Here is a 57,671-nt window from a genome sequence, read left to right as displayed (position 1 = left end):
ATAAATTTGGTCCTAAAAAAATGTTTGCTTGGGCGTCTGGCCTATGGTCTTTAGTTACCATCCTTTGCGGCTTTTTAAATAGCTATTCAATGTTTTATGCCATGAGAGTAGTGTTAGGTGTTGTTGAATCACCTTTCTTTACCTCAGGATTAAAAACAACTGAAACATGGTTCTCAAAAGAAGAACGAGGTGTCCCTGTATCCATAATTAATACTGGTTCACAAATAGCTAATGCTATTGCTCCGCCACTATTAACCATTCTTATGTTAACGATGAGTTGGCGTGGTATGTTTATAATCATTGGTGTATTTGGATTACTTGTCATGCTTGTTTGGTTAAAAGTATATCGGAACCCAACACCGGAAGAAATTACGCTAATAAAAGGTAAATCTAATGCAGAAGAACCGAAAAGAAAAGAATCTCAAGCATCATGGGGAGATTTATTAAAACAAAAAATGACTTGGTTTATGATTCTCGGTAATTTTGGAATTATGTTTACTATTTGGGTTTACTTAACATGGTTACCTAGTTACTTAGAAAAAGAACAAGGCTTTACTTTAAAACAAATGGGATGGATTGCATCAATTCCTTTTTTCTGCGGTATTATAGGTGTTCTACTCGGTGGAATTATTTCTGATTTCGCTATACGACGAGGTTTTCAACCAATAAATGCAAGAAAAATTCCTATTGTTGGTGGAGCTATACTTGCAGCCGCTTCAGTCGCACCCATTGCTTTTATTGATAATACTGTACTTAGTATTGTTCTTTTATCTATTGGTTATTTTGCTTCTCAACTCCCATCAGGCGTTATATGGACATTAGCTGCTGATGTAGCACCTAGTCACCAAGTCGGTTCATTAGGTGCAATTCAGAACTTTGGAGGCTTTTTAGGTGCAGCAATGGCACCAATTGTAACAGGTATCATACTTGATATAACCGGTAGTTTCGGTTATGTATTTATATTAGGTGCATGTTTACTTATTTTAGGTGCAATTTCATATGGCATCTTTTTAAGAAAACCAATAAATAATAAATAATACAGACCGCTAATCATATATGAAGATCATTAATTTTAATGATCTTCCTTAATATTAATAAACTAATTACTTTTGATAAAAAACTAATATTTCATATTTAATAATTTAAGGATCAATATGATTACTCAATATCATGATCCATCCTTACATAGCTTCGTTTAAATAGTTATGCAAAATATTGATTTAATTGCTTGCTATACCTATCGTAAATCGAATATGGCCAATCAAATTGTGATAATTCTGCCAATCACATCAATAATCTAAAGAAGCCAATATTCTAGTAGTGGTTGCAGAAAATTCATTTAATGGCTAAATATAGAATTATGCCTCTCGTTTATTCTCTTATTTAATAAGTAACACACGATTCTTAATGTTCTGCTAACCATTAAATTGATATTTTGAATTAACTTTGCTCAAAGACAGGAAGTAATGTATGTAACTTGCATAACAGTATTTTTAATTATAATTAAGTTATGTATCAATGATTAAAAGATGCCAGTTCAATTTTAATGCTAAACCCTTGCAGTATACCGAATTCAGGATAGTAAATTATTAAGAATAAGTTAGGATAGGTTTAAAAGAATTGGTTGCGGGGGCTGGATTTGAACCAACGACCTTCGGGTTATGAGCCCGACGAGCTACCAAGCTGCTCCACCCCGCGTCAAAGAGGTGGCTATATTATAGTAATAAAATAATAAAGCAATACCCTTCTAGGCTAAACGTCCTATTTTTACACATTCCTTAACAAATAAGGACGATTTTTATACGAAATGGTATACACTCCTCAATATTTTTTACATTAATTATCGTTGATTATGCTCAAACTTTCCTAATTAGATAAAATAGTTCAAAGGAAAAAGAAATATTTTTTCAGGTGAATAAGAGATCTTATTTGTACGACACCGTAAACCAGATTAGTGAAAAGAGACGAGCCTTACTCGTCTCTATTGATAAAGTGCCTGTAATGGTTTCACGCTATGAGCTGGATCATAATCAAGCGCCGACGTTGTGGCATAGGCCGCATTCATCGTGGTATCGTAATGAACTTTATATTGAATAGCACTACGGCGTAGGATTTTCGATGCCTCAATAGCAGCCCGTCCAGATGTGGTATTGAGAATATAGCTATATTCGCCATTTTTAATATGGTCATGAATATTGGGGCGCCCTTCGTTCTCTTTTTTAACCATTTGGCAGGGTATGCCAGCTTGTTGTAATGCCTTAGCAGTGCCAAAAGTAGCATCAATACTAAAGCCATGCGCAATTAATCGTTTAGCGATCGCTAACAAGCGAGTTTTGTCTTGATCACGAACAGATAGCAAAGCTTTTCCCGATTTTTTCATATTTGATAAGCTACCAAGTTGTGCTTTGGCAAAGGCTTCGGCAAAGGTTTTACCAATTCCCATCACTTCACCGGTTGAACGCATTTCAGGCCCCAAAATTGGGTCCACGCCACTAAATTTATTAAACGGTAAAACCACCTCTTTCACTGAGTAATAAGGCGGTATGACTTCTTTGGTGATATTTTGTTTAGCCAGTGATTGCCCAGTCATAACTCGTGCAGCGATTTTCGCTAATGGCAAACCGGTAGCTTTCGACACAAATGGCACGGTGCGAGCGGCTCGAGGGTTGATTTCAATCAAATAAATTTGGTTATCTTTGACGGCAAATTGCCCATTCATAAGCCCTTTTACATTAAGTTCTAACGCTAACTGTTTAGCTTGCTTGCGCAGTTGATCTAAAATTTCCGGGCTTAAAGTATATGTTGGTAATGAACAAGCTGAGTCACCCGAGTGAATACCCGCTTGTTCAATATGCTCCATAATGCCGCCAATTACGATTTGCTCGCCGTCGGCAATGACATCAATATCAACTTCAATAGCATCATCTAAAAAGTGATCAAGTAGTACGGGAGCATTATTCGATTCATTGACTGCGGTTTTAAAATAACGTCTTAAATCTTGCTCGTTATACACAATTTCCATTGCTCGACCACCAAGCACATAAGACGGTCTAACCACTAATGGATAGCCAATTTGTTCGGCTTTAATCACCGCATCTTCAATATCGGTAACCGTTGCATTAACTGGCTGTTTTAACTTTAACTTATCGACAATCGACTGAAAACGTTTGCGATCTTCAGCTTGATCTATCGCATCTGGCGAGGTACCAATAATCGGTAGCCCAGCGACTTCAAGCGCTCTGGCTAATTTTAATGGTGTTTGCCCGCCGTATTGTACGATTACGCCATTTGGTTTTTCCACATGAGCAATTTCAAGCACATCTTCCAGTGTGACTGGCTCAAAGTAGAGTCGATCTGAGGTATCATAATCGGTAGATACCGTTTCCGGATTACAGTTAACCATAATTGTTTCATAACCGTCTTCACGGAGCGCCAGCGCTGCATGTACACAACAGTAATCAAACTCAATACCTTGCCCAATCCGATTCGGTCCACCGCCTAATATCATAATCTTCGGGCGAATAAATTGTGGTTTAGCTTCGCACTCTTGTTCATAGGTTGAGTAAAGATAAGCTGTATCGGTCGAGAACTCTGCTGCGCAGGTATCAACTCGTTTATATACAGGATGGATATCGTATTGGTTTCGTCGATCACGAACGTCTTGTTCTTCAACATTAAGCAGTTTAGCAATACGTAAATCTGAAAAACCTTTACGCTTAAGTTGCCATAATGATTCTGAATTCAGGCTAGCTAATGATTGCGATTTTAGTTGGTTTTCAAGGCTAATAAGTTCTTCAATTTGCACTAAAAACCAGCGATCGATATTCGTTAATGTGAAAATTTCATCTAAACTAAAGCCGGCTCGAAAAGCGTCAGCAATATACCAAATTCGTTCAGCGCCCGCTTCTTGCAGTTCATAACGTATTTTGCTGAGATTTTTTTCATCATCATAATTGTCAATTTTCGGATCAAAACCACAGGCACCGACTTCAAGCCCTCGTAGCGCTTTTTGTAATGATTCTTGAAAAGTCCGCCCAATAGCCATCACTTCACCCACTGATTTCATTTGAGTTGTTAGACGATCATTACACCCGGCAAACTTTTCGAAATTAAAGCGGGGTATTTTTGTCACTACATAGTCGATCGAAGGCTCAAATGACGCTGGCGTTTTACCTCCGGTAATATCATTAGATAGCTCATCAAGGGTATAGCCAACCGCAAGTTTGGCCGCAATTTTTGCGATTGGAAAACCGGTTGCTTTAGATGCTAATGCTGATGAACGTGATACCCTTGGATTCATTTCAATCACAATCAAGCGTCCGGTTTTAGGATCAACCGAAAATTGTACATTCGAACCACCTGTTTCAACGCCAATTTCACGAAGTACCGCTATCGATGCGTTACGCATGATTTGATACTCTTTATCCGTTAATGTTTGAGCTGGCGCAACGGTAATGGAATCCCCGGTATGAATACCCATAGGGTCAACATTTTCAATCGAACAGACAATGATGCAGTTATCATTTTTATCTCGTACCACTTCCATTTCGTACTCTTTCCAACCAATTAATGACTCATCAATGAGGAGTTCATTGGTCGGTGACAGATCAAGTCCTCGGGTACAAATTTCATCAAATTCTTGAGTGTTATAAGCAATCCCGCCACCGGTTCCCCCCATAGTAAAAGAAGGGCGGATAATGCAAGGAAAGCCAACTTGTTCAAGTACGGCATAAGCCTCTTTTAATGAGTGAGCAATGCCGGAACGGGCAGTATCAAGACCAATTTTTTTCATGGCTTGATCAAAACGTTTGCGATCTTCAGCTTTATCAATTGCATCAGCGGTAGCGCCGATCATCTCGACATTAAATTGTTTTAAAATGCCTCTTTTATCCAGTTCTAACGCACAATTGAGCGCTGTTTGTCCGCCCATGGTGGGCAAAATGGCATCGGGTCTTTCTTGTTCAATAATTTTACTCACCGTTGTCCAATCAATCGGCTCAATATAGGTTGCATCCGCCATTTCCGGATCGGTCATAATGGTGGCAGGATTAGAATTGACTAAAATAACCCGATAACCTTCTTCACGCAGAGCCTTACAAGCTTGAGCGCCGGAATAATCAAATTCACAAGCTTGACCAATAACAATTGGGCCAGCGCCAATAATGAGAATGCTATTAATATCTGTTCGCTTAGGCATGTTATTGCTCCTGCTTATAAATTTTAATTAATTCGATAAAGTGATCAAATAGTGGGGCGGCATCGTGAGGCCCGGGACTCGCTTCGGGGTGACCTTGAAAGCTAAAAGCGGATTTTTGATTATGATGAATACCTTGTAGCGAACCGTCGAACAGTGATTTATGCGTCACACGTAAGTGAGTCGGTAAACTCATTTCATCAACGGCAAAACCATGATTTTGGGCGGTAATCATAACTCGATTATTTTCAAGATCTTTAACCGGATGATTGCCACCATGATGTCCAAATTTCATTTTTATGGTTTTTGCACCACAAGCCAACGCTAACAGTTGATGCCCTAAACAGATACCAAATATCGGTATGTCAGTAGTTAAAAACTGTTTAATGGCATCAATGGCATAAGTACAAGGTGCCGGATCACCGGGACCATTTGATAGGAATATACCGTCAGGATTTAATGCTAATACCTCCTGCGCAGAGGTTTTTGCCGGAACTATGGTCAATTTACAACCCCGTTTAACTAACATCCGTAAGATATTACGTTTTACGCCAAAATCATAAGCCACAACATGATAAGGCAAGGCGTTTTTTGCTACTGGGTGTTCTTGCTCTCTTGTCCATACACCTTGTGTCCACAAATAGCTTTTTGTACAGGTGACTTTTTGGGCTAAATCCAGTCCGGATAATCCTTTAAAATCAATCGCCATTTGTTTAGCGGTATCGGCTTTTTCAAGTAAAGTTTCTTTATCGTTTGCCGTGATAATCACGCCATGCTGAGCCCCTTTTTCACGCAAGATTCGAGTTAAACGGCGAGTATCGATATCGGCAATGGCAATAACATTATGCTGTTTTAAATAACTCGAAAGATCGAGCTCATTGCGATAATTGCTGGCTAATAGTGGTAAATCACGAATAATCAGCCCTTTTGCATAAACTTGATTAGATTCAGCATCGGCATTGTTAGTACCGACATTACCTATATGGGGGTAAGTTAACGTGACTAATTGCTCGCAATATGAAGGGTCGGTGAGTATTTCTTGATAACCGGTCATTGAGGTATTAAAAACGACCTCACCAACAGTTTGTCCTTCGGCACCGATTGATTTACCGATAAATTGTGAACCGTCTTGTAATATAAGGAGGGCATAAGTTTGCATGGCTAAGAGACCTTTTGATTAAATAAACACTATTTATGAATAATAATTCACATAAATGCTTTTTCAGTAACTCATTAATTGGTCATTTTATTACAATTTTTTAAACAAAAAAAGCGTTATTATAAAAAATAATTAAATAATAAAATCTAATTTTTTAGACAATTCAATAACTAAAAAGGACATTTTATAAATTTAAAACGTTTAACTTGAAATTGCATAATTATTCAAATAGAATCGTAACAATACTTACCGCTATTAGGAGCTTGATATGTACGGTTTTTATCAACGTCATTTTTTACGTTTACTCGACTTTACCCCAGCAGAAATTAACCAGCTGATTCAGCTTGCTATTGAATTAAAAAAAGCAAAAAAACAAGGTAACGAAAAACAACATTTGGTTGGCAAAAATATTGCCTTAATTTTTGAAAAAGATTCAACCCGTACTCGTTGTGCTTTTGAAGTCGGTGCATATGATCAAGGCGCTCAAGTCACCTATCTAGGGCCAAGTGGTAGCCAAATTGGGCATAAAGAGTCGATTGCTGATACAGCTCGAGTGCTCGGACGCATGTATGACGGTATTGAGTATCGAGGTTATGGGCAAGATATTGTTGAAACTTTGGCAAAATATGCCGGTGTGCCGGTTTGGAATGGTTTAACGACTGAAGCGCATCCAACGCAAATTTTAGCAGATTTTATGACCATGAAAGAGCATATCGGTGAGCGCCCACTTAATAGCGTTAAATTTGCTTATTTAGGCGATGCTCGTAATAACATGGGCAATTCGTTAATGGAAGGCGCAGCCTTAATGGGTATGGAAATCCGACTCGTGGCGCCTAAAGCGTGCCAACCTGAATCAGAGCTTGTTCAAAAGTGCCAAGAGATAGCTAAAACAACAGGCGCTAAAATCGTTTTAACTGAAGATGTCGCTGAAGGTGTGAAAGGCGTTGATTTTCTTTATACCGATGTATGGGTTTCCATGGGCGAACCGAAAGAAGTGTGGGATGAGCGAGTGAAATTATTAACCCCATACCAAGTCAATCAAAATGTAGTCAAATTAACCGAGAATCCAAATGTTAAATTTATGCATTGCTTACCGGCTTTCCATGATATGAATACCACAGTAGGTCAACAAATGGCTGCCCAGTATGGTTTGAAAAATGGTTTAGAAGTGACAAATGAAGTCTTTGAATCTAAACATAGCATCGTTTTTGATGAAGCCGAAAATCGCCTGCACACGATCAAAGCAGTAATGGTTGCAACCTTAGCTAAAGACTAATAATATAGCTAAATATTATAAGTGCTGGCTAAAGCTAGCTAAGCAAATTTTTTGCCGACCTCAAGTCGGCATAATTTTATCAACCGATTATCATCAGAATGACGAAACAAGCGCGCAATAAAGATTTTAAAAAATACCTAAAACTCACTAATCCAATTCATTTTTTAGCGGTCGGATTGGGCAGTGGGCTATCACCCATTATGCCTGGTACTATGGGATCATTAATGGCGATACCACTGTGGCTTTTATTTTGGGGTTTACAACCTGCTTTATATTGGGTTTTTATTTTAGTGACGTTTGTGTTTGGTTGTTATATTTGCCAAAAAACGTCGGATGATACCCATACTCATGATTCGGGTCATATTGTTTGGGATGAATTTGTCGGTATGTGGATAACGCTGTATTTCATTCCTCAATTTTCAATACTATGGGTGACGATTGCTTTTGTCGCATTTAGATTGTTTGATATGGCAAAACCTTGGCCTATTCGTTGGTTTGATAAGCGTGTGCCGGGCGGTTTTGGTATTATGGTCGACGATGTTATCGCCGCCATATTCTCTTCTTTATCTGTTTATGTATTAACATTTATTATTTAAAGATAGTTTCCCTTTAAATGATAATTTTCTTAACATAACGATTAAATTCAAAACATCTTTTGTGACCAACCTAGTTTGCTTGAAAGATTATTAAAATAATCATAATCCTTAGAGTGAATTAAATTAAACTCATAATCTGAGCGACGAATAATTACCTCTTGTGTTGGTTTAACTGGCAAGATAATTTGGCTATCGCAAGCAACATTAAGATCCAAAGCTGTTGTTGGAAATTTAAGATGGATAGGATTATCACTCTTAATTACTAATGGTCTGACCGCTAAAGAGTGTGGAAACATTGGTGTGATAATTAACGCATCTAAGTGCGGCGCAAGGATTGGTCCACCAGCTGATAACGAGTAAGCAGTCGATCCTGTGGGCGTTGCAATAATTAAACCATCAGCTCGTTGTGAAAATGCATTGCGCTCATTGATATACACATCATAATCAATCATATGCGCAACAGTATTAGGTGTAACTACAATTTCATTTACAGCAAAACCAGAATTAATTAACCGACCATCACTGTAGATAGACACTTCCAATAAAAACCGAGGATCATCATCATAGTCCCCTTTGATAACAGGAGTTAATTGCTCAATAACATGATCATGGGAAATATCGGTTAAAAAGCCTAAATTACCTCGATTTACTCCAATCACTTTAATTTTATAGTGCGACAATTGACGTGCCGAACGTAGCATATTACCATCACCACCGACAACAATGGCTAAGTCGGCTTGCTCACCAATCGTATCTAAAGTTGCGTATACACTACTAGGAAATTTTATATACTGCGCTAACCGATCTTCAACTAAAACTTGAATACCTAAGTTAACTAGCCAGTCATATAGAACCTGATGAGTTTCAATCGCCTCTAATTTACGTGGAATCCCAACCAAACCAACACATTTAAATGGTATACCCATAAAATATCCTTGTTTTTTTAACTTAAATATAAAGATTTTTTAGTTACCGATTAAAAAACACGATATCATCTTATCGTTAAACTTGTAATAATAAAAATTGCCCCCATAATAACTGTTATTCATTAAGTTTTCGACTAAATTTGGAGTACCGTATGACTGAACAAGAGAATAATATGTCAGAAAATGAAACAAACATTGAAGTCCCGGCTGAGCAAACTACTGAAGAACAAACGCCATCTCAACCAAGTGTTGAAGAGCAGTTAAAAGCCAAAGATACACGTATTGCAGAACTTGAACAAGCATTAGAAATTGCTAAAAAAAATGAAAGTGAAGCAATGATTCGTGCTCGAGCTGAAATTGATAACGTGCGCAAACGTGTTGAACAAGATGTGGACAAAGCACGTAAATATGCTCTTGAGAAATTCTCAAATGAGCTTTTACCTGTAATTGATAATCTTGAACGCGCATTAGAATCTACAGATAAAAATAATCCAGAACACAAAGCAACTGTAGAAGGATTAGAGTTAACATTAAAATCGTTTTTAGATACGGTCAAAAAATTTGGTATTGAAGTGATAAATACGGCTGATTCACAATTAAACCCAGATCTACATCAAGCGATTAGTATGGTTGAATCACCAGAACACCAATCAGGTCAAATCGTCAATACTATCCAAAAAGGCTATACACTCAATGGTCGACTTATCCGACCTGCTATGGTGATTGTAGCTAAATAATGAAAGCTTAAATAAAAAACCGCCAAATTAATGGCGGTTTAATTTATCGATTCTTTTGCTCTTCACGAGCTAGCTTTTTCATCTTTTGCTCAATACGTTGACGCTTTAATGGCGAGAGATAATCGACAAAGAGTTTACCTTTTAAGTGATCCATTTCATGCTGGATACAAATTGCCAATAGTTCATCAGCATCAATTTCATAAGGTTTACCATTACGATCTAATGCCTTGATTTTGATTTTTTCTGATCTTGGAACAAATCCACGGCAGTCAGGTATCGACAAACATCCCTCTTCAATGCCAGTTTCACCTTCTTGGCTTATCACCTCAGGATTGATAATCACATAAAGTTGGCTTCTATCTTCCGACACATCAATCACAATAATCTGCTCATGTACATCTACTTGTGTAGCTGCAAGTCCAATACCATTTTCGGCATACATGGTTTCAGTCATGTTATCGATAATGTTTTGTAGCTCTGGTGTAAAATTAGAGACAGGCTTTGCAATTTTGCGAAGTCGTTCGTCTGGGAAACGTAATACCGGTAAAATAGCCATAAATTCTTCGATCTACTCCTCAATTTTGTATTTTTTCAAATTCGCCTACATTGTAAACATTTATTATGCCTATGAATAGATTTAGTTGACTATTACTAAAATATATCTAATCAATCCTTCTAGATATGGCACAAAGCAACAATGTAGAGGAAAAAGGACTGTAATGAGTAAATATGAGTTTTTGTTACGAATTTCAATGCTTGGTCAGAAAAGAAAGGGATATTTCGAGCAAATTGCTCACTATTTTAGTACTGGTCTACCTAATAAAATAAGAGATGTATCGCTATTATTGGAAAAAATAGGTTTATCCAAAACTCTCCAAGATCGTTTTTTTGAAACATCTTATCTTCATTTTGAGCCAATACTCGATTGGTTGGCAACACCTTACCCAGCCAAACATTTGATCGCGTATTGTGATTCCGATTATCCAATGTTACTTAAGCAAATTAGTTCACCACCATTATTGTTATTTGTTATGGGTAATAGGCAATTATTACATTCACCACAAATTGCCATGGTTGGTAGCCGTGAATTTAGTGAATATGGTGCACAATGGGGAAGATATTTCGCTGGCGAATTAGCAATTAATGGTTTAACAGTCACTAGCGGATTAGCGTTGGGTTTAGACGCTATTTGCCATAGAGGGGCTCTTGAGGTATCAGGAAATACTATAGCTGTTTTAGGTAGTGGATTAGCTCAAATCTCACCACGCTCAAACCTCCGATTGGCAAATGATATTTTGGCACAAAATGGCGCCATCATTTCAGAATTTTATCCATTTGAAAAAGCAAGATCCGAATACTTTCCACGTCGCAATCGTATTATTAGTGGATTAAGTTTAGGAACCTTTGTGGTTGAAGCATCTGAAAAAAGTGGATCACTAATCACTGCTCGTTATGCGCTTGAACAAAATCGCGATGTATTTGCCTTACCGGGTGATATTGATAATCAAAATAGTCATGGAACCCATTATTTAATCAAGCAAGGGGCTTATCTAGTCACTCACCCAACTGATATTTTAGAACACTATAGTGGCTTTTTATCAACAATAAATAGACAAAATAGTGTTGAGAATAAAGAGAGTAATACTGTTTTATATCCTGAAATTTTTGCCGTTATTCGTCATCACCCAATTCCAGTTGATACAATTGCAGCCCTGGTTAATTTACCCATTCCTGAACTCACTATTAAATTATTAGATATGGAGATAGCAGGATTAATTATCACCGTTACTGGTGGTTATATTCGTAATCGAACAAAATAGAAAATTGTATCGCAAAAAAAGTTGAGGAGCGGGGTTTTTGAGCATAAAAAACCGCTGTAAAACCACAGCGGTTTATGAAAATAATGAGTGATTTATTTATCGTCTACTTCAAGAGCGATTTCAGATAAGATAATGCCGGTATTATCAGCATAAATAAAGTCACCAGAGAAGAAAGTCACGCCACCAAAATTAACACGAATATCAATTTCACCAACGCCTTGATCATCCGAGCCAACAGGAATTGCTGCGAGTGCTTGAACACCAATTTCAGCATCAGCAATATAATCAACTTGGCGCACAGCACCATAGACGATGATACCTTCCCATTGGTTTTGCAGTGCAATATCGATTAATTCCGCATCTATCAATGCTCGGCGCACAGAACCACCACCATCAATAACCAATACTTTACCTGCCCCATTGGATTGTAATACTTCGTACAATATACCGTTATCCTCAAAACATTTCACTGTGACGACCTGGCCTGAAAACGAAGCTACACCACCAAAATTACTAAATATCGGTTCTACGACATTAACATCTTCTGGGTAGTAATCACAAAGAATTGATGTTTCAAACTCCATGGTAGAGTCTCCTTTAACTGTAATATTCATTCGATTCTAGTATAACGCTAACATTAAGTAAAACGATATAAATTTAGAATAAACGTGAGCTAGCTCAAAATAATACCCAAACAATAAAGTAAATTAGTTAATAAAGCAAGTTTGACCATTTGTATTAGTAACGGTGCAGCGTCATTAACCGTCTTAAATTTAAACACCGAATTGATATGTTTTATATATAGTGGCAATGTTAATAAAAATAGTCCACTCCAAAAAGTATGTAGATTTTTGTAAGCAAATAAACTAAATAGACAAAATGATACAATTAATAAAAGTAAGTGATAACAGCAACCGTAAGTTTTACCAATTAGCACAATCAATGTTCGTTTATGATGTTGTTTATCGCTTTCATAATCGCGTAGATTATTAATATTAAGTACTCCAACCGCTAATAATCCACTAGCAATTGCAGGTAAGATGAGTCGTGTCGATAACACTTTAGTCTGTAAGTAATCACTGCCAATTACCCCAACCAGCCCAAAAAAGATAAGGACAGAGAAATCACCTAATCCAATATAACCATAAGGTTTTTTCCCCATCGTATAGGTAATTGCTGCAATGATTGAGCATAATCCTAACAAGACAAAAATCAGAAGTTGTCGATAGTTGTTACAGGCTAAAATAAGTAATGCAAGCCCTGAAGTAATACATAATAAAACGGTAATCCAAAGCGCTATTTTTAGTTGATTAAGCGTGATTAAACCTAATTGTAATCCCCGTTTATGCCCTGTTAAATTTTGTTGGTCACTGCCTTTAATTGCATCACCGTAATCATTAGCCAAATTGGATAAAATTTGTAATAACGATGCGGTAATGATTGATAGTAGCATAATCAATGGGTCAAAAGACCGTTGCCAATATGCTAGCGAATTTCCCATCAAAATAGCCGAAAGCGATAATACTAACGTTTTAGGGCGTAAACTAATAATCCATGGATAATATTTATTGGACATACGTTATTTATTTGAAAAATTTAAGCATTCATCATAACAGCTATTGATTGTATATTCACGTTTTAGCATTAACTAATTGAAGGTTTATTATTAACTTTTTTAGTATTTGAACGCACAAAGTTTTTTATTTTTTTGAAATATCTTCTCATCTTTCCTTCGCGTAGTGCTGCAATAAAAAAGCCTAGCGAACCATATATGACTCCGAGAAATAGAATCATAAATATATTAAATACATTATCTGACAAACCTAACCCCATCTGATTTACACCAGCAATCATATTTGTTGCCCATGTAGATGGTAACATTCGCGATACCGTTTGTACCCATAACGGCATAGCATCAAGAGGCCATATAGTACCGGATAGGTAAAATACGGGGGTAGTCAAAAAGGCTAAGGTTAGGTAAATCATCTCGGTTCGATGTAAACATTCAGTGAGTAATTTACTCAACCCCAACACCGCTAATAATAGCGGAAATGTCATAATAATAATTTCGGGTATGCTTGCTAATTGCCTATAGCCAAGAACCCAAGGCCATAATCCAAAGAGGACTAAAGACAAAAAGAGCCATATTGGTATAAGACCGCATAAACTTCCGAATATAACAATCTTTGGTGGTTTACCTTGGGGCAAGGAGTGCAAGGTGATATTGGTACGCGTTGAGGCAATCAAAAAGGAGTGTTGCAACAACATGACGAGTAATCCAGGAAAAGTTATCGCCGCAAAACTAATCCCGGCATTATAAAGCGGCATCGTTTGCCCTTTTATTGGCGATAAGATGATATTAATCTGCGGATCAGAAAAACCAGCATTGCGCATTACCCGCGTATTATATTCGGTTAATATTTGTTGATATATTCCTCTAATATCAACTTGTATTAGACCATTAGCTAGACGGCTAGAAGCATCACCATAAGCAGGAATTGTCACCTCTTCACCGTTTAAAAGACGTTTTTCGAAATTTCTTGGAATGGTAAATACCGCAAATAATTTACGACTGTTAATATCATCATAAGCTTCTAATGAATTTTCATAAGTAAGCACATCGATTTTAGAGCTGGTATTTAAAGATCGAATCAAACTTCGACTTGTAGCGCTATGATCCTGATCAACAATTGCAACCGGCAAATTGGTGATGGTGCCATTAATATAAACTAAGCTCATTAATGAAACAGAAACTAATAGCAATAACCACATTGGTCGCATTAGCATATAAAAAAACATTTTTATAGCTGAAGATAAAAATAGCTTAAGCATCCAAATATTGCCTCTTACTGTGAATGTAAACGTTTGACTAAACGTTTTCTAACTAACACTGTAATAATTATTGGATAGATCATTAAAATCCCACATGTTTTTAATACAGATAGATAACTGGAATGTCGTAAAAAGAGATCGAATAATTTATTCAGTGCATAGGTTAAAGGCTCAAGTGACGAAATAAATCTTGCTATCCAAGGCATCGACAATTCAGGCACCACTACTCCTGAATAGGTCAAAGCAAGCCCCACCAATACCCCAATATAGGTATATGCATCTAATACTGTTTTAGTAAATGTATAAAGCAAAATACCAATACTTTGCGCTGCAATAACATAAAAGAATACCACCAGCATCATAGCAAATGGCGAACCAGATACGCGCGCATCAGAAAATAAAACCAGCATTGCTATTTCAAACATCAATAACATGGTATACCAGATGGTATAAGGAGCGAGTTTACCTAATACAAATGGATAATTAGGCCGAGTCCGTTTAGGTAATCGCGATAGAATATGAATTGTTGTGGTCACTACAAATAATTGTAACAAATGAACTACCGCGGAAAATTGCTGGAAGTACATTGAGTTACCACTGGCATTAAATAACCCATCATAATTGAAATTAACTTGAGAAAGCTTAGGTACGGGCAAACCAATACTGGTTGCCATGGTCGTCCGATATTGCGTATTTAATGAAGCAATTAGGCCGGAATAGTCCATAATAGAGTATAAGCCAGCACTATAATATAAAGCATTATAATAAAGCATCGGCGTTGGTTGACGACCAGCTAATACATCGGCTTCAAAATTAGGCGGTATGTAGAGAATGGCGTAGATTTTAGCTTTTTCTAAATCACGTTCAGCCATTTTTAACTGATTATCATAATTAATTAGATTTGCGTGCGCGCCAGCGTTAAGATCCCGAATAATTTCACGAGATAAGGTACTTTTATCTTGATCAACATAACCTACTGGAAGATCAAATAATACACCTCGATAAAATATACTGCTGATGATCACAAAAATAATCAGCGGTAAAATCCACATTAACCAATGGAAAGTAAAACGCTTAAATATAACTGGAATTTCATCGTTAAATGCTTCTTTAAAGCGATGCCAGAAATCTGAAATTAGTTGTCTATTTTCCATAATGTACTCATACCTGCGCGTAAGCCTTCAACAGGTTTAGTTGGATAAAGTCTAATTTCAAAGGTTTTCAAATCGAAATCACCCGTTGCTCGAGTAGCACGTTTAGTTGCATAATCGCCCATTGGTGAAATAAAACGAACTTCCGCTTCAACTTCTTTATTGCCAAGCGCTGGAACTTCCAACTTAACATGGTCACCCTTGTGAATATTCGGCATAATATTCTCACGAATATTAAACACAAAATAAGCTTGTGGTAATCGAATAACTGTTAATAGTGGGCTATTTGCATTAAACAGCTCGCCTACTTCGGCAGGAATTGAACCAACCTCACCATCTACAGGCGCCTTGACTTGCAGATCATCATATTGAATCTGTAATTGTTTAAGTTGCTCTTCAGCCTCTTGCAATTTAGCATTATAGATCTCACGCTGTTCAATACGATCACCGTTTTTCGCTTGATCTAAATTGGCTTGGGCTGACAAAACCTGCTGATGAGCTGCATCACGCGTTTTAAGGGCATTATCTAATATTGATTGAGAAACAAAACCTTTTGCCGAAATGGCTTTATTACGATTGTACTCTTTCGAAGCATTATCATAAGAAACTTTTGCTTGTTCCAATAACGCTTCATAATAGCGAATACTTTCTTCACGAGTACCGTTTTGAGAAAGTTCAACTTGCGCTTTTGCTTGATCTCGCCCAGCTTCGGCAGCTTTAACTTGAGCTAAAAGCTCAGGACTGTCAAGCGTAATTAAGACATCATTTTGTTTAACATCATCGCCACGATTGACATGAATTACTTGCACTCGCCCCTTGGCTTTAGAGGATATGCTGACATTAGGTGCATCAACTTCGCCTTGCAAAATAAGCTGGCTGCTATGAGCACGTATTAAGATCGTCATTGAAATTAAAATAACAATCAATGCAATAACAATAAAAATTTTTTTATTCATAAATTTGTTTTGAGTGACAATTGTAAGATAAGGCCTAAAGAACTAGGATAATTGTATGCAATCAAGAATTAACATACTTCAAAAATGATTACTATATCATACGATATAACGCTTTATTTAAACAATCTAAGCTATATTTCTATGCCCAAATAAGGCTAAACGGGATTATTTACAACTATATTGAATGATATTCTATTTCACCCTTAAATAAATTTCAATAATTGTAAACCTCCATTTTAATAGATTTCATTTATAAATGTTATCAGTCAAAAGAAATAGATAAAAACCTACTTATTTAGTATGATATTTTACAATTGAAATAATAAGGCTTGAAATATGCAAAAAATAATTATTATTGGTGGTGGTGCCGGCGGTTTAGAGCTCGCTACTGACCTAGGTGATAAGTTAGGCAAAACAGACAAAGCTCAAATTACCCTAATTGATAAAAACAGTTATCATTTATGGAAACCATTATTACATGAAGTAGCAACGGGTGTACTTGATGAGCAAGTTGATAATATTTATTATGCATCTCAAGGACAACAACATAATTTCGAATTTACCCAAGGTACCTTTACTGACCTTAATCGGGACCAAAAACAAATCACTATTATCAATCATCAAGATGAATCAGTCGCTATTGATTACGACATTTTAGTTATTGCCATTGGTAGTACTTCTAACGATTTTGGTACACCTGGTGTTAAAGAACATTGTATCTTCTTAGACGATCAAAATGCAGCGATTCGCTTGCGAGAAACCTTAATAAATAAATTCACCAGTTTCTGTTCAATTATCGATAATGATCAAAGCACCGACGAAGATAAAATTCGAATTGCTATCGTAGGCGGTGGTGCAACTGGCGTTGAGTTAGCTTCTGAACTACCACACATGGTGGAAGCATTTGGTGCCTGTGGTCGTAATAAGATGTGTTCCGATCTTTTAGATGTGTCGGTTATTGAAGCAACAGATCGTATTTTACCAGCCCTACCAGAAAAGACTGCGGCAAGTATTACTAAAACACTTGAAAAACAAGGTATCCATGTATTAACCAAGACCATGATTACTAAGGCTGAAAGCGATGGATTTTATCCAAAAGAAGGCGATACTATTAAAGCCGACATTATGATCTGGACTGCGGGTGTTAAAGCTCCTGATTATTTAAAGGAAATTGCTGGATTAGAGTCAAGTCGTTCAAATCAATTGGTGGTAAAACCAACATTGCAAACTTCTCGTGATGACAATATTTTTGTTATCGGCGATTGCGCTTACGCAATGCAAGACAATGGCCATGCCTCACCACCTACTGCTCAAGCTGCACATCAAATGGCAAAAATTTGTTACGAAAACATTATCAACATATTAGATAATAAGCCATTAAAATCGTTTAAGTATACCGATAATGGCACAATCATTTCTTTACATGATACCGCGCAAGGTGTGGTTAAAATAGCAGGAAAAAGTGAAATGGGTGTAAAGGGATGGTTTGCGCTAATTATTCATCGATTGTTGTATCGAATGCATCAAGCTAGCTTGTTAGGTATTTTCAAAACGATTCGTTTTGCTCGTGCCAGTAAAGTTATGTATAAAACAAAATCGACATCTATTTTCAGTAATCGGGATTAATGACTGAAACACGCCTAAAAGCTACTTAAAATTTATTTAAGTAGCTATTTTAGCTAATAATTTTATAATATTACCTTGATTTTTTTTTTAATTATAAAATTATGCGTTTTATTTTAATTATTACATTACTTTTCGCTACTTACACAGCGGCCACAGCAGATTATCAACCACTTGATGGCGATATTATTTTCCAATCTTCTCAATCAAACCAAAGCAAGGCGATTGAGCTAGCAACCAAGTCACCTTATAGTCACATGGGAATAATTTTTATTAAAAATGGAAAACCTTATGTCTTTGAAGCAGCATCTAAAGTGGTCTATACACCGTTTGATAAATGGGTAAATCGAGGAAAAAATAGAAAATATATAATTAAACGCCTAAAAGATCACACTTTATCACAAAAAGAAATTGCTAATTTAAAACGAGTTGCTCATTCATTTGAAAATAAGCCTTACGATATTTGGTTTGGCTGGGATGATAAGTATATTTATTGCTCAGAACTAGTTTGGAAAATTTATAATAAAGCACTTAACTTAAAAATTGGACAATTACAAAGGATTAAAGATTTTAATCTGTCAGCACCAGCAGTTAAACAAAAACTAACTGAACGCTATGGAGATAAGATCCCTTATCAAGAAACCGTTATTTCACCAGTCGCTATATTCAATTCACCATTATTAATAACGGTAGATCAACATTGGTCGAATTAGATAAGTAACAATCTCTTAATTGGAGCAAAACTCTTACGATACAAATGGTTGATACCGTGTGATTCTATAGCCATTAGGTGATCTTTAGTGGGATATCCTTTATGCTTTGCCAATCCGTATTGCGGATACAATTTGTCTAATTCAACCATTTCACGATCACGAGTCACTTTCGCAAGAATCGACGCTGCGCTAATTTCAGCAACAAGTAAATCGCCTTTAACGACGGCTTGTGTTTGAATACCAAATTCAGGACAACGATTGCCATCCACTAAAACATAATTGGGTTTGATTTTTAAGCCAGACACCGCCCGTTGCATAGCCAGCATAGTGGCATGAAGAATATTAAGCTTATCAATCTCATCGACTGATGCTCTAGCAACACTCCACGCTAATGCATTTTGCTTGATAATATCAAATAAAGCTTCACGTTTTTTTTCTGTCAGCTTTTTAGAATCGGTTAATCCCTCTATCGGTTTATTTGGATCTAAAATCACAGCAGCAGTAACAACATCACCACACAGAGGGCCTCGTCCAACTTCATCAACTCCAGCAATTAAAGTGGCATCAGGGTAGGTAAATTCTAACAACAATGTGAATCCTCTAATACATCAAGTACAGCTTGTGCTGCTTGTTCATCTGCATTACAACGAATTTGTTTATGCAAAGCTAAAAATGTCGCTTTTAATTCGGTATTATCACTTTCTAAAAAAGGAAGAACATGATTAGCGATATTTTCTGGTGTACAATCATGTTGTAGCAACTCAGGCACTATTTCTTTACCTGCTAAGATATTTGGTAACGACACATAAGGCGTTTTGATTAACTTTTTAGCCAACCAAAACGTAAAAGCTTTCATTTTGTAACCGACAACCATTGGGCATTTAGCTAACATACATTCAAGAGCAACCGTTCCAGACGCTAAAATTGCCGCATTACTGGCAATCATTGCTTCACGAGCATGACCATCTAATAACTGCACATTAAATTGTGGTACGATTTCAGCTTTAATTCGCTCAAACTCTTGTCTCCTTTTCTCATTTGCTAAAGGAACCACAATATGTAAATCAGGAAATTTGTCACGTAGCAATTGAGCCGCCTTTAAAAAAGGCTCAGATAATAACGTCACTTCAGCATGACGGCTGCCAGGTAAAAGTGCTAAGCACTGGCAATCAAGCGGGATACCTAATTGTTGACGCATTGCGGTTTGATCTGGTTCTAAAGGAATATCATCAGCCATTTTATGACCAATAAAACGACAAGGAACATCAAATTTATCGTAAAAGGCTTTTTCAAAAGGAAGAAAAGCTAAGATAAGATTAGTATTTCGTTTAATCTTAAACACGCGCTTTTGTTTCCAAGCCCAGACTGATGGGCTCACATAATGAATAGTTTTAATACCAGCTTGTTTGAGTTTACCTTCTAATGAAAGATTAAAATCAGGCGCATCAATACCAATAAATATATCAGGTTTTAGTTCAATAAGGCGTTTAGTGATATCTCGACGAATAGCTAAAATACGACGTAATCGACCTAATACCTCGACAATGCCCATCACAGACAGCTCTTCCATTTCATACCAAGCTTTACAGCCTTCAGCTTGCATTTGTGGTCCAGCAATTCCAACAAATTGAATATTTGGATGGTGTTTTTTGAGAGAACGAATTAAACCTGCACCTAAAATGTCACCAGATGTTTCACCAGCGACAAGTGCTACAGTTAAAGCTTTATCAGTCATTAACGAATAATGCCACGAGTCGAACGAGCAAAAAAGTCAGTAAACAGTTGAACTTCAGGGTACTGTTTAGCTAACGATTCAATTTCAACTTTGGCATCGTCAAGGGTTAACCCATTTCGATAAAGAATTTTGTAAGTATTACGAATAGCTTGTAGTGCTTCTTTACTAAAACCTCTACGTTTCAATCCTTCATAGTTAACGCCATGTGGTGTTGCATGATTGCCTTGTGCAATAACATAAGGAGGAACATCTTGGGCAACACCAGAACAACCACCAACCATTACGTGAGATCCGATAACACAAAATTGATGTACAGCTGTCATACCACCAATAATAACATGATTGTCTAACTGCACATGACCGCCAAGCGTTGCATTATTCGCTAAAATACAATTATTACCAATAATACAATCATGAGCAACGTGTGCATTAATCATGAATAAATTATCACTACCAATACGCGTTAACTCCCCCCCTTGAACAGTGCCGCGATGAATCGTCACACTTTCACGAATCATATTACGATCACCAATTTCAGTGCGAGTTGGTTCTCCACGATATTTTAGATCTTGGTTAACTTCACCGATTGAAGCAAATTGATAGATTTGATTATTTTGACCAATTTTGGTGTGGCCATTAACGACAACATGTGATTTTAAAAAAGTGCCATCACCAATTTCAACATGTTCACCAATATAACAAAAAGGCCCGATTTTGACGTTATCACCAATCTTTGCCCCCTTTTCTATTACTGAACTTGGGTGTATTTCCGTTGCCATAGCAATTCCTTAATACATTTGGGATATTTCAAAATCAATATTATTTACGAGCACACATCATTTCGGCTTCACAAACCAGTTTACCATCAACTGTTGCAACACCATGGAACAATGCAATACCACGACGCTCTTTAATATATTCAACATCAAGTACAATTTGGTCACCTGGTACTACAGGACGTTTAAAACGCGCTTTATCGATTGAAGCAAAATAATAAAGCTGTCCTGGCGATAACTCTTCAATACTTTTAAAAGCTAAAATTCCAGTCGCTTGCGCCATCGCTTCTAAAATTAATACTCCAGGGAAAATCGGTTTATTTGGAAAGTGACCTTGGAAGAATGGTTCATTAAAAGTAACATTTTTAATGGCCTTTAATGTTTTGCCTTTTTCATAACTAAGTACGCGATCAACCATTAAAAATGGGTAACGATGAGGCAGTAAACTTATGATTTCTTCAATATCAAGGGTATTAAGTTCGGTAGTCAAAATAGCTATCCTTATACAATATTTACTATAAATTGGATCTATTATAACTGAGGATACCACTTTCACTCAAGGAGTGATTTTTCAGTGTATTTTTACAGTTTTCAATAACAAATAAACCTAATTTTATATAAAAGATGCTTAAAAAATATTTTGTCTTATAGTAGATCATATAATACGATTGGTATTTAACTTAAAGGTCGTTTAGCTTAGAGAGTGAATTGAACTCATTTATTAAATTGACATTAATAAGCAGTACTATCTTATTAACACTTACAGACTGTAGTGATTTTCCTGTGTGTTTTTACAGTTTTCAATAACAAATAAAGCTAATTTTATATAAATTAATTAGATAAAAGATACGTAAAAACTATATTATCATATAATAGATCATATATAATACCGTGAATATTTAGCTAAAAGATCTTTTAACTTGGAGAGTGAAATGAAATCATTTATTAAAATGACATTGATAAGTAGTGCTATCGTATTAGCACTTGCAGGTTGTGATGATAAAAAAACTACCGAAGAAAACAAAACACCTGCTACTACAACGACAAATGCTACCGAAACAGCACCTGCACCAGCAGAAAATAAAGCAGAACCTGCGCAAGCAGAAAATAAAGCAGAGCCTACACCAGCAGAAAATAAAGCAGAGCCTACACCAGCAGAAAATAAAGCAGAGCCTGCACCAGCAGAAAATAAAGCAGAGCCTGCACCAGCAGAAAATAAAGCAGAGCCTGCACCAGCAGAAAATAAAGCCGAGCCTGCTAAAACCGATGATAAAGCTGAAAACACAGTTTCAACTTCAACTGAAAAAGCTGATTCTTTGAACAATAAAATAAAAATTACCACTGAAGCCCAAAAAGAGTCTTATGCATTAGGTTCTTCATTTGCTAACTACCTAAAATCAAACTTAGAACAAAATGAAGTAAAAGCAGACCAAGAATATCTAATCAGCGGATTTAATGAAACCATGAAAGGTGATTCACAACTTAATCAAGAAGAAGTGAACACAATTCTAGAAGCTTTCGGTAAACGTATCCAAGAAGAAAGCCAAGCGCGATTTGAAAAGCAAAAAACTGAAAATACCGCAGCGGGTGAAAAATTCCGTGAAGCATTTGCCAAAGAGCCTGGAGTAATAAAAACTAAATCAGGTTTATTATATAAAGTTATTCAAAAAGGTACTGGAGCTCACCCAACTGCCAAAGATACTGTTATCGTTCACTATGTTGGTACCTTAACTGATGGTCGTAAATTCGATAGTTCTTATGACCGAAACGAGCCAGCAACCTTCCCACTTGACGGTGTAATCAAAGGTTGGACTGAAGGAATTCAACTCATTGGTGTTGGCGGTAGAATTAAATTAGTTGTCCCACCAGAATTAGCTTATGAAGATAAAAGCTTCCCAAGCCAAGGTGACAATGCCAATATTACCCCTGCGTCAACTTTAGTTTTTGAAGTTGAATTGCTTGGTATTGATAAAGATAACAACGAAGAAGCTATTCCAACTGCTCGGCCAGTACAAGCACCAAACTAATTTGATGAAACCATTAAGTTATACGCTGGTTATTATGGGTCCCGCTTATGGGACCCAATCTGCTTATTGTGCTTATCAATTTGCTCAAACATTATCTTCAAATACAAATCACTCAATCAATAGCATCTTTTTTTATGCTGACGGTGTCTATAACGCTAATCATTTTACTGATCCCGCCAATGATGAATTTGAACTCGTCAAAGCATGGCAAGACTTAGCAAAACAAAATGCTTTAAAGCTTAAGGTTTGCGTAGCAGCAGCACAAAGAAGGGGAATTAGTATAGAAAACCTTGCTGAACATTTTGAACTAACCGGCCTTGGTGAATTGAGTGAGGCAGTAGCAAGTTCTGATCGAGTTCTACAATTTTAAAAAGGTAGATTAGATGAAAAATGTAGCAATTATTATTAGTACTCCACCACACGGCAATGCAAAAGGCCGAGAAGCATTGGATACTGCTTTAGCTTTATCAACATTTAATCACATCTCTGTCTTTTTTATGGGTGACGGTGTTTTTCATCTCTTACCTAATCAACATCCAGAAAAGATATTAATGCGAGATTACATAGCAACCTTTAATATGTTAGAACTTTATGACATTGAAGAGGTTTATGTTTGTAAAACAGCTTTAGATGAGCGAAATTTAAGCCAGATTGCCTTCAATATCCCTAACCAACAAATCGAAATTACCCAGTTTCATCAGTTACTCGCGAATCAAGACACTATTTTACGCTTTTAATGACCTTCAAAAACCCCGCTCCTCAACTTTTTTTATAATTCTATAAACAAAATCTATGCTTGCCAAAGATAATAAAAATCCTCGTGGCTTTTATCATTACTACCACGAGGAGAATATTGATAAAACTTATTTAATAAAATTGATATTAAACTAATTTTTTCATTTTATCGGCAATCTTCTCAGCTTGTTGACCAACAACAATTTGAACGCCAGTTTTACCTAGTTTTATCACTGCCATTGCACCAAGTGCTTTAGCTGCTTGTTCATCAACCAAATCTGAATCATGAACATTCAAACGTAAACGTGTGATACAAGCATCAATATTAGTTAGATTTTCTTTACCACCAACGATAACTAAATATTGTTCAGCAAGCTTAGAAGTATCACCTACAGTTGGTACATTCTCTTCAGCTGAAGTATCGGTCACATCGTCTTCACGTCCCGGCGTTTTAAGATTGAATTTAACAATAACAAAACGGAACACAATATAATATACAAAGAAAAATACGACACCTTGAAGAATAAGCATATACCAATGTACAGCCAAAGGATTGCGGCTGGATAACAGCATATCGATTAAACCTGCACTAAAGCCAAAGCCAGCTATCCATTGCATGGTTGCAGCGATAAATAGTGAAATTCCAGTTAAAATAGCATGGATCACATAAAGTACAGGTGCTACAAACATAAAAGCAAATTCTAAAGGTTCAGTAACCCCAGTGAAAAATGCTGCAAATGAAGCGGCTAACATGATCGATGCGGTTTTATCTTTATTGCCTTTTTTAGCTGTATGATACATGGCTAATGCTGCACCCGGTAAACCAAACATCATAATTGGGAAAAATCCTGCTTGATAGCGACCGGTAATACCAATGGTTGCTAACCCATCATCAATAGATTTTTGTCCACCAAGGAAAGTTGGTATATCATTGATGCCAGCCACATCAAACCAAAATACCGAGTTAAGTGCGTGGTGTAAGCCGACCGGAATTAACAAACGGTTAAAGAAGCCATAAATACCCGCCCCAATAGAGCCTAAATCTTTAATGTATTTACCAAAAGCAACTAATGCATCATAAATAGATGGCCATATAAAATATAAAACAGCAGAAACTAATAGCATAACGATAGAAACAATAATGGGAACTAACCGTTTACCACTAAAAAAAGCTAACGCTTTATGTAATTCAACAGAACTGAATCGGTTATATAATTCAGCTGCAATAATACCAACTAAAATACCAACAAACTGATTATTAATTTTTTTAAATGCAGGGGAAATTTGTGATTGCCAACCATCAACACTAGTATCAATACCATTAAATAATGCAATAGAACTTGGTGAAAGTAATGTTGTGACAACTAAAAAACCGACTAATCCAGATAATGCAGCTGCACCATCTTTATCTTTAGACATACCATAAGCAACACCTATAGCAAATAGGATTGGCATGTTTTCAATAATTGCACCACCAGATTTTATTAAAAAGGCAGCAATAATGCTATTTTGTCCCCAACCATTTGGATCAATCCAGTAACCTATACCCAGCAATATTGCCGCCGCAGGTAATACTGCCACCGGCACCATTAATGAACGCCCAATGCGTTGTAAATAAGCTAAAATTCCCATAAGTTTTACCTCATATTATTATTTTGGGTTACTTAAAAAATAATGAAATTTCACATCTTTAAGTAAATGTAAGTAAGTCAACTATATTTCACATTATATTATTTTACTTCGCAAATTAAATGTTTGCTTTTTGTGATTTATATCACGATTTATTTTTGATTAATTAGTTTAATATAGTAGAATATGCTCAACATATTTTACGTTAAAAAAAAAGATTTTATTTAATTATATCAGAAGAGGCTGTATCTTATGAGACTTATTCCTTTAGTAAATGCGCAAGAAGTCGGCGCTTGGGTAGCACAGCGCATTGTTAACAAAATTAATCAATTTAAACCGACAGCGGAACGTCCGTTTTTATTAGGTTTACCTACAGGTAGTTCTCCGCTAGTTATGTATCAACAACTCATCAAACAATATCAAGCAGGTAAAGTCAGTTTTAAACACGTTGTTACCTTTAATATGGATGAGTATGTCGGTCTTCCAGAAGATCACCCTCAAAGTTATCACACTTTCATGTATGAAAATTTCTTCAACCATATTGATATTGATAAAAACAATATCCATATATTAAATGGTAATGCACCAGATATCGATCAAGAATGCCGCGAATATGAAGAAAAGATTAAATCTTACGGTAAAATCAATATTTTCGTTGGTGGTGTTGGTCAGGATGGACATATTGCATTTAACGAACCAGGTTCTTCACTTTGTTCAAGAACTCGAATTAAAACTTTGACTGAAGATACAATTATCGCTAACTCACGCTTCTTTGATAATGATATCAAACAAGTTCCAAAACATGCGTTAACGATCGGTGTTGCAACATTAATGGATGCACAGGAAGTGATCTTATTAGTTTGTGGACACAACAAAAGTTTAGCGTTACAAGCCGGTGTTGAAGGATGCGTTAATCATTTATGGACAGTTACGGCATTACAAATGCATCCAGCATCAATTATTGTTTGTGATGAGCCAAGTACTGATGATCTTAAAGTGAAAACACTAAAATATTTTAAACAAATGGAAGCTGATAACCTTAAAGTGACCGTTTTATAAAGGATAACTCAATGTACGCATTAACAAATTGTCGTATTTACACTGGTTATGAAATTCTTGAAAATCACGCCGTTATTATTGACGGCGATAAGATCGCCAAAGTTTGTAAACAAGAAGAACTACCAGCTAATATCACTACTGAAGATTTACAAAGTGCCATTGTTGCACCGGGTCTTATTGATATTCAAGTCAATGGTTGTGGTGGTGTACAATTTAATGAGACCCTCGATGCGTTAAGTGTCGAGACATTAGAAAAAATGCAAAAAACTAACCTAGTTTATGGTTGTACAAGCTATTTACCAACTTTAATCACATCAACTGATGAATTTATGATTAAAGCAGTAAACGTTATGCGTGAGTATTTGGCTAAACATCCAAATCAGGCATTAGGTTTGCATCTTGAAGGCCCTTACATTAACCCAGAAAAGAAGGGTATTCATAATGTAAATTACATCCGCCAACCTTCACAAAAAATGATCGACTTCCTTTGTGAAAATGCTGATGTCATAAAAATCATTACGTTAGCCCCAGAAAAAGTTGAATCTCACTATATTAAGCAATTAGCTGATGCTGGTATTCATGTTTCTGTCGGTCATTCTAACGGTCATTATGAAGATTGTCGTCGTGGTTTTAATGCTGGTATCCGTTTAGGAACGCATCTATTTAATGCAATGCCTTATATCACTGGACGAGAGCCCGGTGTTGTTGGTGCAATTTATGATGAACCCGAAGTTTATGTCGGTATTATTGCTGATGGTCAACACGTAAGTTGGGCTAATATTCGTAATAGTCATAAAATTAAACAAGATCATTTAATTTTGATTACCGATGCTATGTTATTAGCAGGGTCTAATTTAACCTCTGGCGTATTTGCTGATAAAACTATCTATTATAAAGATGGCCGTTGTGTTGATGAAAATGGCACTTTAGGTGGTTCAGCATTAACTATGATTGAAGCAGTTAAAAATGCAGTTGAATATGTTGGTATTGCTTTAGATGAAGCTCTAAGGATGGCAACGCTTTATCCTGCAAAAGCAATTGGTGTTGATAAACAACTTGGTACAATTAGTGAAAGTAAAATTGCGAACTTAGTTATTTTTAATCGTGATTTTTCAAACGTGAAAACGGTTGTTAATGGAGTAATGACCCGCTAGAATGTTAGATAGTTAATGAAAATATTGAGATAAAATATGACCTTTAATTATCTACACCTAGTTGGCAATGCTGAGCTAATCAAACAATTAAATTACGCTATGATTTACCGTTTGATTGTTCAGCAAGCCCCAGTTTCACGGATACAACTCGCCGAAATTAGTCAATTAGCACCAGCCAGTATAACCAAAATTACTCGCCAACTTATTAAAAAAAATTTAATCAAAGAAGTTGATGCACAGCAATCAACTGGTGGGCGTCCGGCTGTGTCAATACAAGCAAAATTTGGTTACTATCAGACTATTGCCATTCAATTAAGTCGTTCCCATGTTACCATTGAACTATATGATCTTGGTGCTAACTGTTTAGTATCTGAAGTTTATCCATTAACCTCGTTTACCCAAGAATCAGCTGAAGAATATTTAATTGCATTAATTGAACAGTTCATAGAGCAAAATAGCAAAAAAATAAAACATCTTGTTGCTATATCAGTGGTATTACCAGGTTTGATTGACTCTGTTCGCGGGATTATTCGTTATACACCTCATATTCAAGTTAAAGCTTGGCCTCTAGCTGATGCTCTTCGTAATAAATTTAACATTTCGATTTTTATTGGCAATGATATTCAAAGTTTAGCTCTAGCCGAAAGTTATTTTGGCTCAACTCAAGATGTTGATGACTCAATTTTGATTCGTGTACATCGCGGTGTGGGATCCGGTGTAATTGTCAATCAGCAACTATTAACAAACCATAATCAAAGTGCTTGTGAAGTTGGACACATCCAAATCGATGCGTTAGGAGAGCGTTGCCATTGTGGAAATTTTGGCTGTTTGGAAAATCGTGTAGTTAATAAAGCAATCGAGTTTCGAGCTAAACAGATGATTGAGCAAGGTTATCCAACTAAATTAAGTTTAGATAACTGTAATATTTCCACTATTTGTAAATATGCTAATCAAGGCGATGAGCTGGCAATTAAGTTAGTCAAAGATGCTGGTGAAAATCTTGGTCGTGCTGTTGCTATGATGGTGAATATTTTTAATCCACAACGAATTGTGTTAGCGGGTGAATTAACTAAATCATCAGAAGTGTTGTTAAATGCGGTAAACAGCGCGTTAAACGCACAAAGTTTAGAAGAGTTGAGAAAAAATCTTACTATCAATTGTTCATCGCTTAATGACCGTTCAGCAATTGGTGCATTTGCATTGATACAACAAGCGTTATTTAATGGTTCATTATTAATGACATTGTTAGAAAACAACATTACATTATAATGTGCATATATCACAAAAAAAGCCCGGCTACCGGGCTTTTTTTGATTAAGCTAAGATACGAAGCATTCTTCTTAATGGTTCGGCAGCTCCCCATAATAACTGGTCGCCAACAGTAAAGGCTGATAAATAGTCTTTACCCATATTAAGTTTACGTAAACGTCCTACTGGCGTAGTTAATGTACCAGTAACAGCTGCTGGAGTCAGCTCACGCATTGATAAATCACGATCGTTAGGTATAACTTTAACCCAATCATTATGTGCAGCAAGTAGTTTTTCAACTTCTGGTACACTGATGTCTTTTTTGAGTTTGATGGTAAATGATTGACTATGGCAACGTAATGCTCCAATACGCACACAAAGTCCATCAACAGGAATAATTTGGCTAGTACCTAAAATCTTATTCGTTTCAGCCTGGCCTTTCCATTCTTCTTTACTTTGACCATTATCAAGAGCTTTATCAATCCAAGGGATTAAACTACCCGCTAATGGCACACCAAAATTATCTGTTGGTAAACTACCATCACGCATTTTTTGCGTCACTTTCCGTTCAATATCTAAGATCGAAGAATTAGGGTCTTGTAGCTCTTTAGCTACTTCGGCGTTTAACATACCCATTTGGGTAAGCAATTCACGCATATGACGCGCACCGCCACCTGAAGCAGCTTGATAAGTTGATACCGATACCCAATCAACTAAGTTTTCAGCAAACAATCCACCAAGCGACATTAACATTAAACTTACAGTACAGTTACCACCAACAAAGGTTTTGATACCTCTATCTAAAGCTGCATGAATATTAGCTTTATTGACTGGATCAAGAACAATGATTGCTTCATCTTCCATTCTCAATGTTGATGCCGCATCAATCCAGTAACCTTGCCAGCCAGTTGCACGCAATTTTTTATAAATTTCAGAAGTATAATCACCACCTTGGCAAGTCACTATAATATCTAATGCTTTCAAAGCATCAATATTATCGGCACTTTGTAATGTTCCTGTTTTACCACCAAAGGTAGGGGCAGCTTGACCAGCTTGAGAAGTAGAAAAGAAAACAGGATTGATATAATCAAAATCATGCTCTTCAACCATACGTTGCATAAGGACGGAACCAACCATTCCACGCCAACCAACAAAACCAACATTTTTCATATTTTATTTCCAACGGTAGATGTTATATAAAGAAATCTTTATTGACTATTAAAACAAAATATCATCATAAAACAAGTGAGATAAGAATTATTTTTTAAGAGTATTAAAAGATAATAGCGAATTATATAAAACTATCGTTTTTAAATTGCTGGCTAGTTTTTATTGATATTCCTTTTCCAGATAATTTTTTACGATGATAAGTACACCCAAATGACTTATTTGATGATGAGGATTGTCATAAATAATATTAACTCTAATATTAACTATTTTTTAATTATGGTGTTGGCATGGTTTTCCAAATAAAAAACTCGACTGTATTTAGAAAATTATCAAAAAAATGCCCTTCATATTGATCTGCTATAACTAATACCTGCTGTTTTTGGGTATGGTTTATCTCATTAAGACGAGCGATAAATTTAGCACTTTGCCATGGTGCTACACGTTCATCTTTCAAACCTACCGAAATCATAACCGGTGGATACGTAACATAATCTTTTAAATTTAAATAAGCATCTATTTTAGATAAATCCTTTAACTGTTTTGAGTTTAATGGCGAGCCAAACTCAGCAAAGTTTGCTTTACCAATGGCGATTTTATCTAATCGACTCATATTTAACATACCCACATTAATAGATGCCGCAGCAAAAAGTTCAGGATGTTTAGCTAATGCCATTCCAATTATAATACCACCTGCACTCTCACCGCTGATAACTAGCTTAGATGGTTGAGTAATATTATGATTAATTAAATATTGTGCGCATGTTATAAAGTCATCAACTGAGTTTTGTTTATTAGCTAAGCTACCGCCAATATGCCAATCTTCGCCTAATTCTCCACCTCCTCGAACGTGAGCAATTGCAATTATTCCACCTCTTTCAAGCCAAATTAAACGTGTAGCATCAAAAAAAGCGCGCTGACTTACACCATATGCACCATAGGTAGTTAACCATGTAGGAGCAGTACCATCATATTTGATCCCTTTAGGATGAATAATCGTCATAGGAACAAGTGTTCCATCGTTTGATTTTACCCATTGTTGTTCAGCCTCATAGTTTGCAAACGAAAAAGCACTGGGATTAATCATTTTTGAATCTTGAATTGATCCATTATCGGGGTTATAGGTAAATATTTTCGGGGGAACAGTCCAATTTTGAGCAGTAAATAATATTTCTTTGCGATCAGTATCACTAAAAATGGCTGTTATTTCTTCACTATTTGTAAGTGAAATCAATTTAACATGATGAGGGTCAGTAAAAGGAATAGCAACAAACTTGGGTGTTTCTGACTCATGATAAGCTAAGTAAATAGCATCTTTACTTGCTGCAAATTGGGTCAAATCTCCATTTGGCCATTCCATAATTTTTTCTTCTAATTGGCTATTCTTATTCAAATTCACACGCGAAATAGTATAACCAGACAACGCATTGTATTTAGCTAAATATAACCAATCACCTTTTAGAATAAAATTGGTAACTTTTTGTTTTCTATCGATGATTTTTTGCCAGTGAACTTTAGTATTATTAAGATTATCATAATGTGTAAGGTATAAATCGATACTATAACCAGATATAGAAGATGAGATAGACGCAATAGCCCAATTACTAGAAAAAGATAAGGCTATATTTTGATCGGTAACGGGGTCATAACCAGTTATTTGATTTTTACTAAAGATTAAGACATCATCTTTTGTCTTAGTATTTAGATGGTGCAAATATAACTCTTCTGTGCCCGATTTTGGGCTATTTTGTTGATATTTATCATTTCTTTTATAAAAAAAAGATAAATTATCATTTGACCAAATAATGCTTGGATCCGATATGCCAGTTATATGATCATTAAGATGTGATTTAGTTTTTACATTGATAATTTTTATTGATGATATCTCAGCACCATTTTCATAAATGCTATAAGCAATATATTGCCCATCACGTGACGGATAAAAATCATATATACCATAACCAACAGGAGGGTCTATCAACAATTTTTCATTATTGTAGCGATCTCTAACAAAAAGGCGATTATACGGATAATCTGCTGTTTGTTTGAAATAAAAACAATTATCGCCTACATATTGAATATCAGAAATTCTAGGTTCAGAACCAAAATCAGTTAATTGATTAAATCGTTTACTGACAGTTTTTGACCATGGTAATGCATCTAGTATGTTGACGGTACGTTCAGACTCAGATAATAACCAATTACTGATTAACTGTGGCTGATTTTCCATCCAACGGTATTTATCGTTCGCTTCGATTTTTTTTAACGTTAATTCATTATTAGTTGTACAACAGCAACAAATACTACTTAACAAGAGAATCAATATTATGATAAATATTTTCTCTTTAGATATAGTCAAATTTACCTACCTATTAATTCTATATAATTCAAGGCTTAGATAAAAAGGTATAACTAGTAATGAATAAAAGCAAATATAATTTTATTTGAGTTAAAAATATATTTGCCTTATTAAAGTTAAATTAATTGATTATATATCTGACCAGCTTAAAACTCTTCATCTTCTATTATTGATGACGTCATTGACACCATATTATAGTGCTCAATACTTTGTTGAGCTGTTTGCATTAGTTCTGATAGTAAATCATCTAGCGCCATTTGTGTTCTTAGCATAAATGTTGCCAATAACATGGGTATATTCACCCCAGTAACAATTTCTAGATTTGGATAATTGGCCATTAATCTGGTTAGTGTGTTAAAAGGCGTTCCGCCTTTTAAATCCACCAAACACAATACTGTCTCACCTTGTTGAGCAAAGCTTGCTAAATGATTTTCAATTTGCTGTTGAAACTCATCTAACGATTGCCCCATTAAAAAGGGCACGGCCTCACATAAGGCTTGTTTACCACAAATCATCTCGGCGCTTACGATCAGACTTTGAGCAGTAGGTCCATGAGTACTGATTAATACCGCAACCATTGTTGCTCTCCTTAATAATCCAAGCAACGATAGTAGCGACGAATAGTCATTGGGTGCCGATTTAAGTGTTCAACGTAAGCATCAATTCGGTTATTTATCGTTCTAAACACAAACGGTGATAAATGACCACGATATTTTTCTGATATACCCGGTAATGGATAGTCTTTGGTATCAATAATGGTGTAGTTACCACAAATTTGCGGTAAGAATTTTGCCACTCTTTCACTTAATGGACGTTGACTATCTTCACCAACATAAACAGTTACAGCTGTATCACGGTCGATCACTTCTAATGTGCCATGGAAAAATTCAGCAGACTCGATCGATTTTGAACGTAGCCAGTGTTGCTCTTCCCAGTAGCACATCGCATGAGAATAAGTTGCACCCCATTGGTTGCCAGCACCGACAAAATAGTGCATAGCATCGTTATGATGTTTCAATGCGACTTCTTGCCCGAATGCATCAGCTTTTTTCGCCACTTCGACGATGTTTTTAGCAAAATGTTGATCCATTTGTTGATAAAATTCATCATAGTCAGGATATTCGCCTGCTAAATACATTAAGCGATCAGCAGCCATAAAGAATTTTAATTGCTCATTCATTGGGTAAGAAATCACATGGTGCGCCATTTTACCTAATGGTGAATCGGCTTTATCTAAAAAGGCTAAAACTGTTGCACCCACATCTTGTTGAATTTTATTAATAGCCTCAACGACCTCTTGGGTTGAGCCTGTAACAGATGAGATGATAATTAAGGTGTCTTTGGTTATACGCTTATTGCCGGTAACCAGATATTCCGCTGCATGTTGAATAAAGGTTTCAATGGCTGATTTTTCTTTCATATGGACAACTGCTTGCATCGATGAAGCGTAAGTTCCGCCAATACCTAACCAGCACACATTACTGTAACCACGGGAGTGAATTTTATCGATAAATTCATTGATTTGTGGACGAAGTGCTAATGCGCCATTCATGCTGTCGAGTTCTTTTTTTTCATCGTATTTTCTCATGCTCTAATCCTCTTAATTTTAGATTTAGTAATTTCATCAAATTCCGGATATGTTGATTTTTCCAGATTGTGACCTTTTAACTGTGATACTTGATAGCTAAGTAAGTGAATAGGAATTGTCATAAACAGCGAAGTTAATCGCTCATCACAACTGATACCTAGACATAAGTCATTTTGTGTTCGGTTGCCTTGTTGATGTGCATAAATTGTTACAACATTTTTCACATACTGATTTAAGAATTGTTTTAAGGAATCGGCTCTTTGCGCCAGTCTTCCTTGCGGTTCAATAAAAATGATTTGATCATCGCTATGCAAACCCAGATAAGGGCCATGCATATACTCTTCGAGCTCTTTACCCAACGCAGTGTTGCGTACGGTTTCGGTAAATTTAGTTTCTCCTTCCCTTGCAACCCCGTAGGTAGCACCGTAACCGATCAATATTACCCGTTGAGCTAGAGTATATTGATCTTCAAGGCGATTAACCCAAGCTTGTGAACGCTCAATGACTTGTGGTAATAATTGGGTAATCGTTTTAATCTGATTCATATAGTCATCAAATTTGGCTTGATTAATGGTTTCGGTTTTTTGCCCAATAATGAGGCTAATTAAGATCAAATCTAAAATAGTGATACTATAACCGGCACTGACATAAGGCATTTCTTCAATCGGCATCCCCATAGATAAAACGTGATTGCTAACTTGATACAAAGGACTTTGTGGATTGCTGGTCAGGCTATATATCGTCTTGTTATGGTGAATAAATTCCTCAACTAAATGAATGGTTGAATAACTCTCTCCACCTTGTGAAATGGCAAAATAGAGTGTATTTGGATCGTTATAGTGCAGGTAATTGGCCGCCATTGAAGGATCTTCAATATAGACAGGAATCTTCAACAGTTCGCTCATTATTGGTCTTGCACCATAAGCAGCATTAGCACTGGAGCCAGTGGCAAAAATGACAATGGCATTAAGCTGTTTTATTTGACTTAAATCGATATGATCGGCAAATAAAGTCTGATAATTATCTAAAACAGCTTGATAATATTTCGGCTCTAATGCGACATAATCAGCAATACTTTTCATTGTTAATTCCTCAACTTCCTAATAACCCAGTCCAGGCACCGAAAATACCAATGGCGGCAATGAGTAGAAGAATCCAATGTGCTTTAACGCCTTTTCTCACCAATACAAACATAAATAGCGTAAAGAGTAACGGTAGGATCTGTGGCACAATGCCGTCAAAAATATCTTGTAAGGATGCCGAATCATCACCGGTACCTATTTTCAATGGCATATTGAGTGTCACCATGGTGGCAACCATTGCCCCGACCACACAGAGCCCGAGTACTGAAGCGCCATAGGACAATTTATCCATTAAGCCCGTTTTTTGCACTTTTTCAATAAAGGAAGCACCAATGTTATAGCCAATTAATAAGCCAAAATATCGTGCTAAAATCGCCGGCACATTAAAGATAAGCAGGAATAACAATGGACCTAAAATATTGCCTTCCAGCGCTAAAGAGGTGCCAATGCCGGTGGCAATAACACGCAATGTCCCCCAGAAGAAAGAGTCACCTAAACCACTTAACGGTCCCATTAACGCAATTTTGACATCATTAATCGAACTTTTATCAAACTCACTATCGGTGGCATTTTGTTCTTCCATGGCAATACAGATGCCTAGAGGGAAGGTAATTAGCCAAGGGGTAACATTATAAAATTCTAAGTGGCGTTGATAAGCATCGGTAAGGTCAACTTGATTATCACTATAAATTTTATCTAAAGCCGGGCGCATGGCATAGGCATAGCCTAAGTTCATTTGCCGTTCATAATTCCATGACCATTCAGCGGTGAAAGAGCGCCAAAAAGTTCGGGTTAATTCTTTATTGGTTATTAATTTAGAATTCTTCGTTTTCATAATCGATCTCCTGTGCACCTAAAACGTTGCCAGTTGTTAGCTTCTGACTGTCTTGTTCTGTTACGCCTTTTTTTCCATTAAATGAGGAGTAACCGGTCAAAATAAGTGCTAGGCAGGCACCAAAAATGGCCACGCCAGTAACAGGCACTTTCATATAAACGGCTAAAGCAAAGCCAAGAACAAAAAAGGTGACATTGGTTTTTTTAATCATAATTTTCATTAACATAGCAAAACCGAACGCCGGTAATAAGCCGGTGGCAATACCTAAACCATCGATAATAAAGCGAGGAATCATTTCTAATAAGCCATTGACCGCTGAACTACCGAATAAGTAGGAGAATCCAACCACTAAACCAATTGGCAGATTGATTGAAAAGAAACCACCGAGTATGTTCATTCGATCCATACCTTTGCCGTTGCCTTCGCTGGCGTATTTATCGGCTTTGTGAACAAAGTAAGGAAGAATAAAAAGAAAACATAAATTTTTGACTAATAAAACCAGTGATGCAATTGGAATGCCCAGTGCTAAGGCGATTTCGGTACTTTTCCCTGCGCCAATGGCAAAAGCGGTACCTAAAACACTGCCGGAAATTATTTCCGGTGGAATGGATGCACCGATTGAAAACGATCCGACAAACGCTAATTCTAACGTTGCCCCAATTATAATGCCTTGTGTGATATCACCCATGACTAAACCAGCTAAGGTACAAGTCACTAACGGTCTGGATAACATTGATGAACCTAAAAAGTATTCACCATTTGCTAACATCGCAATCAAAGCTAACAGTAATGCGGTTAATTCGATACTCATTTTGTACCTCTCAACTATTTCTCAAATTTCTGCTTTGATTCACTTGGAATTTGCTGAATGTAGATATCAATACCGTCTTGTTGCAATTTGGTCAGTAAATCTGCTTCAAGATCGGTTAAATTGATGGTTTTAGAGTAGTTTTTTGTGCCTTCACGTGGTTTAGTACCACCTAAATTAAGGCTGGTTATTTTGCCTTGCGTGCCACGGATTAATTTTTCAGCATCTGCTACTGATTCAACGACTATCAGCATTTGATATTTATCAGTTGCGCCTGAGTTTATCGCCTCAATACTGTCATCAATTGATTTCATCACTAATTTTGCATGCTCTGGCTTAGCCAAACGAATCGCAGATTTACGTAGTTCGTCGTTGGCTACAACATCATTAGCAACTAAAATCGTGTTTGCATCCATACTTTCGAACCATGAAACAACAACTTGACCATGCAATAAGCGATGATCAACGCGTAACAATTTAATCATTGGTGTACCTCCTAAGTGAAATCGACCACATATTTGGTATTACTAGCAAACTTATACTCGAGAGCAATTGGTTCGCTATTAGTATCAAAATAGTGATTAGAAATTTTAAATAATGGGTCGTTAATCTGGATTCGAAGTTGTTTAGCGAGCTCGGAGTTGGCCACAATCAGTTGCAAATCTTGTTCTAATTTATCGACTTTTTTCTTGCCTGAATTGATGATTTCGAGCGTAGATAACACTTTGATAATTGAAATTTGAAAATCGGGAAAGTTATTTAATGGCAGGACAAAAATCTCTTTCGTAATACTGTTTTTTGCCACTTCAAGGAAGCTAATGTAATAGATCAGTTCAGCCGGTTTTATTTTTAGTAATTGACTGTAATATGCACCTGCTTGTCTTAAGTAAGCTTCTTTGATTACTTTTTTGTGATTGGGGTAGATGTATGGTTTTATGATACCTGTCATCTCTAAAATATTTTGGGTCGAGAGCGTTGGCGCAACAAACAGACCAACTCCTTTTTTTCTAACCACCATATTTTGATCAACTAATCGATCTATTGCTTTACGGACAGTTGTTCGACTTACATTATAATCTTTTTGCAATTGTCCTTCGGGTGGTAACTCAGCACCAACGCCATATCGTCCGGTATTTATCTGCTCGAGTAATTGAGCGGCAATTTTTTCAAATAGCTTCATTTATGTTTTTCCTCATAATTGAAGATATTTTTGGCCGATAAGTGATACCGAAATCGGTTACCAATCAAATATTGTTCAGTATATTCAAATGGTTGAAAATTATTATCGTAACTATAACTTGATACTTTATAGATAGGTGTTCCTTCGGCAATAGCTAAATACTCTGCTTTATCTTCGGTCGCCGCTTCGTAGGTGATCTCTTCCCGTCCATGGCTTGGTGTAAAATGATAATGCTCTTTAAGGTATTCATAGAGCGAAATGTTATTTAAGTCCTGTTTTTCTAAATCGGTAAATTTTTCTGAAGGGAGATAATTGATTTCATAAGAAAGCGGTATTTTCCCCAAGAGACGTTGTCTGATAATTCTAATTAGTTGCTGGTTAGATCCGAAAAAGGTACGCAATTGTGCAGGCATCTTTATAATTTGATTGGACAATACTTTTATTTCAATTTGAACATTTTCTTCTTTTTGGATCTCTTCACTAAACGAAGACATTTTTAGCATATTGATTTCAAAAACATTGTGTTCCGGGCTATAGTTATCTGCTTGAAACATATAACTTTCCATAGCTAAATCATGCAAGGCTTTCCTGACGGTTGTTCGGCTTACCTTAAAAAATTCGGCAAGTCCTCGCTCAGTCGATTTTTCCGTAATAATTTTAGGATTTGCTCTTATTTGTTCTTCTACATCGGTTTTAGACGCAATATCTCGGTATTCCAAAGATCACTCTCCATTACTGGGCTTTTTTAATTCACAGATATATCTTAAATCACATAATATAGTTCAAAAAATAGATAAATAAATACATGTTGTCAATTTTAAGTACCAAAAGTGTAAGGGAGATCACAAATTTTATGAAAAATACAATAAAATCAATTAAATGAATATTAATTAGGGTTGACAGTGGGGTAAAATAGCAACAGATAATGTGTTAAATAAACACTATAAAGCAACTGTTTATATGCTATTGCTGAGAATACAAGCGATAAAGCGGATAATAAAAAAGCCTACTCAATGAGCAGGCTTTTTTATATTAAATTGGTCGGCGAGAGAGGATTCGAACCTCCGACCCACTGGTCCCAAACCAGTTGCGCTACCAAGCTGCGCTACTCGCCGTTAGATGTTTCATACTTTGCATAAATGGGGTGGCTAATGGGATTCGAACCCACGACAACTGGAATCACAATCCAGGGCTCTACCAACTGAGCTATAGCCACCATATGAAGTAGGACGAAATATTACGCATAAAAAATAATATTGTCCAGTATATTTTTTAAAAATAATGCTAATTGGTTATATTAAAAGCGCATAAAGTCTATTCTTTTACCATCAGGGATAACATTAGACTTTATGTGACATAATATCAATTATCTGAGTATCCAATACTTTCATACTATTACTTGCAATCGCCCCTAGATTATTAATGGTCGTTTCAACACTATCACAAACAATGCCTTCATTACCGGTTACTCGAATCCGATTTAAAGCCATCAATACAGCCTTAAATCCAGATGAAACCGATGTTGACACTTTCATTGCACAACTATTTGATGCACCATCACATATTATTCCTGACAAATCACCAACCATATTGCATATTGCCATATCTACTGGCTCATATTGCTCTTTTCCAAGCAACCATGCCATACCAGCAGCAGCGCCCATTGCAGCCGTGGATGCAGCGCAAAGTGCTGATAAAGGTGGGAATTTGCTATGTATATAGATCGCAATAGTATGAGATAAAATTAATGCTCTAGCTAATTGCTCTGGCGTCGCATTTAAATAATCGGCGACAACAACTACCGGCATCGTTGCGGTTATCCCCTGATTACCCGAACCGGAGTTACTCATTGCAGGTAAAGTCGCACCACCCATTCGTGCATCAGATGCTGCTGCGGTGCGAATCATCACTTTGGACAGCAAGTCATCTGCTAACAATCCTGTTTTTGTTTGTTCATACAATGTTGCAGCAATACTTAAACCATATTCTCGCCTTAATCCTTCTTGTGATAAAGCATTGTTTAATTCTGCCGAATGTAAAATAAATTCGATATCATCAAAATTAGCTTGCGTTGCAAACTCATATATCTGTTTGACTGACATATGGTTTATGATCGACTCTTGTTTAGATTCACCTTGTGTTCTTTTATCTGCTTTGAAAATAGTTTCACCATTTTTTTCGATCAAAATTACGTTAGTATGTGAGTTTTCGATGCATACCCTAACATGATCGGTATTCGTATAAATATTGGCTTCAGAATAAATAGCAGTATTATTATCAGCAATTTGTACATTAACTTTATGTTCACTAATTAACGTTTTAGCCTGATTAATTTGTTTTGGTTTAATATTTTTTAATACTTCAAGGCCTGCTTGAGCATCTCCACCAATTGCCCCAATTGCTGCGGCAATAGGTAATCCAACCATACCGGTACCTGGAACAGTAACGCCCATGCCGTTTTTCATTAAATTTGGCGAAACAAAAGCCTCAATACGATTAATATTATTTTTATCAATATATTTAGCTGCAACTGCAGCAGCCAAAGCAAGCGAGATAGGCTCTGTACAACCAAGAGCCGGTAAAACTTCGTGTTTCACCAATTTAATTAATTGTTGCCAAGTTAGTTTCATTTATTATCTCCATATAGCTAACAATAAATAGTGAAACGTTCAATTTATAAATAATGTGACTATTTTATTCTATTTAACTTGAAAACTGAATGTACTGCTCACATATTACATAACAAGTTAGTTAAAAAATATTAATGAAACATATCTTTTATTAATAAATTACATCACTACTAACAGTTCCTTATTCAATCGTTTTTTGATTGAAATATATACTATGAAAATAGAGTAAATCTAAATTTCTATACTTAGTTGCATAGTAAATAAATTAATCAGGAATAGTTCAAAATATGTAATATTTTAGTAAATCCACCTGACTTTTTTTTTATTATTGCAATAATGTAACTATCTAAAATTAAATAATAATGGCGACGTATGATAAATATTTTATTAATTGATGATGATGTAGAATTATCACAAATGCTTAGCGAATATTTAACCAATGAAGGTTTTAATATTAAAAGTGTTTATTTGGGTAAAGATGGTATTGATGAAGCGCTTTCAGGTAAATACCGTGTAGCAATTTTAGATGTAATGTTACCTGATATTAATGGAATTGATGTCCTTAAAAGCATTCGTCAACAATGTAATATGCCAGTAATTATGCTAACCGCTAAAGGTGATAATATTGATCGCGTGTTAGGGTTAGAATTAGGTGCTGATGATTACATTCCAAAACCATGTTATCCACGTGAATTATTAGCTAGATTACGAGCGGTTTTACGTCGTTTTGATGAACGTTCGGTTGAATTAGTTGATGATAAAAAATATCACTTTAATGGTTTAACCTTAGATATTCCTCAGCGATTATGCACTTGGAATGGTCAACCTATTGATTTAACGTCTACCGAATTTAACTTATTAGTTTTACTTGTGAAACATAGTGAGCGAGTGGTAACTAAAGAAGAATTATCTGAAATTGGGCTTGGTCGTGCACGAGAGCTTTATGACCGTAGTGTAGATGTCCATATCAGTAATATTCGCCAAAAATTACATCAAGTCGCACAAAATGATGTAACCATTGAAACGATAAGAGCCGTTGGTTACCGTATTCGTTAATGTAGGTTTGACATGAATCGTCGATTATTTTGGAAAATTCTGATTATCTTTTGGATAATCTTTTATCTTACTTTCCAATTAACTTGGATTGCTTTCTCTTATTATATAGAGAATAAAAATCAACGATTCTTAAATCATATGCCAACTAAAGTGGATATGATTGCACAATTACTACATGTTGCTGGTGAAGATGAGACTCTCAATTTTATCGCACATCTCCCCGAACGTGAGCGAGTTTTATTGTCGATAAAATTGGTCTCTCCTCAAAATGATCAAGTCAATATCATCACAGATGAATTAGAATCAACCAGTTATTTATATCAAAGGATGGCGGTTGCACCAGACGGAACACTTTACTCGGTATCATTTAAAGACGATAAAACAGATCATAGCAATAATAGGAAAACTTTATTCAATATGCCAACTCCCATTGTATTAATGGGGATATGTGTTGGGTTAGTATTCAGCCTTTTTTTAGCATGGAACTTAACCAGACCAATGAAGTTATTAAGGCAAGGGTTTTTTAGAGTTTCTCAAGGCGATCTTTCTGTCCGCCTATTCAAAAAATTAAAACCTCGTCGTGATGAGCTTAGCGAATTAGGTAAAGATTTTGACATGATGGTTGAACAGCTCAATATCTTAATTTCTGATCGCCAAGCATTACTTCATGATGTTTCACACGAACTTAGAACGCCACTGGCCCGTTTGCAGCTTGCCATCGGCCTTGCACAGCAAAATAAACAAAACATAGATACTTCATTAGCTAGGATTGAGTTAGAGTCGGAACGCCTAGATCAATTAATAGGTGAAATTTTGAATTATTCACGCGCAGAAATGAATAATCGAACCGATGAATATTTTGACTTAAAAGAGTTAATTGGTGTTGTTGTTAATGATGCTAACTATGAAGCAAATCATCAATCTATTGAAGTAGTATTTAGCATATCATCGATTTCACATTCTATTGTTAAAGGTAATTCAGAACAAATACGACGAGCGATTGAAAATATTATTCGTAATGCTATCCGCTTCTCTAAAGCCGGTCAGACTGTTGAAGTATCGTTAAAAGAAGCAGGAAAATATTTACAAATAGAGGTTAAAGATCGCGGTCCTGGTGTAGATTCAAGTAAATTATCAAGCATTTTTGAACCTTTTGTCCGTATACAATCAGCACAATTAGGTAAAGGCTATGGGCTAGGCTTGGCAATTGCAAGAAAGACCGTTATTATGCATAACGGTACTATTCAAGCTAATAATCGAGATGGCGGTGGTTTAGTGGTAACAATAAAACTACCTTATTGGCGAAAGCACTAATAACACTCTGAATTAACTGTTAATACATACTCTTTCACAAGGCTTTCAAGTGTAATTTTATCATAGCCAGTAAAATTCAAATTTTTCATAATCGTTTGTGGATTAGTTTCAAGTATCGCCTTATATTCAGCTATATATTGCTTTGCAATTGGTTTATAAGACCAGTGCCACTCTTCTGGTAAATATCCACCCTTTCTTCCTTCATTAAATGGCTGGCAAAAACCATATTTTGGTAAGTTTTCACGAAGCCATTGATACAAAATAATACCCTTTTTATCATTTTTAAAATATTCAGATGACACGCTGGTAATATCAATATCTGTTCCCCAATGATGTCTTGATGTGCCAGGCATTGAAGATAATTTTAAGATTTCTTCGGCAATTTTTTGTGGCACTTTTAACTTAGGTAATAAGGCGTCCCATTTACGTTGCCAAATGCCATTTTGATACGTGTAATTACGTGTTGCACTCACAACTATAAACGGAATATCTGGATAAGATTTTTTAAAATCGTTATAAGCTTTAATTAGCTGCTGAGTGGGCTCTTTTTGAAGATACATGCCTTTTTTATTTACTGGTAATATTGTTGAATCCAGAGCAATAAAATCGCTGTCTTTTTTCTCATCAAATTGGCCTGTAAGTTTATTTAATGGAATTGATTGTGCCATAGCAAATGTTGAACATAAAAGTAGAGTTAAAGTTTGAGTAAAATTGGCAATTGTTTTTATTATTTTTTTCATCATTCAAATTGTAATTAATATTATATTAGCCAGACAAGGTGAAAAACAGTATAATCCTTTCCCTAAAAATTGAAATAGCCATAATGTGTAAAAACGAGGCAATATGTTAACACCAGCTACACAAAAATCGTCTGGCGATTGTTCAGATGTGACAACCAATCAAAACACCACAAATCCAACCAACGAAAAAATTAACTTACTTAACTTCACTAGACAGCAGTTAAGAGAGTTTTTTATTTCCTTAGGGGAAAAACCATTTAGAGCTGATCAAGTGATGAAATGGATCTATCATTTTGGGATAGATGATTTTGATCTGATGACCGACATCAACAAAAAGCTCCGTGAACAACTAAAAAAATTAGCTGAAATTAAAGCACCTAAAATTGCTCTTGAACAGCGATCATCGGATGGTACCATTAAATGGGCGTTAGATGTGGGTAATAATCAGATGATTGAATCGGTTTATATCCCTGAACGTGATCGAGCAACTTTGTGCGTATCATCACAAGTGGGATGTGCGCTTGAATGTAAATTCTGTTCAACTGCTCAGCAAGGTTTTAATCGCAATTTAACCGTTTCTGAAATTATTGGCCAGGTTTGGCGAGCATCAAATGCGATTGGTGTTACAGGTAAATTAGCCGATCGGCCTATCACGAATGTTGTTATGATGGGTATGGGTGAACCTTTACTTAATTTATCTAATGTTGCACCAGCAATGGAAATCATGTTAGATGATTTTGGTTATGGTTTATCAAAAAGACGGGTCACACTTTCAACCTCTGGCGTAGTACCGGCATTAGATAAATTGGCAGGAATGATTGATGTTGCTTTAGCTATTTCACTTCATGCACCAAATGATGAAATCCGAAGTGAAATAATGCCAATTAACCAAAAATATAATATGGCAATGCTACGTGATTCAATTTTACGTTATCTATCAACATCAAATGCTAATCACGGTAAGGTGACAATTGAATATGTTTTACTCAATCAAATCAATGATAGTGTTGAACATGCGCATGAACTGGCAAAATTCTTAAAAAATGTGCCTAGTAAGATCAATTTAATTCCATGGAATCCATTCCCTGGAGCACCTTATTCTCGTTGTTCAAATACCCGAATTGATCGCTTTATGAAAACATTAATGGGTTATGGATTTACGGTTATTGTTCGTAAAACACGCGGTGATGATATTGATGCGGCTTGCGGGCAACTTGCTGGAGAAGTGGTTGATCGTACTAAACGCACACTGTATAAGAAACAAAACCTTATTCAACAATAAAAAGGAGTTGTGGATGAAAGGCGTATTAATTGCATTAATTAGTATGTTAATACTAGCTGGCTGTCAAACAAATGCTCGTGAAGAATTTGATCCTGAAGCAGCGGCACTCGCTAGAATGCGATTGGGGTTAGGCTACTTAGCTAAAGCCAATGAATCCGAGGATAATGTTAAAGCTGCACATTATAATCTAAAATTAGCCGCTCAGTATTCACCCAATAATCCACAAGTGATGCTGGCAATGGCAATGTTTGATCAGCATGTTGGTGAATATAATGAAGCAGAAATGATCTACAAACGTATTACATTAATGCAACCTGGTAATGGCTTATTTCATGTCCATTATGGATCCTTTTTATGTGGCAGGAATCGTTATCAAGAAGCCAAAGAACAATTTAGCAAAAGCCTAGAATTTGATCGACACCGCTGGAAAGCCGATACCTATGAGCAATATGGTTATTGTGCGATTCAAAATGGAGATACAAAAACGGCAGACCTTATGTTCAAACAACTTTTTGAATATGATTCAAACCGCCGAAATAATGTAATAAAAACAGCAGAATTTTATAAAAACAAAGGCGATAAAAAGATAGCTAATTATCTATTTTTAATATCAAAAAAATAAATTATAAAAATTAAAATAAAAATCATTAGAAGCAAGAGTAAATATCATGAGTTTTTGGGCTATTTTATTATTAGCATTAGCCATGTCGACTGATGCATTTGCGGTAGCGGTTTGTCGTGGCGTTTCGCTTAAATCAACACCCTTTTTCGGTGCATTAAAAGTAGGCGTTTTATTTGGCTTTATCGAAGCTATTACCCCTATACTAGGCTGGTTTATTGGCTATATTGCACTTCAATATATTGAAAACTGGGATCATTGGATCATTTTTGCCGTCATGCTTTTGTTAGGTCTTAATATGATTTATCATAGTTTTAAAGAAGAAAACGATGAAAATGACGACCAAAAACCCCTCTCCTCAAAATCATTTCTAATATTAGTCCTTACGGCTATTTCAACTAGTATTGATGCTTTTGCAATTGGTGTTGGATTAGCCCTTGCTAGTGTCAATATCTACTTCGCATCAACAATGATCGGGTTAGCGACTTGTATTATGGTTACCCTTGGGTTATTGCTAGGTAAAAAAATTGGTTGTTTAATTGGGAAAAAAGCATCATTTATTGGCGGTATAGTTCTTATCATCATTGGTTCAATAACACTTTACCAGCACTTAACAAGTTAATTTTAAATATTTTATATAATCAATCGCTAGGCATAAAAAAACCACTCACATAACGGAGTGGTTTTTATTAGGAGAAACAGCAGAATTACATCATTCCGCCCATTCCACCCATGCCGCCCATACCTGCAGCAGCACCTAAATCAGCTTTATCATCTTTAGGTAGATCAGTAACCATACATTCAGTTGTGATCATAAGACCAGCAACAGATGCAGCATATTGTAATGCGCTACGAGTTACTTTAGTTGGATCTAAGATACCCATTGCGATCATATCGCCGTACTCTTCAGTTGAAGCATTGTAACCATAGTTACCTTTACCACCTTTAACTGCGTTAACAACAACAGATGCTTCTTCACCACAGTTAGTCACGATTTGACGTAATGGCGCTTCCATTGCACGAAGGGCAACTTTAATACCAACGTTTTGATCTTCGTTTGCACCTTTAAGGTCTAAAATTGCAGATGCAGCACGAACTAACGCAACACCACCACCGGCAACCACACCTTCTTCAACAGCTGCGCGAGTAGCATGTAATGCATCTTCAACACGTGCTTTTTTCTCTTTCATTTCAACTTCAGTTGCTGCACCAACTTTAATTACTGCAACACCACCAGCTAATTTAGCTACACGTTCTTGAAGTTTTTCTTTATCGTAATCAGAAGTTGATTCTTCGATTTGTTTACGAATTTGTTCAACACGAGCACTGATTAAAGACTCTTCACCAACACCATCAATGATAGTGGTATTGTCTTTATTGATAACAACACGTTTAGCTTGACCTAGGTCTTCTAAAGTAGCTTTTTCAAGCTCTAAACCGATTTCTTCTGAAATTACAGTACCGGCTGTTAAAATAGCGATATCTTGTAACATAGCTTTACGACGATCACCAAAGCCAGGTGCTTTAACTGCGGCAACTTTAACAATACCACGCATAGTATTCACAACTAAAGTTGCTAATGCTTCGCCTTCAACATCTTCAGCAATGATTAGTAGTGATTTACCTGCTTTAGCAACTGCTTCTAATACTGGTAATAATTCACGGATATTAGAGATTTTTTTATCAGCTAATAAAATATATGGGCTATCTAATTCAACAGTAGCTGTTTCTGGTTTATTGATGAAATATGGTGATAAATAACCACGATCAAATTGCATACCTTCAACAACATCAAGCTCGTCTTGTAAACCAGTACCATCTTCAACAGTGATAACACCTTCTTTACCCACTTTTTCCATTGCTTGAGCAATTAAAGTACCAACAGTTTCATCTGAGTTAGCAGAGATTGTACCTACTTGAGCAATCGCTTTAGAATCAGCACATGGTGAAGATAATTTTTTAAGCTCTTCAACTGCTGCAACAACTGCTTTATCGATACCACGTTTTAAATCCATTGGATTCATACCCGCAGCAACCGCTTTTAAACCTTCATTAACAATAGCTTGAGCAAGTACTGTTGCGGTAGTTGTACCGTCACCAGCGGCATCGTTTGCTTTTGAAGCCACTTCTTTAACCATTTGTGCACCCATGTTTTCGAATTTATCTTCTAATTCGATTTCACGAGCAACTGACACACCATCTTTAGTAATAGTTGGTGCACCGAATGATTTATCTAATACTACGTTACGTCCTTTTGGACCTAAAGTTACTTTAACTGCATCAGCTAATACATTGACGCCTTTAAGCATTTTAACGCGAGCGTCATTACCAAATTTTACATCTTTAGCTGCCATTTTGTATTTCTCCTAAATTCTGTCTATAAATTAAATTATTTGCCAATTACGCTTGAACAATGGCTAAAATATCGCTTTCAGATAAGATAAGCACTTCTTCATTATCAATTTTTTCTGTTTTAACGCCATATCCTTCATTGAAAATAACGATATCACCAACTTTTACATCTAGTGGTTGAACTTGACCATTTTCTAAAATGCGACCATTACCAACAGCTAAAACTTCACCACGTGTTGATTTACCCGCAGCTGAGCCTGTTAAAACAATACCGCCAGCTGATTTTGACTCTACTTCTTTGCGTTTAATGATCACACGATCATGCAATGGACGAATTTTCATTAGTTATCTCCTAGCACTAATATAAATTAAATAATTATTAACAATAAATCATAAAATTATGATCTATATAATATAGTGAACATTAAATGGGGGTTGTTTTAAATTCTTCAAGAGAATAACATTAAAAAATTTTTTAATTGATTAATTATTAGTCATCTTTACGCTCAAATTCACCCTCAATTACATCATTAAGTTGCGCATTGTTGCTAGAAGAAAATGATCGAACTTTGAAAGGAAATTTTTTAACAATAAAGCGAACAATATAATCTTGAACGCGTGGAATTAACAAAATCCCGCCTAGCATATCGGTTAAAAAACCAGGAATTAGCAATAAAAAACCCGCAAAGAGTAAGGACACACTCTTAATAATTTCATCTTTAGGACTTTGATTATTAGCGATTTTTTGTTGCATAATACTTAGATTATTTAAACCCTGCTTTTTAATTAAAGAAAACCCAATAATCGAAGTGGCAATAATGCCAATTAAAGCAAGAAAAACACCTATTGAATCAGCAACTTTTATAAAAAAGCTTAGTTCAAAATAAGCATAGATAAAAAAAATAATAAATCCAAAGACTCGCATATAAAATTCCTCTAAGTATAGAGTGATATTATGTCATAATAAGTTACTAATATAGTAATAACTAGTTAAATTTCAACCAAACAGTAGAGTTTTTTTAAAATATCTTATAAAAAGGATTGACGGATAATCGCGAATCGTGTTTAATACACCTCCATTGTTGCCCGGATAGCTCAGTCGGTAGAGCAGGGGATTGAAAATCCCCGTGTCCGTGGTTCGATTCCGCGTCCGGGCACCAATTACGAAAAAGGAACACCAGCGAAAGCTGGTTTTTTTGTTTCTAAAGCATTTTTAGATAAGCCTTATACTGCATTTTTCTTGTTAACTGATATCCCCCCTAATCATGTTAAAAAATGGATACATTTGATTCGATAACGGCTTGTATCCAAAAAAGGCTTTAAAGCCTTTTTTGCAAGGGTTATAGAGAATTGCTTTCCTAATTATTATTAGATAAGTTCAAATCTATACTATTTTATTTAAGTAATTTTCACTGTTTTCTGCTGTATCTTTCGTAATGCGCTTACATTTTTTTAAAATTTTGTTATTTTTTTCTCTATTTGTTCCCTAGAATTGGGGCTTACTCTATTTAAGCTTTAACTACTCGTCAGTTAATTAATCCAATTAAAGTTGTTGAAGAAGATCGACGTAGTGAAATTGCAAGCCGATTACAACAACTCACATCCGCTATTATGTGTTATGCATTACAAAATGGTTATATCTCTTATAATCCAGCTCAGGACTTGAAAGGTGTGTTGAGTAAGGTTAAGGTGAATCATCGTCCCTCACTTGAACTAGAAAAGATACCTGAACTATTAGAGCGTATTGATAACTTTAAAGGACGAGAGTTAACCAAGTTAGCAATTAAACTCTCCTTACTTATCTTTATTCATTCTAGTGAATTGCATTTTGCTCGGTGGTCTGACATCGATTTTGATAAAAAGGTTTGGACTATTTCGGCAGAAAGCGAAGTGATTGATGGTGTACCGCATTCTCACCGCGGTTCAAAAATGCCCCCTCCTAATTTGGTTCCATTAAGTGATCAAGCCATTGAGATTTTAAAACAAATTTATGATATTAGTGGAATGTATGAACTGGTATTTACTGACGATCATTCTCCGAGAAAAACCATGCGTGAAAATACCATTAATAAAGCATTACGTTCAATTAGCTACGATACTAAAACAGAACTTTGTGGACATGGTTTTAGAACTATGGCTTGTAGTGCATTAGTCGATTCGAATCTTTGGTCACGAGATGCTGTAGAACGTCAAATGAGTCATTAAGAACGTAATGGGGTAAGAGCTGCTTATATTCATAAAGCACAACATATTGAAGAGCGTAAGAAAATGGTTCAGTGGTGGGCCAATTATATAGATTCAATTCGAACCGAATTTATTATGCCTTATGAGTTTAAGACGGCTTAACAAACACCTCACTATTTAATTTTCTTTTCAGAAATCAATCATTTTATACTTAAAATTTAAGAAGTGCTTATGCAAACATTACCTCATGTATCGACATGTCTGGAATCTACTGTCGTGGATTTGAGTACGATTCCAGTTTTTATCACCAATTTAGGTAAATATAACGAAGGAGAGCTAGTCGATGAATGGCTTGGCTTGGCTTTGCCAACAACGTCTGAACATGTTACTCAATGTTTTGAGCATATTGGTATTGATGGCATTCAATATGAAGAGTTCTTTTTTAACTGATGATGAATCATAGGTTAGTGGCGTATCGAATTATATTTCGGAATACAGCAATCTTAATGAACTTAACTATTTAGCCTCCAGACTTGAAGAGTCTGAGTAGTAATGACATTGAAATTTATGAAGCAGTTTTCTGATATCGGTGGGAATGTTCAATCAGTTGCCGATCTTATTAACTTAATTGATAACTTAGATTATTTTCAATGTTTGTGGAATGTAAGCGCTGAATATGATTTAGGTTTCTACTGGATTAAAGAAAGAGGTTGTTACAACTTGAAAGAGCTGGGCAATTTAGCTAACTACTTTGATTATGAAAAGTATGGACATGATATTGCGCTTGAGCAGGAAGGTACATTCTGCTCCTGTGGATATGTTTATCATACTGGTGAAGGCTTTACTGAAGATTATGACGGCGAAGATGTGCCGGAGGACTATTGTGTTTTTGATTAATCTCGGTGATGTGTTATTTAATAATTTATAAAGTTGTCAAATGAGTTTTATAAAATATTTTGAATATAGGAATAATTAAAGAAAATAGTAATATTAAGCAATGTTTATTATTAAGCTATGACATCGTGATGAATTAAATAGTATTCACTAGTTTTAAATAATATAATATTTAAAAAAATAGTAAGGCATTATCCCTAAAATATTATGAAAACAGCTAATTTAAAACGAAAAAATTCGCTATCATACATAGATCTTTTCGCTGGCGCTGGCGGGCTTTCGGAAGGTTTTATTAGAAATGGTTTTGAACCAATCATTCATGTCGAAATGAATGTTGATGCTTGTTATACCTTAAAAACAAGATTAGCTTACCATTATTTGAAAGATAATAATCAATTAGATATTTATGTTAGCTATTTAAAAGGTGAAATTTCTCGAGCAAATTTATATGAAAATTTGCCGACAGATTTATTAGATTCAATTTTAAATTTAAAAATCGATGAAGGTAACTTAAAATATATTTATAAACAAATAGATAAAAATCTAAAATTACGTAAATTTAAGAAAGTAGATTTATTAATTGGGGGACCACCTTGCCAAGCTTATTCCCTTATAGGCCGCCATGGTATTGATTGGGATAACGATGAACGTGTAAAATTATATAAATTATATGGTAAAATACTTGCTAAATATAAACCTAGTATGTTTGTATTTGAGAATGTCCCGGGAATTGTTAGTGCAAATAAAGGGGAGTATTTTAATGATTTACGCAATTATTATGACAAATTAGGCTATGATGTTGATTATCAAATTTTAAAAGCAGAAGAATTTGGTGTTTTACAATCAAGACGGCGAGTTATTATCATTGGTAGTCTGAAAACAAAAAAACTAGCTTACCCAGAATTTCCAAAAGAAATAGAACGTTATACTGTGGCAGATATTTTCCATGATCTAGAAGTATTAAAACCGGGAGATTCTATTTCTGTTGGTAAATATAAAAAGCAAGCATCTGAATATCAAATAAAATATAATGTTAGGAATGTATTAGATTTTTATACTCAACATATCTCAAGACCTCACAATATTAATGATTTAGCCATCTATAAAATTGTTCAAGATAAATGGAATAATGAAAACCATCGGCTTAAATATAATGATCTTCCTAACAGATTAAGAACGCAAAATAATGTATCGTCTTTTCTAGATAGATTTAAGGTTGTTGATATGAATGGACTTTCTCATACCTTAGTTGCTCACATTGCTAAAGATGGGCATTACTATATTCATCCAACACAAGTTCGCTCTATTTCAGTAAGGGAGGCGGCTAGGCTGCAATCCTTTCCTGATGATTATTTTTTTGAAGGATCAAGGACTGCTGCATTCACTCAAATTGGTAACGCTGTACCGCCATTAATGTCAGCTGTTTTAGCTAAAAAAATTAAGGAAATATTATGGGTAAAATAAAAGCAAAGAGTCATATCCTTAGTCTATTAGGTGATCAGTTGATTGGTAGTGATGGGCTAGCTATTTTTGAATTAGTAAAAAATGCTTATGATGCTGATGCAGAAGAAGTAACAATAGAATTTAAAAACTTAAATACATCTGAACAAGAAATTATAATTCAAGATGATGGACATGGAATGTCAGAAAAAGTTATTGATGAGGTATGGCTAACTGTTGGTACAGATTTCAAAAGAAAAAAGGAAGGTAAAATAAGTCCAAAAGGTCGACTTTCTTTAGGTAATAAAGGTGTTGGTCGATTAGCAGTACATAAACTGGCAAAACAAATAAAGGTAGAAACCAAAACATTAGAGCAAACTACATACAGTGAATTTTTTATTGACTGGAAAGAGTTAATTAACTCAAAAGAATTGATACAAGATTTAGAGGTTCAAGTTAATCAGCATAATATTGATACCCATAAATTCCCAAAAAATCAAGGAACTATAATTACACTTTCCGGATTATACAATTCTGATTGGAGCAAAGCCCAATTGCGAGATATTGTGAGAAAAATTGAAAATATAAAAAACCCGTTCCAAAAAATTGATGGCTTTAATGTTGTAGTTAACGCCAATGAAAAACAACCTTGGCTTGAAGGGTTAAAATCCTCAGTAGATATATTAAATGACAGCTTATATCAATTTCAATTTGAAGTAACACCGCGGTCAAAAGATATTAATGGTAAAAAATTTATTAATTGTAATGATTTAGCAGAATTTCGATGGAAGTACAGTTTTAATCCTTCACATCAGCTAAAAATAGAAAAGAGAAGTTTGGATTTTCAACCCTATTCAAATGGACAAGAAAATAGAAATTTGTTGTTAGTTGGCGATAAACTTTATAGTAAAATTGATGGTATGACCGAGTCTTCAAAATATCTAAGAAATAAGGATATTGAGAAAATAGGACCAATTAAAGGGCGTTTTTATGTTTTTAATTTGCACAGGAGTATTTTAGAAACAAAATTCGGAGGTCAGATCACTGCTGTTAAAAATTATATAAGAGAGAATTGTGGTGTTCGAATTTATAGAGATAATATAAGAGTTTATAACTATGGGGAACCTACAGATGATTGGTTAGGTCTTGACTTACAAAAAATTCAAAGAGCAGGAGACCACTTTGGAAGAAAAGTCACGATTGGTGCTATTGAATTAGATCTTGCTCAGAGTGAACATGGTTTGCAAGAAAAAACAAATAGAGAAGGCTTTTTTGAGAACGAAATCTACCAGCGTTTTAAAGATATTGTTAACATTATTTTTAATATTTTTGAGAATGAAGCTAAACAAGATAAAGTAAAAATTGATGAACTTACTTCAGGACAAGTATCGATAAAAAAAATTGGTTTTTCTGAAACCATACAAGATTTAACAAATAAGCTAGAACAAAAAGGATTAACTAAAGAATTTGCACCTTTAATTAATAAAGTTAAGAATGATTATGACGAAATGAGAAATATAATGCTTAACTCTGGTATGACAGGGCTTAATTTAGGAGTTGCTTTTCATGAAGTGGAGCGAGAAATGCGTTATATTGATCAAGAATTGACAACACCAAATTGTGAAATTCAATCGATTAAAGATAGAGTAAAAGATTTAATTCAATTATTGAGTTATGTCTCACCACTATTAAAACAGCAAAAAAATATTAAAAGAAAAGCTTCTGAATATGTGAATAACATTGAGTTTAGATATAAAGGCCGCTTCAAACGACATAATATCATTTTTTCAAGCCCAATTTTAACAGGAGAAAATGAAGATTTTATAATTACAGGGCAATCAAATTTATTAGCTAATACTTTTTCAAATATTATTGATAATGCTATTTTTTGGATAGAGGCTCGTTGTGATAGAGAAGTAAAGAAAAATTTTAAAAAAGGTTTATATATTGGAACGGATATGCAATCTTTTGATGGTCCGGCAATTATTATTGTTGATAATGGAACTGGTTTTAGTCAAGATCCCGAAACATTAATCAATCCATTTACCTCAACTAAACCAGATGGTATGGGACTAGGATTATATTTTGCTAGCATGGTGATGGAAATTACAGGAGGTAAATTGTTATTTCCTGATACCGAAGATTTGAATATTCCTAAAATTTATGATGGTGCTTGTATTGCCTTAGTTTTTCCCAAAAAATAGGTATAAAGATGTTTAAAGATAATAAAATAATTATTGTAGACAACGAAGAAAAAGAACTAAAAACTTTAGCAACAGTTTTTTGGAAAGAGGGTATTGCTTGTAAGGCCTTAGAATATGATGGGTTTTATTCTAAGCCATTAAAAGGAGTTAGGGTCGCTTTTTTTGATGTCAATTTAACTAGTTCATTAGCTCCAACTTCAGAATTTTATGATTATAATTCTGATCCTGGGCTTAAAGACATATTTCATCAGTTAGCTATCGCTTTAACATGTTATATTGCAAAAGATAATGGTCCTTATGCACTAATTTTTTGGACAAATAATCAGCGCTTAGTTAATAATTTTAAAGTTTTCATGGATGAACGTATTAGTGATTATGACGTTCCTGTACCAGTTAATATCGAATGTATTGATAAAACTGATTTTTTAAAATCTGATCTGTCAGAAGATGAAGGATTATATAGTAAAATCTGTCAGTTAATTCATGATTCCCCTATAAATTTACTATATGATCTAGAAAAAAAAGCTAATCAAGCTGTTACCAATACGATTAATGATATTCATTCGATCACGTTAGATGATGCTTGTTCTTGGCAGAAACCAAATAATAATCTAAAAAAAACATTTATAAAAATAGCCGAAAGCACTATTGGAAGAAAACATATAAAAAATCGTTTGGGTGAAGGTATTATTTCTGGTTTAAACCCGATGATTAACTTTCATATGGAGCAATTGATATCAAATCAAAGTTGGAATGATTTATTTCCAATAAACGATAGTGAAATTCAATCAATTTCTTTAGATTCTGAGAAAAAATATAAATTAAATACTATATTTCACATAAATAATAATGCTAATAGATGTGAAAGAGGTTCTGTTTATGCTTGTAGTTCTGATTTGATAAATAGATATATAGGGAAAAAGAACGAACCCAATGACTGGATAAGGCAGTTGATTAATTTTAAATTAGAGCTTGATACAGAAGAAAAAGCTCAAGTCCAAAATATTATTAAAAATAGTCAAATAATTGCTGTTGAGCTTAGTCCTGCATGTGATTATTCTCAAAATAAAAATAGATTGTTAAAATTTATTCTAGGAATTAAGACCAATGAAATTGATGATAGGTTATTATCTACTATTCCTGCATATTCTTTTTTCCCAAAAATACTTATGAAGCCTAGGGATGACAGTGAACAGACCTTTCAACTTATTTTTAATTTCAATTATACAATATCACTGCCTAAACCATTATCAGTAAATACTGATGAATCAATTGGTGACTTACTTTTTTCATTAAAAAAAGACTATATGGATATGTTAACAACAAAATATGCTAACCATATTTCTAGAATAGGAATTACTGAATTTAAGTAATTATTTCCTACTTTTGTTATTCAGGTAGTTCATTAATGAAAAATATTGATGTATATCCATCAATATCTTTAAATGCTAATTTCAATAGGAGATAATTATCTAACATAGAAATCATTTGAGTAATTTCAATGAAAGCATCTAATTTAGATATTATTCATAATATTTCTCTATTTTTTTTACATGAAATAATGTAGTTCATATTAATATTCTTGAATCAGATAAATGAATATCATTTTTTAGCATATGAATTATTATAAAATATAAGAGTAAATAACCTTATATTGTCACAGATTAATTTAATTTTCAAAAATCATGAATACATGAATAAATGAATTGATTTTAAAAAATTATTTTTTGTTTTGGCTAGTCTATTTTGTGGAACTAGAAGGCACTAAAATAGTAGTAAAAAAATTTAACAGCTAATTAATATAAATGAAGTTAAAAATGAACCAATCCCACTACGAATACAACCTCGGATACATTACCCCACCTCAAATCCCCCAAACCAATAACTCCAATACTTACAAAGGCCTTTTCGATTCCGCGTCCGGGCACCAATTACGAAAAAGGAACACCAGCGAAAGCTGGTTTTTTTGTGTCTGAAATTCCGCTAAATAAATATATTCTCTATCTTTTTTAAGCATTTCCGTTGTATTACCAATGATAGTTATGATGCTAGAAAGCTTACTTTTATAAATCAATTAAAAAAGTATATGAATTAAGAACTGTCATGAGCTGATTATAAACTCCGAATAATAGATTTTGTTTGTAATATGATAGTTTGAAAGATTGTGTAACGACAATTTACAATCGTTGTATCGTAATACAATGGCACATCTAAGATCTGCTCAAAGAATATCTGCTTGAATTATTTTTTATACCCAAAATCTCGCCACTCTCATCTCCCTCCACACCTATATATCTATTTTTGTTATAACTAAATGCAAAATAATCGTTTTCGCATCTCACCATAATTTGGTCTAATTATTTCATATTTTTATCATTACTAATCCAATACATTAGTCGTGTAGCGTGAGGTGTCGAGTGAAAAATTTACCTCTTTTTCAAAAATTATATAGGCATGGGATCAGCTTAATCTTATTGGCAATTTGCACTTTTATGCATCAAGCGCAAGCAATTGAATTACTCAATGTCTCTTATGATCCCACGCGAGAACTTTATAAAGCATATAATCAGGCTTTTATCGAGTATTGGCAG

53 protein-coding genes, 4 tRNA genes and 1 pseudogene (2 of these 58 cut by a window edge) are annotated in these 57,671 nt (G+C 35.2%); 26 read left to right on the top strand and 32 right to left on the bottom strand.

All coding sequences use genetic code 11. The annotated features are described in order from the left end of the window. Positions 1–1,037, top strand: partial view of an MFS transporter gene (locus J3U27_RS04460; RefSeq protein WP_065733683.1) — the 3' portion only. It extends 214 nt beyond the left edge of the window; 1,037 of the gene's 1,251 nt are visible here — the last part of the coding sequence; its start codon lies off the left edge, out of view; it ends in the stop codon at positions 1,035–1,037. Between the two features lie 584 nt (positions 1,038–1,621). On the opposite strand, the gene J3U27_RS04455 is transcribed toward J3U27_RS04460, so the two are convergent. From J3U27_RS04455 to carA, 3 genes are all read right to left on the bottom strand, one after another. Beyond that, positions 1,622–1,698 (bottom strand) — tRNA-Met (locus J3U27_RS04455). 283 nt (positions 1,699–1,981) lie between these two features. Continuing rightward, the gene (carB, locus tag J3U27_RS04450) at positions 1,982–5,197 is read right to left on the bottom strand and encodes a carbamoyl-phosphate synthase large subunit (RefSeq protein ID WP_267376932.1); all 3,216 of its coding nucleotides are present in this window, start codon (positions 5,195–5,197) and stop codon (positions 1,982–1,984) included. 1 nt (position 5,198) lies between these two features. Then, on the bottom strand, positions 5,199–6,353 hold the full coding sequence (carA, locus tag J3U27_RS04445) for a glutamine-hydrolyzing carbamoyl-phosphate synthase small subunit (protein WP_267376931.1): 1,155 nt from the start codon (positions 6,351–6,353) through the stop codon (positions 5,199–5,201). Positions 6,354–6,621: 268 nt separating this feature from the next. Here carA and argF point away from each other — a divergent pair, with 268 nt between their 5' ends. Both argF and J3U27_RS04435 read left to right on the top strand, forming a co-directional pair. Beyond that, entirely contained in the window at positions 6,622–7,629 is a 1,008-nt protein-coding gene (argF, locus tag J3U27_RS04440) for an ornithine carbamoyltransferase (protein WP_267342347.1), read from the top strand. Positions 7,630–7,727: 98 nt separating this feature from the next. Continuing rightward, positions 7,728–8,225, top strand: a complete 498-nt coding sequence (locus J3U27_RS04435; protein WP_267342349.1) for a phosphatidylglycerophosphatase A — start codon at positions 7,728–7,730, stop codon at positions 8,223–8,225. A gap of 47 nt (positions 8,226–8,272) precedes the next feature. On the opposite strand, the gene nadK is transcribed toward J3U27_RS04435, so the two are convergent. After that, positions 8,273–9,151, bottom strand: a complete 879-nt coding sequence (gene nadK, locus J3U27_RS04430) for an NAD(+) kinase (protein ID WP_065733678.1) — start codon at positions 9,149–9,151, stop codon at positions 8,273–8,275. Positions 9,152–9,303: 152 nt separating this feature from the next. Between nadK and grpE the strand changes: the two genes are divergently transcribed. Continuing rightward, the gene (gene grpE / locus J3U27_RS04425; RefSeq protein ID WP_065562718.1) at positions 9,304–9,888 is read left to right on the top strand and encodes a nucleotide exchange factor GrpE; all 585 of its coding nucleotides are present in this window, start codon (positions 9,304–9,306) and stop codon (positions 9,886–9,888) included. Between the two features lie 43 nt (positions 9,889–9,931). Here the strand turns inward: grpE and def are convergent, their stop codons facing one another. Further along, a complete protein-coding gene (def, locus tag J3U27_RS04420; RefSeq protein WP_065562719.1) occupies positions 9,932–10,444 on the bottom strand; it encodes a peptide deformylase in 513 nt (170 codons plus the stop codon). 163 nt (positions 10,445–10,607) lie between these two features. On the opposite strand from def, the gene dprA reads away from it, so the two are divergent. After that, positions 10,608–11,708 carry a DNA-processing protein DprA gene (dprA, locus tag J3U27_RS04415; RefSeq protein WP_267330793.1) on the top strand — a complete coding sequence of 367 codons (1,101 nt, stop codon included), beginning with the start codon at positions 10,608–10,610 and terminating at the stop codon, positions 11,706–11,708. Positions 11,709–11,800: 92 nt separating this feature from the next. On the opposite strand, the gene rraA is transcribed toward dprA, so the two are convergent. The 5 genes from rraA to J3U27_RS04390 all read right to left on the bottom strand — a co-directional run bounded on the left by rraA (position 11,801) and on the right by J3U27_RS04390 (position 16,647). After that, positions 11,801–12,292, bottom strand: coding sequence for a ribonuclease E activity regulator RraA (rraA, locus tag J3U27_RS04410; RefSeq protein WP_220225416.1), 492 nt, complete (start codon positions 12,290–12,292; stop codon positions 11,801–11,803). Between the two features lie 89 nt (positions 12,293–12,381). Beyond that, a complete protein-coding gene (locus tag J3U27_RS04405) occupies positions 12,382–13,284 on the bottom strand; it encodes a 1,4-dihydroxy-2-naphthoate polyprenyltransferase (protein ID WP_267330794.1) in 903 nt (300 codons plus the stop codon). 68 nt (positions 13,285–13,352) lie between these two features. After that, positions 13,353–14,540 carry an ABC transporter permease gene (locus J3U27_RS04400; RefSeq protein ID WP_220225418.1) on the bottom strand — a complete coding sequence of 396 codons (1,188 nt, stop codon included), beginning with the start codon at positions 14,538–14,540 and terminating at the stop codon, positions 13,353–13,355. Positions 14,541–14,554: 14 nt separating this feature from the next. Beyond that, positions 14,555–15,694 carry an ABC transporter permease gene (locus J3U27_RS04395; RefSeq protein ID WP_065562723.1) on the bottom strand — a complete coding sequence of 380 codons (1,140 nt, stop codon included), beginning with the start codon at positions 15,692–15,694 and terminating at the stop codon, positions 14,555–14,557. Next, a complete protein-coding gene (locus J3U27_RS04390; protein ID WP_065562724.1) occupies positions 15,676–16,647 on the bottom strand; it encodes an HlyD family secretion protein in 972 nt (323 codons plus the stop codon). The genes J3U27_RS04395 and J3U27_RS04390 overlap by 19 nt, the downstream gene beginning before the upstream one ends. Positions 16,648–16,983: 336 nt before the next feature. On the opposite strand from J3U27_RS04390, the gene J3U27_RS04385 reads away from it, so the two are divergent. Beyond that, the gene (locus J3U27_RS04385; RefSeq protein ID WP_065562725.1) at positions 16,984–18,273 is read left to right on the top strand and encodes an NAD(P)/FAD-dependent oxidoreductase; all 1,290 of its coding nucleotides are present in this window, start codon (positions 16,984–16,986) and stop codon (positions 18,271–18,273) included. 101 nt (positions 18,274–18,374) lie between these two features. Continuing rightward, the gene (locus J3U27_RS04380; protein WP_267376930.1) at positions 18,375–18,983 is read left to right on the top strand and encodes a YiiX family permuted papain-like enzyme; all 609 of its coding nucleotides are present in this window, start codon (positions 18,375–18,377) and stop codon (positions 18,981–18,983) included. On the opposite strand, the gene rnhB is transcribed toward J3U27_RS04380, so the two are convergent. The 4 genes from rnhB to fabZ are packed head-to-tail and all read right to left on the bottom strand — an operon-like array spanning position 18,980 to position 21,984. Further along, positions 18,980–19,570 carry a ribonuclease HII gene (gene rnhB / locus J3U27_RS04375; RefSeq protein ID WP_065733672.1) on the bottom strand — a complete coding sequence of 197 codons (591 nt, stop codon included), beginning with the start codon at positions 19,568–19,570 and terminating at the stop codon, positions 18,980–18,982. The two genes, J3U27_RS04380 and rnhB, sit on opposite strands and share 4 nt — an antisense overlap. Then, positions 19,564–20,718, bottom strand: a complete 1,155-nt coding sequence (gene lpxB, locus J3U27_RS04370; protein ID WP_267337226.1) for a lipid-A-disaccharide synthase — start codon at positions 20,716–20,718, stop codon at positions 19,564–19,566. The genes rnhB and lpxB overlap by 7 nt, the downstream gene beginning before the upstream one ends. Next, the gene (gene lpxA, locus J3U27_RS04365; protein WP_065562729.1) at positions 20,718–21,497 is read right to left on the bottom strand and encodes an acyl-ACP--UDP-N-acetylglucosamine O-acyltransferase; all 780 of its coding nucleotides are present in this window, start codon (positions 21,495–21,497) and stop codon (positions 20,718–20,720) included. The genes lpxB and lpxA overlap by 1 nt, the downstream gene beginning before the upstream one ends. Before the next feature lie 40 nt (positions 21,498–21,537). Continuing rightward, entirely contained in the window at positions 21,538–21,984 is a 447-nt protein-coding gene (gene fabZ / locus J3U27_RS04360) for a 3-hydroxyacyl-ACP dehydratase FabZ (RefSeq protein ID WP_034882348.1), read from the bottom strand. Positions 21,985–22,426: 442 nt separating this feature from the next. On the opposite strand from fabZ, the gene fkpA reads away from it, so the two are divergent. From fkpA to tusC, 3 genes are read left to right on the top strand one after another with little or no spacing between them, the layout of a single operon-like run. Beyond that, positions 22,427–23,521 carry an FKBP-type peptidyl-prolyl cis-trans isomerase gene (gene fkpA / locus J3U27_RS04355; protein WP_267376929.1) on the top strand — a complete coding sequence of 365 codons (1,095 nt, stop codon included), beginning with the start codon at positions 22,427–22,429 and terminating at the stop codon, positions 23,519–23,521. Positions 23,522–23,525: 4 nt separating this feature from the next. Further along, the gene (tusD, locus tag J3U27_RS04350; RefSeq protein WP_267330799.1) at positions 23,526–23,891 is read left to right on the top strand and encodes a sulfurtransferase complex subunit TusD; all 366 of its coding nucleotides are present in this window, start codon (positions 23,526–23,528) and stop codon (positions 23,889–23,891) included. Between the two features lie 13 nt (positions 23,892–23,904). Next, the gene (gene tusC, locus J3U27_RS04345) at positions 23,905–24,258 is read left to right on the top strand and encodes a sulfurtransferase complex subunit TusC (protein ID WP_267376928.1); all 354 of its coding nucleotides are present in this window, start codon (positions 23,905–23,907) and stop codon (positions 24,256–24,258) included. Between the two features lie 145 nt (positions 24,259–24,403). Here tusC and nagE read toward each other — a convergent pair whose 3' ends face one another. Beyond that, entirely contained in the window at positions 24,404–25,888 is a 1,485-nt protein-coding gene (nagE, locus tag J3U27_RS04340; RefSeq protein ID WP_065562733.1) for an N-acetylglucosamine-specific PTS transporter subunit IIBC, read from the bottom strand. 249 nt (positions 25,889–26,137) lie between these two features. Here nagE and nagB point away from each other — a divergent pair, with 249 nt between their 5' ends. Genes nagB through J3U27_RS04325 form a run of 3 tightly spaced genes read left to right on the top strand, consistent with a single transcriptional unit; the run spans position 26,138 to position 29,367 of the window. Then, complete coding sequence (gene nagB / locus J3U27_RS04335; RefSeq protein WP_065562734.1) at positions 26,138–26,944, top strand: glucosamine-6-phosphate deaminase; 807 nt, start codon at positions 26,138–26,140, stop codon at positions 26,942–26,944. 11 nt (positions 26,945–26,955) lie between these two features. Then, positions 26,956–28,098, top strand: coding sequence for an N-acetylglucosamine-6-phosphate deacetylase (gene nagA, locus J3U27_RS04330; protein ID WP_220225425.1), 1,143 nt, complete (start codon positions 26,956–26,958; stop codon positions 28,096–28,098). Positions 28,099–28,134: 36 nt separating this feature from the next. Next, the gene (locus tag J3U27_RS04325) at positions 28,135–29,367 is read left to right on the top strand and encodes an ROK family protein (protein ID WP_267330803.1); all 1,233 of its coding nucleotides are present in this window, start codon (positions 28,135–28,137) and stop codon (positions 29,365–29,367) included. Positions 29,368–29,412: 45 nt separating this feature from the next. On the opposite strand, the gene asd is transcribed toward J3U27_RS04325, so the two are convergent. The 13 genes from asd to J3U27_RS04260 form a co-directional block, all read right to left on the bottom strand. Further along, positions 29,413–30,516, bottom strand: a complete 1,104-nt coding sequence (gene asd / locus J3U27_RS04320; protein WP_065562737.1) for an aspartate-semialdehyde dehydrogenase — start codon at positions 30,514–30,516, stop codon at positions 29,413–29,415. Between the two features lie 274 nt (positions 30,517–30,790). Beyond that, positions 30,791–32,827 (bottom strand): prolyl oligopeptidase family serine peptidase, encoded by a 2,037-nt coding sequence (locus tag J3U27_RS04315; protein ID WP_267376945.1) that lies wholly within the window; start codon positions 32,825–32,827, stop codon positions 30,791–30,793. Positions 32,828–33,018: 191 nt separating this feature from the next. Continuing rightward, positions 33,019–33,450, bottom strand: a complete 432-nt coding sequence (locus J3U27_RS04310; RefSeq protein WP_267376927.1) for a PTS sugar transporter subunit IIA — start codon at positions 33,448–33,450, stop codon at positions 33,019–33,021. An 11-nt stretch (positions 33,451–33,461) separates the two neighbouring features. Then, the gene (locus J3U27_RS04305; protein ID WP_065562740.1) at positions 33,462–34,460 is read right to left on the bottom strand and encodes an SIS domain-containing protein; all 999 of its coding nucleotides are present in this window, start codon (positions 34,458–34,460) and stop codon (positions 33,462–33,464) included. Next, on the bottom strand, positions 34,457–35,542 hold the full coding sequence (locus tag J3U27_RS04300; RefSeq protein WP_267376926.1) for an SIS domain-containing protein: 1,086 nt from the start codon (positions 35,540–35,542) through the stop codon (positions 34,457–34,459). The genes J3U27_RS04305 and J3U27_RS04300 overlap by 4 nt, the downstream gene beginning before the upstream one ends. 10 nt (positions 35,543–35,552) lie before the next feature. Then, a complete protein-coding gene (locus J3U27_RS04295) occupies positions 35,553–36,377 on the bottom strand; it encodes a PTS system mannose/fructose/sorbose family transporter subunit IID (RefSeq protein ID WP_065562742.1) in 825 nt (274 codons plus the stop codon). Further along, a complete protein-coding gene (locus tag J3U27_RS04290; protein ID WP_220225430.1) occupies positions 36,358–37,188 on the bottom strand; it encodes a PTS mannose/fructose/sorbose/N-acetylgalactosamine transporter subunit IIC in 831 nt (276 codons plus the stop codon). The genes J3U27_RS04295 and J3U27_RS04290 overlap by 20 nt, the downstream gene beginning before the upstream one ends. A gap of 14 nt (positions 37,189–37,202) precedes the next feature. Next, complete coding sequence (locus J3U27_RS04285) at positions 37,203–37,670, bottom strand: PTS sugar transporter subunit IIB (protein WP_065562744.1); 468 nt, start codon at positions 37,668–37,670, stop codon at positions 37,203–37,205. Between the two features lie 11 nt (positions 37,671–37,681). Further along, positions 37,682–38,365 (bottom strand): GntR family transcriptional regulator, encoded by a 684-nt coding sequence (locus J3U27_RS04280; RefSeq protein WP_267376925.1) that lies wholly within the window; start codon positions 38,363–38,365, stop codon positions 37,682–37,684. Then, positions 38,362–39,084 carry a GntR family transcriptional regulator gene (locus J3U27_RS04275; RefSeq protein WP_081299500.1) on the bottom strand — a complete coding sequence of 241 codons (723 nt, stop codon included), beginning with the start codon at positions 39,082–39,084 and terminating at the stop codon, positions 38,362–38,364. The genes J3U27_RS04280 and J3U27_RS04275 overlap by 4 nt, the downstream gene beginning before the upstream one ends. A 319-nt stretch (positions 39,085–39,403) precedes the next feature. Next, positions 39,404–39,480 (bottom strand) — tRNA-Pro (locus J3U27_RS04270). Between the two features lie 25 nt (positions 39,481–39,505). Further along, positions 39,506–39,581 (bottom strand) — tRNA-His (locus J3U27_RS04265). A gap of 124 nt (positions 39,582–39,705) precedes the next feature. Continuing rightward, positions 39,706–40,995 carry a serine dehydratase subunit alpha family protein gene (locus J3U27_RS04260; RefSeq protein WP_267376924.1) on the bottom strand — a complete coding sequence of 430 codons (1,290 nt, stop codon included), beginning with the start codon at positions 40,993–40,995 and terminating at the stop codon, positions 39,706–39,708. 375 nt (positions 40,996–41,370) lie between these two features. Here J3U27_RS04260 and J3U27_RS04255 point away from each other — a divergent pair, with 375 nt between their 5' ends. Both J3U27_RS04255 and J3U27_RS04250 read left to right on the top strand, forming a co-directional pair. Continuing rightward, complete coding sequence (locus J3U27_RS04255; protein WP_065562775.1) at positions 41,371–42,051, top strand: response regulator transcription factor; 681 nt, start codon at positions 41,371–41,373, stop codon at positions 42,049–42,051. Positions 42,052–42,063: 12 nt separating this feature from the next. After that, entirely contained in the window at positions 42,064–43,365 is a 1,302-nt protein-coding gene (locus tag J3U27_RS04250) for an ATP-binding protein (protein ID WP_065562747.1), read from the top strand. Here J3U27_RS04250 and J3U27_RS04245 read toward each other — a convergent pair. Continuing rightward, positions 43,362–44,108: a M15 family metallopeptidase gene (locus J3U27_RS04245; RefSeq protein ID WP_081299501.1), complete on the bottom strand. Its 747-nt coding sequence runs from the start codon at positions 44,106–44,108 to the stop codon at positions 43,362–43,364. The two genes, J3U27_RS04250 and J3U27_RS04245, sit on opposite strands and share 4 nt — an antisense overlap. Positions 44,109–44,208: 100 nt before the next feature. On the opposite strand from J3U27_RS04245, the gene J3U27_RS04240 reads away from it, so the two are divergent. Genes J3U27_RS04240 through J3U27_RS04230 form a run of 3 tightly spaced genes read left to right on the top strand, consistent with a single transcriptional unit; the run spans position 44,209 to position 46,628 of the window. Continuing rightward, positions 44,209–45,387, top strand: coding sequence for a bifunctional tRNA (adenosine(37)-C2)-methyltransferase TrmG/ribosomal RNA large subunit methyltransferase RlmN (locus tag J3U27_RS04240; RefSeq protein WP_081303311.1), 1,179 nt, complete (start codon positions 44,209–44,211; stop codon positions 45,385–45,387). 13 nt (positions 45,388–45,400) lie between these two features. Beyond that, positions 45,401–46,009: a hypothetical protein gene (locus J3U27_RS04235; RefSeq protein WP_220225435.1), complete on the top strand. Its 609-nt coding sequence runs from the start codon at positions 45,401–45,403 to the stop codon at positions 46,007–46,009. A gap of 46 nt (positions 46,010–46,055) precedes the next feature. Next, a complete protein-coding gene (locus J3U27_RS04230) occupies positions 46,056–46,628 on the top strand; it encodes a manganese efflux pump MntP family protein (RefSeq protein WP_065562750.1) in 573 nt (190 codons plus the stop codon). Between the two features lie 85 nt (positions 46,629–46,713). Here J3U27_RS04230 and groL read toward each other — a convergent pair whose 3' ends face one another. The 3 genes from groL to J3U27_RS04215 form a co-directional block, all read right to left on the bottom strand. After that, the gene (groL, locus tag J3U27_RS04225) at positions 46,714–48,360 is read right to left on the bottom strand and encodes a chaperonin GroEL (protein WP_065562751.1); all 1,647 of its coding nucleotides are present in this window, start codon (positions 48,358–48,360) and stop codon (positions 46,714–46,716) included. Between the two features lie 46 nt (positions 48,361–48,406). Further along, the gene (locus J3U27_RS04220; protein WP_034915350.1) at positions 48,407–48,700 is read right to left on the bottom strand and encodes a co-chaperone GroES; all 294 of its coding nucleotides are present in this window, start codon (positions 48,698–48,700) and stop codon (positions 48,407–48,409) included. 148 nt (positions 48,701–48,848) lie between these two features. Next, positions 48,849–49,283 carry an FxsA family protein gene (locus tag J3U27_RS04215; RefSeq protein WP_267376923.1) on the bottom strand — a complete coding sequence of 145 codons (435 nt, stop codon included), beginning with the start codon at positions 49,281–49,283 and terminating at the stop codon, positions 48,849–48,851. A 159-nt stretch (positions 49,284–49,442) separates the two neighbouring features. Between J3U27_RS04215 and J3U27_RS04210 the strand changes: the two genes are divergently transcribed. The 8 genes and pseudogenes from J3U27_RS04210 to J3U27_RS04175 form a co-directional block, all read left to right on the top strand. Continuing rightward, positions 49,443–49,518: transfer RNA gene (locus tag J3U27_RS04210), tRNA-Phe, on the top strand. Positions 49,519–49,873: 355 nt separating this feature from the next. Continuing rightward, positions 49,874–50,704 (top strand): annotated as a pseudogene (locus tag J3U27_RS04205) (tyrosine-type recombinase/integrase); the annotation flags it as partial. 69 nt (positions 50,705–50,773) lie between these two features. Next, positions 50,774–50,992 carry an antirestriction protein ArdA gene (locus J3U27_RS04200; RefSeq protein WP_267376920.1) on the top strand — a complete coding sequence of 73 codons (219 nt, stop codon included), beginning with the start codon at positions 50,774–50,776 and terminating at the stop codon, positions 50,990–50,992. 102 nt (positions 50,993–51,094) lie between these two features. Then, a complete protein-coding gene (locus J3U27_RS04195) occupies positions 51,095–51,439 on the top strand; it encodes an antirestriction protein ArdA (protein ID WP_267376919.1) in 345 nt (114 codons plus the stop codon). Positions 51,440–51,643: 204 nt separating this feature from the next. Then, complete coding sequence (locus J3U27_RS04190) at positions 51,644–52,900, top strand: DNA cytosine methyltransferase (RefSeq protein WP_267376918.1); 1,257 nt, start codon at positions 51,644–51,646, stop codon at positions 52,898–52,900. Then, on the top strand, positions 52,888–55,080 hold the full coding sequence (locus tag J3U27_RS04185) for an ATP-binding protein (protein ID WP_267376917.1): 2,193 nt from the start codon (positions 52,888–52,890) through the stop codon (positions 55,078–55,080). The genes J3U27_RS04190 and J3U27_RS04185 overlap by 13 nt, the downstream gene beginning before the upstream one ends. Positions 55,081–55,088: 8 nt before the next feature. Next, positions 55,089–56,453 carry a hypothetical protein gene (locus J3U27_RS04180; protein ID WP_267376916.1) on the top strand — a complete coding sequence of 455 codons (1,365 nt, stop codon included), beginning with the start codon at positions 55,089–55,091 and terminating at the stop codon, positions 56,451–56,453. A 1,119-nt stretch (positions 56,454–57,572) separates the two neighbouring features. Then, on the top strand, positions 57,573–57,671 hold the start of the coding sequence (locus J3U27_RS04175; protein ID WP_416380535.1) for a sulfate ABC transporter substrate-binding protein. 852 nt of this gene lie beyond the right edge of the window; the window shows 99 of its 951 coding nt (coding positions 1–99); it begins with the start codon at positions 57,573–57,575; its stop codon lies off the right edge, out of view.

Origin of the sequence: Gilliamella sp. B2911 (assembly GCF_026536965.1) — a bacterium.
Classification (GTDB): Bacteria; Pseudomonadota; Gammaproteobacteria; order Enterobacterales; family Orbaceae; genus Gilliamella; species Gilliamella apicola_E.
Note: the sequence above shows the minus strand (reverse complement) of the source record. Positions and strands in the feature narration are given on the sequence as shown.

Bases quoted from the DNA above. Each gene is read 5' to 3' on its own strand.
- carB (WP_267376932.1), bottom strand. From the start codon at position 5,197: ATGCCTAAGCGAACAGATATTAATAGCATTCTCATTATTGGCGCTGGC.
- carA (WP_267376931.1), bottom strand. From the start codon at position 6,353: ATGCAAACTTATGCCCTCCTTATATTACAAGACGGTTCACAATTTATC.
- argF (WP_267342347.1), top strand. From the start codon at position 6,622: ATGTACGGTTTTTATCAACGTCATTTTTTACGTTTACTCGACTTTACC.
- J3U27_RS04435 (WP_267342349.1), top strand. From the start codon at position 7,728: ATGACGAAACAAGCGCGCAATAAAGATTTTAAAAAATACCTAAAACTC.
- nadK (WP_065733678.1), bottom strand. From the start codon at position 9,151: ATGGGTATACCATTTAAATGTGTTGGTTTGGTTGGGATTCCACGTAAA.
- grpE (WP_065562718.1), top strand. From the start codon at position 9,304: ATGACTGAACAAGAGAATAATATGTCAGAAAATGAAACAAACATTGAA.
- def (WP_065562719.1), bottom strand. From the start codon at position 10,444: ATGGCTATTTTACCGGTATTACGTTTCCCAGACGAACGACTTCGCAAA.
- dprA (WP_267330793.1), top strand. From the start codon at position 10,608: ATGAGTAAATATGAGTTTTTGTTACGAATTTCAATGCTTGGTCAGAAA.
- rraA (WP_220225416.1), bottom strand. From the start codon at position 12,292: ATGGAGTTTGAAACATCAATTCTTTGTGATTACTACCCAGAAGATGTT.
- J3U27_RS04405 (WP_267330794.1), bottom strand. From the start codon at position 13,284: ATGTCCAATAAATATTATCCATGGATTATTAGTTTACGCCCTAAAACG.
- J3U27_RS04400 (WP_220225418.1), bottom strand. From the start codon at position 14,540: ATGCTTAAGCTATTTTTATCTTCAGCTATAAAAATGTTTTTTTATATG.
- J3U27_RS04395 (WP_065562723.1), bottom strand. From the start codon at position 15,694: ATGGAAAATAGACAACTAATTTCAGATTTCTGGCATCGCTTTAAAGAA.
- J3U27_RS04390 (WP_065562724.1), bottom strand. From the start codon at position 16,647: ATGAATAAAAAAATTTTTATTGTTATTGCATTGATTGTTATTTTAATT.
- J3U27_RS04385 (WP_065562725.1), top strand. From the start codon at position 16,984: ATGCAAAAAATAATTATTATTGGTGGTGGTGCCGGCGGTTTAGAGCTC.
- J3U27_RS04380 (WP_267376930.1), top strand. From the start codon at position 18,375: ATGCGTTTTATTTTAATTATTACATTACTTTTCGCTACTTACACAGCG.
- lpxB (WP_267337226.1), bottom strand. From the start codon at position 20,718: ATGACTGATAAAGCTTTAACTGTAGCACTTGTCGCTGGTGAAACATCT.
- lpxA (WP_065562729.1), bottom strand. From the start codon at position 21,497: ATGGCAACGGAAATACACCCAAGTTCAGTAATAGAAAAGGGGGCAAAG.
- fkpA (WP_267376929.1), top strand. From the start codon at position 22,427: ATGAAATCATTTATTAAAATGACATTGATAAGTAGTGCTATCGTATTA.
- tusD (WP_267330799.1), top strand. From the start codon at position 23,526: ATGAAACCATTAAGTTATACGCTGGTTATTATGGGTCCCGCTTATGGG.
- tusC (WP_267376928.1), top strand. From the start codon at position 23,905: ATGAAAAATGTAGCAATTATTATTAGTACTCCACCACACGGCAATGCA.
- nagE (WP_065562733.1), bottom strand. From the start codon at position 25,888: ATGGGAATTTTAGCTTATTTACAACGCATTGGGCGTTCATTAATGGTG.
- nagB (WP_065562734.1), top strand. From the start codon at position 26,138: ATGAGACTTATTCCTTTAGTAAATGCGCAAGAAGTCGGCGCTTGGGTA.
- nagA (WP_220225425.1), top strand. From the start codon at position 26,956: ATGTACGCATTAACAAATTGTCGTATTTACACTGGTTATGAAATTCTT.
- J3U27_RS04325 (WP_267330803.1), top strand. From the start codon at position 28,135: ATGACCTTTAATTATCTACACCTAGTTGGCAATGCTGAGCTAATCAAA.
- asd (WP_065562737.1), bottom strand. From the start codon at position 30,516: ATGAAAAATGTTGGTTTTGTTGGTTGGCGTGGAATGGTTGGTTCCGTC.
- J3U27_RS04310 (WP_267376927.1), bottom strand. From the start codon at position 33,450: ATGGTTGCGGTATTAATCAGTACTCATGGACCTACTGCTCAAAGTCTG.
- J3U27_RS04305 (WP_065562740.1), bottom strand. From the start codon at position 34,460: ATGAGAAAATACGATGAAAAAAAAGAACTCGACAGCATGAATGGCGCA.
- J3U27_RS04300 (WP_267376926.1), bottom strand. From the start codon at position 35,542: ATGAAAAGTATTGCTGATTATGTCGCATTAGAGCCGAAATATTATCAA.
- J3U27_RS04295 (WP_065562742.1), bottom strand. From the start codon at position 36,377: ATGAAAACGAAGAATTCTAAATTAATAACCAATAAAGAATTAACCCGA.
- J3U27_RS04290 (WP_220225430.1), bottom strand. From the start codon at position 37,188: ATGAGTATCGAATTAACCGCATTACTGTTAGCTTTGATTGCGATGTTA.
- J3U27_RS04285 (WP_065562744.1), bottom strand. From the start codon at position 37,670: ATGATTAAATTGTTACGCGTTGATCATCGCTTATTGCATGGTCAAGTT.
- J3U27_RS04280 (WP_267376925.1), bottom strand. From the start codon at position 38,365: ATGAAGCTATTTGAAAAAATTGCCGCTCAATTACTCGAGCAGATAAAT.
- J3U27_RS04260 (WP_267376924.1), bottom strand. From the start codon at position 40,995: ATGAAACTAACTTGGCAACAATTAATTAAATTGGTGAAACACGAAGTT.
- J3U27_RS04250 (WP_065562747.1), top strand. From the start codon at position 42,064: ATGAATCGTCGATTATTTTGGAAAATTCTGATTATCTTTTGGATAATC.
- J3U27_RS04245 (WP_081299501.1), bottom strand. From the start codon at position 44,108: ATGATGAAAAAAATAATAAAAACAATTGCCAATTTTACTCAAACTTTA.
- J3U27_RS04240 (WP_081303311.1), top strand. From the start codon at position 44,209: ATGTTAACACCAGCTACACAAAAATCGTCTGGCGATTGTTCAGATGTG.
- J3U27_RS04235 (WP_220225435.1), top strand. From the start codon at position 45,401: ATGAAAGGCGTATTAATTGCATTAATTAGTATGTTAATACTAGCTGGC.
- J3U27_RS04230 (WP_065562750.1), top strand. From the start codon at position 46,056: ATGAGTTTTTGGGCTATTTTATTATTAGCATTAGCCATGTCGACTGAT.
- groL (WP_065562751.1), bottom strand. From the start codon at position 48,360: ATGGCAGCTAAAGATGTAAAATTTGGTAATGACGCTCGCGTTAAAATG.
- J3U27_RS04220 (WP_034915350.1), bottom strand. From the start codon at position 48,700: ATGAAAATTCGTCCATTGCATGATCGTGTGATCATTAAACGCAAAGAA.
- J3U27_RS04215 (WP_267376923.1), bottom strand. From the start codon at position 49,283: ATGCGAGTCTTTGGATTTATTATTTTTTTTATCTATGCTTATTTTGAA.
- J3U27_RS04200 (WP_267376920.1), top strand. From the start codon at position 50,774: ATGCAAACATTACCTCATGTATCGACATGTCTGGAATCTACTGTCGTG.
- J3U27_RS04195 (WP_267376919.1), top strand. From the start codon at position 51,095: ATGACATTGAAATTTATGAAGCAGTTTTCTGATATCGGTGGGAATGTT.
- J3U27_RS04190 (WP_267376918.1), top strand. From the start codon at position 51,644: ATGAAAACAGCTAATTTAAAACGAAAAAATTCGCTATCATACATAGAT.
- J3U27_RS04185 (WP_267376917.1), top strand. From the start codon at position 52,888: ATGGGTAAAATAAAAGCAAAGAGTCATATCCTTAGTCTATTAGGTGAT.
- J3U27_RS04180 (WP_267376916.1), top strand. From the start codon at position 55,089: ATGTTTAAAGATAATAAAATAATTATTGTAGACAACGAAGAAAAAGAA.